This window comes from Flagellimonas taeanensis (assembly GCF_003584105.1).
GTDB lineage: Bacteria > Bacteroidota > Bacteroidia > Flavobacteriales > Flavobacteriaceae > Flagellimonas > Flagellimonas taeanensis.
The window spans coordinates 238,295-283,294 of the sequence record NZ_QXFO01000026.1 but is presented as its reverse complement, the minus strand read 5'-3'; the positions used below and the strand labels follow the sequence as shown (position 1 = coordinate 283,294).

35 protein-coding genes, 2 tRNA genes and 2 rRNA genes (1 of these 39 running past the window's edge) are annotated in these 45,000 nt (G+C 45.4%); 23 read left to right on the top strand and 16 right to left on the bottom strand.

Features of this window, described 5'->3' with window-relative positions:
- The 5 genes from D2V93_RS15160 to D2V93_RS15140 all read right to left on the bottom strand — a co-directional run.
- Positions 1–641 (bottom strand): 23S ribosomal RNA (locus tag D2V93_RS15160); it reaches 2,176 nt to the left of the window's first position.
- A gap of 164 nt (positions 642–805) precedes the next feature.
- Positions 806–882, bottom strand: a tRNA-Ala gene (locus D2V93_RS15155).
- A 145-nt stretch (positions 883–1,027) separates the two neighbouring features.
- Positions 1,028–1,101, bottom strand: a tRNA-Ile gene (locus D2V93_RS15150).
- A gap of 111 nt (positions 1,102–1,212) precedes the next feature.
- A 16S ribosomal RNA gene (locus tag D2V93_RS15145) occupies positions 1,213–2,729 on the bottom strand.
- The 16S and 23S rRNA genes sit together here with 2 tRNA genes alongside, the layout of an rRNA operon.
- A 295-nt stretch (positions 2,730–3,024) precedes the next feature.
- Positions 3,025–5,073 (bottom strand): putative porin, encoded by a 2,049-nt coding sequence (locus D2V93_RS15140; RefSeq protein ID WP_119619990.1) that lies wholly within the window; start codon positions 5,071–5,073, stop codon positions 3,025–3,027.
- Between the two features lie 283 nt (positions 5,074–5,356).
- Between D2V93_RS15140 and D2V93_RS15135 the strand changes: the two genes are divergently transcribed.
- Entirely contained in the window at positions 5,357–6,031 is a 675-nt protein-coding gene (locus tag D2V93_RS15135) for a hypothetical protein (RefSeq protein WP_119619989.1), read from the top strand.
- Positions 6,032–6,268: 237 nt separating this feature from the next.
- On the opposite strand, the gene D2V93_RS15130 is transcribed toward D2V93_RS15135, so the two are convergent.
- From D2V93_RS15130 to D2V93_RS15120, 3 genes are read right to left on the bottom strand one after another with little or no spacing between them, the layout of a single operon-like run.
- A complete protein-coding gene (locus tag D2V93_RS15130; RefSeq protein ID WP_119619988.1) occupies positions 6,269–7,108 on the bottom strand; it encodes a hypothetical protein in 840 nt (279 codons plus the stop codon).
- A 19-nt stretch (positions 7,109–7,127) separates the two neighbouring features.
- Positions 7,128–8,588 (bottom strand): RagB/SusD family nutrient uptake outer membrane protein, encoded by a 1,461-nt coding sequence (locus D2V93_RS15125; protein ID WP_119619987.1) that lies wholly within the window; start codon positions 8,586–8,588, stop codon positions 7,128–7,130.
- Between the two features lie 15 nt (positions 8,589–8,603).
- Positions 8,604–11,648, bottom strand: a complete 3,045-nt coding sequence (locus D2V93_RS15120; RefSeq protein ID WP_119619986.1) for a SusC/RagA family TonB-linked outer membrane protein — start codon at positions 11,646–11,648, stop codon at positions 8,604–8,606.
- A gap of 230 nt (positions 11,649–11,878) precedes the next feature.
- On the opposite strand from D2V93_RS15120, the gene D2V93_RS15115 reads away from it, so the two are divergent.
- From D2V93_RS15115 to D2V93_RS15100, 4 genes are all read left to right on the top strand, one after another.
- Positions 11,879–12,475 (top strand): ribonuclease HII, encoded by a 597-nt coding sequence (locus D2V93_RS15115; protein WP_119619985.1) that lies wholly within the window; start codon positions 11,879–11,881, stop codon positions 12,473–12,475.
- Positions 12,476–12,504: 29 nt separating this feature from the next.
- Positions 12,505–14,955, top strand: coding sequence for a ribonuclease HII (locus D2V93_RS15110; protein ID WP_119619984.1), 2,451 nt, complete (start codon positions 12,505–12,507; stop codon positions 14,953–14,955).
- Positions 14,956–15,072: 117 nt separating this feature from the next.
- The gene (locus D2V93_RS15105; RefSeq protein WP_119619983.1) at positions 15,073–16,395 is read left to right on the top strand and encodes an OmpA family protein; all 1,323 of its coding nucleotides are present in this window, start codon (positions 15,073–15,075) and stop codon (positions 16,393–16,395) included.
- A gap of 15 nt (positions 16,396–16,410) precedes the next feature.
- Positions 16,411–17,103 carry a TapB family protein gene (locus tag D2V93_RS15100; RefSeq protein WP_119619982.1) on the top strand — a complete coding sequence of 231 codons (693 nt, stop codon included), beginning with the start codon at positions 16,411–16,413 and terminating at the stop codon, positions 17,101–17,103.
- A gap of 184 nt (positions 17,104–17,287) precedes the next feature.
- Here the strand turns inward: D2V93_RS15100 and lipB are convergent, their stop codons facing one another.
- The 3 genes from lipB to D2V93_RS15085 are packed head-to-tail and all read right to left on the bottom strand — an operon-like array spanning position 17,288 to position 18,940.
- On the bottom strand, positions 17,288–18,004 hold the full coding sequence (lipB, locus tag D2V93_RS15095; RefSeq protein WP_119619981.1) for a lipoyl(octanoyl) transferase LipB: 717 nt from the start codon (positions 18,002–18,004) through the stop codon (positions 17,288–17,290).
- 32 nt (positions 18,005–18,036) lie between these two features.
- A complete protein-coding gene (locus D2V93_RS15090; RefSeq protein ID WP_119619980.1) occupies positions 18,037–18,774 on the bottom strand; it encodes a hypothetical protein in 738 nt (245 codons plus the stop codon).
- A gap of 10 nt (positions 18,775–18,784) precedes the next feature.
- Positions 18,785–18,940 (bottom strand): YqaE/Pmp3 family membrane protein, encoded by a 156-nt coding sequence (locus D2V93_RS15085; protein ID WP_072883040.1) that lies wholly within the window; start codon positions 18,938–18,940, stop codon positions 18,785–18,787.
- 40 nt (positions 18,941–18,980) lie between these two features.
- Between D2V93_RS15085 and D2V93_RS15080 the strand changes: the two genes are divergently transcribed.
- From D2V93_RS15080 to D2V93_RS15060, 5 genes are all read left to right on the top strand, one after another.
- Positions 18,981–20,081 carry a response regulator transcription factor gene (locus tag D2V93_RS15080; protein WP_119619979.1) on the top strand — a complete coding sequence of 367 codons (1,101 nt, stop codon included), beginning with the start codon at positions 18,981–18,983 and terminating at the stop codon, positions 20,079–20,081.
- 99 nt (positions 20,082–20,180) lie between these two features.
- On the top strand, positions 20,181–20,723 hold the full coding sequence (locus D2V93_RS15075) for a thioredoxin family protein (protein WP_119619978.1): 543 nt from the start codon (positions 20,181–20,183) through the stop codon (positions 20,721–20,723).
- 64 nt (positions 20,724–20,787) lie between these two features.
- Complete coding sequence (gene lysS, locus D2V93_RS15070) at positions 20,788–22,476, top strand: lysine--tRNA ligase (RefSeq protein WP_119619977.1); 1,689 nt, start codon at positions 20,788–20,790, stop codon at positions 22,474–22,476.
- Positions 22,477–22,486: 10 nt separating this feature from the next.
- Entirely contained in the window at positions 22,487–23,383 is an 897-nt protein-coding gene (locus tag D2V93_RS15065) for a tetratricopeptide repeat protein (protein WP_119619976.1), read from the top strand.
- 61 nt (positions 23,384–23,444) lie between these two features.
- A complete protein-coding gene (locus D2V93_RS15060) occupies positions 23,445–24,875 on the top strand; it encodes an SLC13 family permease (RefSeq protein WP_119619975.1) in 1,431 nt (476 codons plus the stop codon).
- A 449-nt stretch (positions 24,876–25,324) separates the two neighbouring features.
- On the opposite strand, the gene D2V93_RS15055 is transcribed toward D2V93_RS15060, so the two are convergent.
- Complete coding sequence (locus D2V93_RS15055; RefSeq protein ID WP_147377416.1) at positions 25,325–26,044, bottom strand: hypothetical protein; 720 nt, start codon at positions 26,042–26,044, stop codon at positions 25,325–25,327.
- Between the two features lie 265 nt (positions 26,045–26,309).
- Here D2V93_RS15055 and D2V93_RS15050 point away from each other — a divergent pair, with 265 nt between their 5' ends.
- The 5 genes from D2V93_RS15050 (at position 26,310) to D2V93_RS15030 (ending at position 31,247) form a co-directional block, all read left to right on the top strand.
- A complete protein-coding gene (locus D2V93_RS15050) occupies positions 26,310–28,808 on the top strand; it encodes a zinc-dependent metalloprotease (protein ID WP_119619973.1) in 2,499 nt (832 codons plus the stop codon).
- A gap of 160 nt (positions 28,809–28,968) precedes the next feature.
- Positions 28,969–29,157, top strand: a complete 189-nt coding sequence (locus tag D2V93_RS15045) for a hypothetical protein (protein ID WP_072883028.1) — start codon at positions 28,969–28,971, stop codon at positions 29,155–29,157.
- A 105-nt stretch (positions 29,158–29,262) separates the two neighbouring features.
- On the top strand, positions 29,263–29,709 hold the full coding sequence (locus tag D2V93_RS15040; RefSeq protein ID WP_119620004.1) for a hypothetical protein: 447 nt from the start codon (positions 29,263–29,265) through the stop codon (positions 29,707–29,709).
- Positions 29,710–29,925: 216 nt separating this feature from the next.
- The gene (locus D2V93_RS15035) at positions 29,926–30,525 is read left to right on the top strand and encodes a transcriptional regulator (protein WP_119619972.1); all 600 of its coding nucleotides are present in this window, start codon (positions 29,926–29,928) and stop codon (positions 30,523–30,525) included.
- A complete protein-coding gene (locus tag D2V93_RS15030) occupies positions 30,522–31,247 on the top strand; it encodes a DUF3307 domain-containing protein (RefSeq protein ID WP_119619971.1) in 726 nt (241 codons plus the stop codon). Before D2V93_RS15035 ends, D2V93_RS15030 begins: the two co-directional genes overlap by 4 nt.
- A 57-nt stretch (positions 31,248–31,304) precedes the next feature.
- Here the strand turns inward: D2V93_RS15030 and D2V93_RS15025 are convergent, their stop codons facing one another.
- Both D2V93_RS15025 and D2V93_RS15020 read right to left on the bottom strand, forming a co-directional pair.
- A complete protein-coding gene (locus tag D2V93_RS15025) occupies positions 31,305–31,856 on the bottom strand; it encodes an FMN-binding protein (RefSeq protein WP_119619970.1) in 552 nt (183 codons plus the stop codon).
- Complete coding sequence (locus D2V93_RS15020) at positions 31,843–32,766, bottom strand: DUF6607 family protein (protein WP_119619969.1); 924 nt, start codon at positions 32,764–32,766, stop codon at positions 31,843–31,845. Before D2V93_RS15020 ends, D2V93_RS15025 begins: the two co-directional genes overlap by 14 nt.
- 185 nt (positions 32,767–32,951) lie before the next feature.
- Here D2V93_RS15020 and D2V93_RS15015 point away from each other — a divergent pair, with 185 nt between their 5' ends.
- From D2V93_RS15015 to D2V93_RS14980, 8 genes are all read left to right on the top strand, one after another.
- On the top strand, positions 32,952–35,033 hold the full coding sequence (locus D2V93_RS15015) for a TonB-dependent receptor plug domain-containing protein (RefSeq protein ID WP_182850003.1): 2,082 nt from the start codon (positions 32,952–32,954) through the stop codon (positions 35,031–35,033).
- 5 nt (positions 35,034–35,038) lie between these two features.
- Positions 35,039–36,550, top strand: coding sequence for an HmuY family protein (locus D2V93_RS15010; protein ID WP_119619967.1), 1,512 nt, complete (start codon positions 35,039–35,041; stop codon positions 36,548–36,550).
- Between the two features lie 239 nt (positions 36,551–36,789).
- The gene (locus D2V93_RS15005) at positions 36,790–37,176 is read left to right on the top strand and encodes an arsenate reductase family protein (RefSeq protein WP_072883018.1); all 387 of its coding nucleotides are present in this window, start codon (positions 36,790–36,792) and stop codon (positions 37,174–37,176) included.
- A gap of 52 nt (positions 37,177–37,228) precedes the next feature.
- On the top strand, positions 37,229–38,779 hold the full coding sequence (locus tag D2V93_RS15000) for an AsmA family protein (protein WP_119619966.1): 1,551 nt from the start codon (positions 37,229–37,231) through the stop codon (positions 38,777–38,779).
- The gene (locus D2V93_RS14995) at positions 38,776–39,891 is read left to right on the top strand and encodes a DUF748 domain-containing protein (protein WP_119619965.1); all 1,116 of its coding nucleotides are present in this window, start codon (positions 38,776–38,778) and stop codon (positions 39,889–39,891) included. The genes D2V93_RS15000 and D2V93_RS14995 overlap by 4 nt, the downstream gene beginning before the upstream one ends.
- Positions 39,892–40,316: 425 nt before the next feature.
- The gene (locus D2V93_RS14990; RefSeq protein ID WP_147377415.1) at positions 40,317–41,294 is read left to right on the top strand and encodes a hypothetical protein; all 978 of its coding nucleotides are present in this window, start codon (positions 40,317–40,319) and stop codon (positions 41,292–41,294) included.
- Positions 41,295–41,455: 161 nt separating this feature from the next.
- Positions 41,456–42,229 (top strand): hypothetical protein, encoded by a 774-nt coding sequence (locus tag D2V93_RS14985; protein ID WP_119619963.1) that lies wholly within the window; start codon positions 41,456–41,458, stop codon positions 42,227–42,229.
- A gap of 38 nt (positions 42,230–42,267) precedes the next feature.
- A complete protein-coding gene (locus D2V93_RS14980; RefSeq protein ID WP_119619962.1) occupies positions 42,268–43,008 on the top strand; it encodes a hypothetical protein in 741 nt (246 codons plus the stop codon).
- A 113-nt stretch (positions 43,009–43,121) separates the two neighbouring features.
- Here the strand turns inward: D2V93_RS14980 and hemL are convergent, their stop codons facing one another.
- Positions 43,122–44,399 carry a glutamate-1-semialdehyde 2,1-aminomutase gene (gene hemL, locus D2V93_RS14975; RefSeq protein WP_119619961.1) on the bottom strand — a complete coding sequence of 426 codons (1,278 nt, stop codon included), beginning with the start codon at positions 44,397–44,399 and terminating at the stop codon, positions 43,122–43,124.
- A gap of 371 nt (positions 44,400–44,770) precedes the next feature.
- On the bottom strand, positions 44,771–45,000 hold a 230-nt coding region (locus D2V93_RS18765; RefSeq protein ID WP_220473644.1), incomplete at its 5' end, for a hypothetical protein.

Genomic DNA, 45,000 nt, shown 5'->3' with positions numbered 1-45,000 from the left:
CTGAGGTGCTTAACCTTGCCGGTAAAAGTAACTCGTAGGCTCATTATGCAAAAGGCACGCCGTCACCCCCAAAGGGGCTCCGACCGCTTGTAGGCGTATGGTTTCAGGGTCTTTTTCACTCCCTTGTTCAGGGTTCTTTTCACCTTTCCCTCACGGTACTGGTACACTATCGGTCTCTCAGGAGTATTTAGTCTTGGCGGATGGTCCCGCCGGATTCACACAGGGTTTCACGTGCCCCGCGCTACTCAGGATACCACTATCTTTAACGCTCCTTGCCCGTACGGGACTGTCACCCCTATCGTGCAGCTTTCCAACTGCTTCCGGTTCGTCACGCAAAGAATCCCGTGGTCCTACAACCCCAACATTGCCGAAACAACATTGGTTTGGACTAATCCGATTTCGCTCGCCACTACTCTCGGAATCACTTTTGTTTTCTCTTCCTCCGCCTACTTAGATGTTTCAGTTCAGCGGGTTCGCCCACCTTGCGGTGTGACAGGCCTTCAACCTGCCGGGTTGCCCCATTCGGACACCCACGGATCAATGCTCATGTGCAGCTCCCCGTGGATTTTCGCAGCTTATCGCGTCCTTCGTCGCCTCTGAGAGCCCAGGCATCCCCCATACGCCCTTCTTTTGCTTGTCGCACCTGTGCCTAAGCACAGATGCCCTCTCGTAATCCTTATATATTCTATTCTACTTCGTGTTTCTTCTTTTGACTTCGCCATGATGGTAAAACCATCACGCTCCGTCCCAATATGTCAATGAACTTTCTGGCACACCGCCACCGATCGGTGGACGGCACTTGCCGTGGTGGAGAATAAGGGAGTCGAACCCTTGACCTCCTGCGTGCAAGGCAGGCGCTCTAGCCAGCTGAGCTAATTCCCCATTACCAGTGGTCAGTTAACAGTTATCAGTTAACAGTACTATAACGGTAACCCAACACCTAGAATTTCCTATTCAATACTTCTTTTAAAGAACTTTTATAGACCCTGGCCCCAAAGGCCAAAAACCTGCGGCACTGCCGCTTCCGTAGTCTCAGGCAGACTCGAACTGCCGACCTCTACATTATCAGTGTAGCGCTCTAACCAGCTGAGCTATGAGACTGCATCGGCCCAAAAATGGGCAGTATACCAAAAAACATATCGCAAGACAGCAAAAGGGAAAAAACCATCCCGATGCGGGACCGGAAAAAATTCCGGGCGTCATCTTCTCTAGAAAGGAGGTGTTCCAGCCGCACCTTCCGGTACGGCTACCTTGTTACGACTTAGCCCTAGTTACCGATTTTGCCCTAGGCCGCTCCTTGCGGTGACGGACTTCAGGCACTCCCGGCTTCCATGGCTTGACGGGCGGTGTGTACAAGGCCCGGGAACGTATTCACCGGATCATGGCTGATATCCGATTACTAGCGATTCCAGCTTCACGGGGTCGAGTTGCAGACCCCGATCCGAACTGTGACCGGTTTTATAGATCCGCGCCCCCTTGCGGGGTGGCTTCCCTCTGTACCGGCCATTGTAGCACGTGTGTGGCCCAGGACGTAAGGGCCGTGATGATTTGACGTCGTCCCCACCTTCCTCACGGTTTGCACCGGCAGTCCCGTTAGAGTCCCCGACTTGACTCGCTGGCAACTAACGGTAGGGGTTGCGCTCGTTATAGGACTTAACCTGACACCTCACGGCACGAGCTGACGACAACCATGCAGCACCTTGCAGGCGGTCCGAAGAAAGGGATGTCTCCACCCCATGCAGCCTGCATTTAAGCCCTGGTAAGGTTCCTCGCGTATCATCGAATTAAACCACATGCTCCACCGCTTGTGCGGGCCCCCGTCAATTCCTTTGAGTTTCAACCTTGCGGTCGTACTCCCCAGGTGGGATACTTATCACTTTCGCTTGGCCACGGAGACAATGTCCCCACAGCTAGTATCCATCGTTTACGGCGTGGACTACCGGGGTATCTAATCCCGTTCGCTACCCACGCTTTCGTCCATCAGCGTCAGTACATGGTTGGTCACCTGCCTTCGCGATCGGTGTTCTATGTGATATCTATGCATTTCACCGCTACACCACATGTTCCGGCAACCCCACCATGACTCAAGACCTGCAGTATCAAAGGCAATTTTATGGTTGAGCCACAAACTTTCACCCCTGACTTACAGGCCCGCCTACGGACCCTTTAAACCCAATGATTCCGGATAACGCTCGGACCCTCCGTATTACCGCGGCTGCTGGCACGGAGTTAGCCGGTCCTTATTCTTACGGTACCGTCAGCCACCTACACGTAGGTGGGTTTCTTCCCGTATAAAAGCAGTTTACAACCCATAGGGCCGTCATCCTGCACGCGGCATGGCTGGATCAGTCTTCCGACCATTGTCCAATATTCCTCACTGCTGCCTCCCGTAGGAGTCTGGTCCGTGTCTCAGTACCAGTGTGGGGGATCCCCCTCTCAGGGCCCCTAACCATCGTTGCCATGGTGGGCCGTTACCCCACCATCAAGCTAATGGTACGCATGGCCATCCCTGTCCGATAAATCTTTAATCACAACATCATGCGATGTAATGATACCATGGGGCATTAATCCAAGTTTCCCTGGGCTATTCCCCTGACAGGGGCAGGTTCCATACGCGTTCCGCACCCGTGCGCCGGTCTCAGGGGTGCAAGCACCCCCTACCCCTCGACTTGCATGTGTTAGGCCTGCCGCTAGCGTTCATCCTGAGCCAGGATCAAACTCTTCATTGTCTATCGTTAAATATCTATCGAGACATCCTCAAAACAAATCCGGTCCTTGACATCAAAATGGCTTTAATTCTCTTTACGCTGTCTTTTGCAATATGTATATGAACTTCTTTTTCCTCCCCCGGTCTACACCTCTCGGCCTTCCCGGAGCGCCCTGCCTTATCAGCTAAGCGGGTGCAAATATAAGAACGTTATTTCGACTCCGCAAAATGTTTTTCAGTATTTTTTTGAAATAAAAAATCATAAAAATGTAAGTGCTTGTTTTTCAACATTGCCTTTGTACTGCACACTGAAATTTTTATGAAAAGAAATTCCAAACCAATCCAAATCGGATCACAAAATCACGATAGGGATAGTTGGGCGCAGAATAGTAATTGGGTTCGGAAAAGATAGAATTCAGATGCTCTGCTTTTAAATAAATCCTAGTTTGTCTCACTTTGGCATTTATAAAAACATCCAATAACGGATATCCACCCAACTCCTCATTGTTCTGTATATAAAACTCACCCAACAATGGATTATAGGCATCCATATTGTAGGTGGTAAAATATTTGAAGGTGATCCCTGTCTGCAAGAACATCGCCTTTTTGAACACATCACTGGAAAAATATAGTGTGTTCCTTGTCACCAATTCGGGCAGGTTCAACACTTGGTTGTCCTGAGCAACATTCTGATACATAACCGTGTTCATGAGTGCCCACTTGCGCCATTTGAGCTCCTTGGTGTATTTCAATTTTAGGTGGTTCACCGTTCCGGATTCTTGAAACGGACGCACGAATGCAGTTTCCTGGGCATTGTCTATTTGCTCCTGTGTGGCCGTTGAAGCGAAATAGGTGTAATTGTCCAAGGTACTGTACTGTCCTTCCAAAAGTCCGTAGTTCTTTGTTTCAAAACTGAATTTGATGGTCTTGGCCCTTATGTTTTCAAAAGTGTCATTGTTCTGCCAATTGAAGTTCCTATAATCACTTTGGTACAGCAGGTAGTTGAAATTGGGCATACGCGAGGATGCATTTATCGCACCGGTAATGACATAATTATCATTTATCCTGTACCGGGCCATGCCATCAAAGTTATTGCCCGTGAGCCCACCCGAAACGGTATAGTTGACATTTCCCTTCAAAAACAAAGGTCCTATCCTATTGGAGTAGGCCCCACCGACGGATATTTCCTGTCCATCCAATTTGTTCTGGATGGTTTCCTCTTCGGTGATCAACAAGCTATTGAAGTAATAATTATAATTGTAGAGGGCAATGTTCCCAGACAATTTCCCCAAGGTCTTGTTCGAAAACTCCACACTCCCCTTGTTGTACATGGTCTTGAGCCTTGCTCGGTCCTCAATGGGTACCGAAAAGGGGTCTTCACCAAAGGCATCGTTCTGGGCCGATTGAACAAAATCGTACAGTTTGGTCTCATAGGCAAATTCGTGGCCTATGGCCAACGTTGTAGGGTCCATATCCGTGGAATCCTTTTTATGGTTGACCAGTTTGAGACGGTGGTCAAAAAAATAGCGCTTGCCCAATATGCGGTTTTCGGCATTGGTATAGAGCAGGTCAATTTTTGCCCTATCCTGAAAATCATCATCGTCTCCCTCAAACTGGCTCCTGTCCAAAAGCCCTCCACTCTCCTCATCTTCAAGTTCCTGTGCCGCTATGTGCCCCCTAAGGCCATATCTGCCATTTTGCGTTTCGTAATTGAATGTCAACCTGAACTTGCCATCTTGGGCCTGCTCATACCTGTATTTTCCCAAAGAGCGAAAGCCCGTATACGCTATGGATGCGTTAAACTTTTTTGACAGATTGAAGGTAAGCAATGCATCCAAAAACTGTCCTTGCTCCATTGTGGTCTTGAACATGAGCTCCGTCATTGGGGTGGGGACATTATAATAGGTAATATCTTCTTTTTCAAAATAGCCCACATTCTTTGCCGTCGCTCCAATTCTTGGATAGTAGGAAGTGGAAGAGAAGTCCTTGCCCAACTCATTGTACTGCTGCCCCATATTGGCAAAGGGCATGAGTTCAAAATCGTCTTTTCTAAGGTAGTTGTACTTGTATTCCTTGCGAATGGTCAAGGTAGTATCCAATGTAGTGGTATCTCTCTGATAGGAAATGATCTTGTAATCCTTAATGGAGATGGAGTCTACTTGGTCAGTTTGGGGCGGACCACCCTTCAACTTCGGCTTGGTCGCCTTTGAGGTATTTATCCGTGTGGAATCTGTTTGTTTCAATCCCAACGTATCCTTTTGGGCCACTTTCATGGAGTCCACTTCTTTTTGAGGAGGGAGGGAGTCTTGTTGTGCAGATAAAATATGGCCCAAAAAAAAGAGCAGGGTAAAAATCAGAAATTTCATTCCATGATATTAATCCAACAAAGGTAAAAGTTTTGTTTTTAAAGAAATGTGAATTTATTCAGCGTAAAAACCTGTTCAAAACTTGCAATAAGAACATAGGCTCTTCATTCAAAGAATTTTGAACAGGCATCTAAGTACCTTTTATTCAATACCTATCCACCGATTATAATTAAATTTGATGATTTTAAGATAAGTTTATGAAGTTTATAACCAACATCTTTAACCAATTTTTGCTTATTGCGACATGTTAAGAATCATCAATTAAAAACACCAATACGATAGAATGAAAAATAAACTATGCGTCCTGGCCCTTACCACAGTTTCTATAGGGTTTGCCCAGGTCAATTTCACAAATCCCGACGAAGCCTCCGTAGTATCCTTCCAAACAAAAGAAATCGATATATCATCGATGAAAACAGAAGGATCCCCATATTTCCAAGAAGAATTCAAAAGAGGAACGGTATATATGGATGGTCAAAAAAAAATCATCGGCAACTTAAGGTACAATGCATTCAACAGTGAAATTGAACTTCAAAGAGGTGATTCCGAATATACCGCAATTCTGAAGAGAAACAACATTTCGGTTAAGATTGCTGACGAGACGTATGTACTCATCCCTTACCATGACGATGTCAATGGCAATTTGAGAACCGGATATTTTGTGGCAATGAACCAAGGAAAAGTATCCCTATTACACAAACCTGAAAAAAAACTTCGCAGAGGACGAGCTGCGGCAACAAATTACGATAGAACCGTTCCCCCAAGGTATATAGATGTCAGCTCTTATTACATCCGCAAAGGAGATGAGCCTGCCACAAAGATTTATTTGAGGAAAAAATATTTCTATGAAATCTTAGGGAAAGAAAAAATACAGGACTATGTAAAGAAAAATAATCTTAGGCTCAACAATGTTGAGGATATAATCACTCTTCTGCAATATTATAATAATCAGTTGTAATTTCAGGGCAATTCAACATATAAATCAAATACCCTAAAGTCAACCGCTTCATACAAATAAGATTATGAACTCGGCATTTTAAATTTCTCACTTGAGAACTTCCTGAATCTTTGTTCAACACAATTACTAGCTTATAGTTCAGCCGAATATCCTTTTTAACCGAGGAGTTGGAATAAAAAAGACCGGATATCCAAGGATATCCGGTCTTTTTATTGATTAGTTTACGAACCACTGTACTTACTGAGCACAGAAGTCGATTTCAATAGGTCCAGCAGGGGTACCTGGCCCTCCCTGAGCCACTGTGTTTCCATTTGGAGCCACAATGCTGAAAGATATCTCTTCCCAATTATCACCTGGGAAAAACCATTCCGCAGACTCGATACCTTCAGGAATTTCAATCGTAGCTGTACCACTGAGCCAATCGCGATTACTAGAATCATACACGGTATCAAAACCGGTACAATCATAGTCGCTTCCCTCATAGGGTGTACAAAGTCCAACCTCAAATACGGTACCGTCACTCAATGTAATAGTGATACCTGAGCCTCCGTCTCCGGTGGTGGTTTGCCAACCATCGCCATAGCTATCTTCCATGTTAATTGTCCAAATACCGGGCGTGGGAGCGGAATCACACTGTCTAAACAATGTAACTGCAAGTGTTTTATTGCCGAAAGTCAAATCATTAGAATTAGACACATCAGTAAGATTAAGAATCAACTTAGTTGTACCTTCTTCTGGCAGTGCATCAAAATTACCTTGAACAGTTATCACACCTGCAAACTCTCCAGCAGAGATACCTGAGTTGCTAATGGTATACTGATCGGGCGTTGCAGTTGAAGCCGGATCCACTTCTACGGAAATAGTCCGTTCCACATCGGATTCGGTACTAGCTGTAACGATGACCTCTGCAGAAGCGCCCTCTACGGGCACACCAAGATTTACGGAAGAGGTGTTGAATGATGCAAGCGTCTGGCCAGACACAGGATCGTACACGATTCGCTCTTCTTCACAAGAAGAAATCACTAAAGCAACGATTGCAAAAAGAATTCCAATCTTTCTATATTTATTATTTTTCATCTTTTCGAATTGTTATCTATTAATAACCAGGGTTTGGTTCCATATTGGGATTCGCATTGATCTCATCAATAGGTATAGGAAACTGAAATCTATGGTCCCCTGCTGACAATGTCAATATTTCTGGAGGTGTTCCAGATCCATCTGCTATGTCGCCATTATTGGATCTCATAACAGCCTCACCTCTACGCTTGATATCAAAGAACCTATGTCCTTCAAAGGAAAGCTCGACTCTTCTTTCGTATTGGATGGCATCTTCAAGGGCTTGACCACTTTCTCCACCAACATAGGACGTATACCTTTTGTCCCTTAGCAAATCCAAAGTAGTAAGTGCCGCAGCAGGTTGATTGAGTTCAAACTGTGCTTCAGCTTTATTCAGCAGTACTTCAGCAGCTCTCAAAACTTTAATATCTACCCTGCCGTTTACCTGACCTGTCTCACCTAAGAACTTCCTAACCGCATTGTAATTATTTCCTTGGTTTGTGGCATCGTACTGTATAACCTCTCTTCGCAAATCATTTGCATCCAAGTTATTGAAGAATTCATAATCAACAACATACTCGGACACAGTATTTGGAGGGGTTGTTTGGCTGTAAAGAACACCCACATTACTAAACCCAGATTCAGATGAAGTATTTACAGACCATTCAATGATAACCCCATCGTTGGTGGTGTCCTCATAAACATCCAACAAAGCACCTTCAACTGTTGCGTCAACAATTGGGGCAGTAACCTGATTGGCTGCGTTTATAGCCAATTGGTAATCTCCATTGTAAAGATAGACCCTTGACAACATGGCATAGACTGCATTTCGGTTCAACCTTCCTTCGCCATTGTTAGTCCCAATGAGGTCTGCTGCCTGCTCCAAGTCATCAATTATCTCGGTATAATTACTCGCAACCGTTTCCCTTGCCGGTTGTGCAAAAGGATCACCGGTATCCCCATCCTCAACCTTCAAATATACAATCCCCAAGGAACTGTTTGCATCTGCACTCTGAGTAGGTATCTTGGCATATATTCTGGCTAGGTCAAAATGTGCAATAGCCCGGGCGGCCATTGCCTGGCCAAGGATATTGTCCTTCTCTGGACCATCCACCAAATTATCAATTTGACCAATTACTAAATTTGCCGCGTTTACGGCTTCATACGCCTCACTCCAATAAAGTGTAATGGCCCCACCTGTGTTAGGGTTATACCTATAATCGTAATAGACCTCATTCGAACGACGGCCCGTTTGCGCCAAGATGACGTTATCCGAGAGGATATCTGGAAGACCTTGCAGCCCAGAACCAGAACTGGCATAGTAGTTCCAAAATTGGCTATAGATACCATCCACTCCATTTTGGAAGCTTGATACACTGTTAAAGAATGTTTCCGGATTACCTTCCGTAAACGGCTGAAGACCGTTCAGTTCATCATCGCACGACACAAACGCAGTTGTGGTGAACAATGCCAAACAATATATATAAAACTTATTTTTCATGTCAATTTTTCTTTTTTAAAATCCTATTTCTACTCCAAAGGTGTAAGACCTAGTCTGCGGGTAACTGAACAAGGAGAAGGCTCCTGGTATAAACCCTTGGGTTCCAGCCTCTGAGCTTTCATTGGACCCAATACCAATCTCTGGATCTCCATTATACTCTGTAATAGTAAAAAGGTTCTGACCCGTTGCAAAGATCCTTATGGCATCTAGACCTGTTTTATCCAAAAACTTACTAGGCAAACTATAATCAAGTGTCAATGTCCTCAACCTGATATAATCACCCTTCTCCAACCATCTATCACTATCTTGGTCAGCAGTACCTTGGTACAATGGGCTTGGCAAAACGTTGGTATCACCGGGCTGCTTCCAATAGTTGAAAGCTTCCACCCTTTGGTTACTGTCAATATTACCAATTGAGATACCTTCCTGTCTTTGGAAATTCAGAATGTAATTCCCGGACTTACCAACAAAGTCAGCACGGACACCAAACCCACCCCATTTGATGGATGTGAAGAATCCTCCTTCAATGTTTGCATAAGGTGACTTGCCCTCTAAAATGGTATTGAAGCTCGCACTATATTGGTTGGTGATATTACCATCCAAATCATAGTATAGAGGCTCACCATTTGCAGGATTCACACCAGCGTATTTTACAGTGTAAAAAGAATTGATCTCTTCACCTTCCCTTAGAATATTATATCCAAAGTCTCCACTAATGATATCATCCCCATTGACCAATGACACTACTTTGTTATCAAGGAAGGAAACGTTTCCTCCAACTCTCCAAATAAAGTTTTCAGCCCTTAGAACATCTGCGTTAAGAGAAACCTCGATACCACTGTTTTCAATTTCACCAATATTGGCTACTATAGAGTTGTCCTCATCCCCAACTGTTTGTGAAAGTGGTTGGTTCAACAACAAATCCTTTGAGTTCTTCTTGAAATAATCGACGACACCATTGATTCGGTTATTAAACAATCCAAATTCAACACCTATATCCAAAATAGCTTGTGATTCCCACTGAATATTAGGGTTACCCACTCCTCTTGGAATAGCAGTCGTATTGCCATTATAAGTATTGAACTCCAACAAGTTCAAGTAGTTGAAATCCCCAATATTCTGGTTACCTGAGGTACCATATGAAGCCCTCAGCTTCAGATCGTTCACAAAAGAACCCTCCATAAATGATTCCTTGGCAATGTTCCAAGCAGCACTACCGCTATAGAAATATCCATATTTATTGTCGGGGCCAAACCTTGATGAACCATCCCTTCTCACAGAACCCGAGAGGATATACTTGCTATCGTAATCATAGTCCACAAAAAGTCCTTGTGAGAATAGAATCCTTCTTGCCTCACTTGACCCAGATGCAGTTGCTTCGGCAGCAACATCCTGATATGGGATGTTTGGAGAAGGAAAGCCTCTGGCACTGGCAAATAAAGCTGTATAGATATTCTCATTATACTCCAAAAGGAAGCTAGCCGAAAGATTGTGGAACTCTCCGTATGTATCCGAATACGTAAAGAGGTTGTTCACGTTGTACTGCAATGTATTCTGAAAATTATCTGTCTGAGTTCCGGGGAAATTGGCATCTCCAACGATACTGTTCAATACACCTCCAGCAATGGACCTGGTCGTCCTGTTATACCTATTATTAGTAGCACCTACAGAAAATCTGTTTGAAAATTTATCGGACAATTTAATATCCGCAAACAAGCTTCCAACAATCAAAAAGTTCCTGTTATCTTCTGGTTCAGTCTGCAAGGCCAAAGCAATAGGAAATCCAGAAGTAGTAGGATTGTATACAGGATCTCCTTGATCATCCAACATAATACTACCATCAGGATTTCTTCTAAATAATGGATCCCATGGGTTGTAATCATACATTGCCCTAAAAGGGTTTTGCACATTATTTCGGTCCCTAGGAAGGTCCGTGGTGCTCCTGGACAATGAAATATTGGTTCCTACGTTCAACCATTCTTTGGCTTGATAAGTAGTATTCAAACGAGCCGTTATCCTCTCAAAACCATCTATCCTGTCAATGATACCTGTATTTTTATCATATCCCAAGGACATAAAATAAGTCAATTTTTCATCACCTCCAGATATCGATAAAGAATTAGACTGAATCTGCGACTTCCTCAACAATTCCTTTTCCCAATCCGTATCCAAAGCAATGAGCCTGGCCCTTTCTGCATCATCGGCATTTGCACCTGGCAATGATTGAGCCGCATTAACACCCAACGCCGCAAATTGTCTTTCAAGCTCCAGTTTTTGGGAAGTATTCATCAAATCAAAAGGGTCAGGAATTCTTTCCCCAAAACCATAGGATGACCTAAAGGTAATTCTTGCATCGCCAGACTTACCTTGCTTGGTTGTAATCAATACAACACCATTGGCACCCCTTGACCCATATTTGGAAACCGTCGCGGCATCCTTAAGGATTGAAAACGAAGAAATATCGTTTGGGTTCAGGTTGTTGATAAAATCTGAATTAACCGGGATTCCATCCACAACATATAGAGGAGTGGTACTTGCGTTGATGGAACCAACACCCCTTATCGTAACAAAGGCTGTTTGTCCAGGTCGACCATTTGCTGCAGTCACCTGCACCCCAGCTGCCTGCCCCTGTAAGATATTATCAACACTGGTAGAGGGCACAAACGCTTCAATCTTCTCTGTTGAAACAGTCGAAATAGCAGAAGTTGAAAGCTCCCTTGATCTCGAACCATAACCTGTAACAACTACTTCCTCCAAGGCTTGGGCGTCTTCCTCCATTTGCACATTAATAGTTGTGGAAGTCCCAACCGTTCTTTCCACAGTCTTCTGCCCAATGTAGCTGAAACGCAATACTTGGCCTGTACTAGCCGTGATAACGTAGTTACCGTCAAAATCTGTCTGTGTTCCACTAGTAGTCCCAACAACCACAATGGAGACACCAGGAAGTGGCAAACCACTCTGGTCCGTCACATTTCCTGAAATAGTTTTCTCTTGTCCGTAAGAGAAAGACATGCATAACACCAAGAAAGGTGCCAGCATCCATGCTAACTTAGCTCTCATTTATTTCATTTTTTGAATTAGTCCTGCCAAAAATCCATATAAAAAGTTAATATTCAAAAAAATTAACAAGTTTCCCTACCTTGTAAAAAGAAAGAAAGCAATATCAATATTTTCAATTTTAACATTACATTATACCGCAAATATCTGTATATCAATTCTATAAATGAATTTTTAACGTTTTTTGGATGAAATTGTTTCATGTAGTAATTTTCTGTTAATTTTTAGATAACATGTTAAAAATCTATCATAAACATCATTCTGAAGCGGGAACCGACGAAGCCGGAAGGGGTTGCTTGGCAGGTCCTGTGACCGCTGCCGCCATCATTCTTCCTGAAGGCTTTTCAAATGATATCTTAAACGATTCCAAGCAGTTATCCCGTTCCAAGCGCGATATCCTGAGGGAAATATTGGAGCAGGTAGCGGTCTCCTTTTCCGTATGCCATGTATTTCAGGAAGAAATCGATGAGATCAACATACTGAACGCCTCCATTATGGCCATGCATCGGGCACTGGATTCCATGGCCCAAGCCCCTTCCTTCATTTTGGTCGATGGAAACCGGTTCAAACCCTATCCCAACATCGACCACGAATGTATCGTGAAGGGTGACGGAAAATACATGAGCATTGCCGCAGCATCCATACTTGCCAAAACCTATAGGGACAAATACATGGCCAAGATCCATGAGGAATTCCCCATGTACAACTGGAAAAAGAACAAAGGTTACCCCACCAAGGAGCATCGGGAGGCCATAAAACAATACGGACTTACCCCACATCATCGAAAAAGCTTCAGGCAACTCCCCGAACAATTGACGCTGGATATTTAAAAATCCTAACTTTGTTTGAAACTTCGGCAATGAGATTTAAGATTTGGTTCTGCTTGCTCACCGTTTTGGCCCTTTCGTGTACAAAGGAGGTCAAGACCAAGGATTCACTATTGGAGCACCTACCCCCGAACCCCACATTGGTCATCAAAATCCAAAACCTCCCCAATTTCAAAAGCGAGTTGAAGAACAACTCTTTTTTGGCAAACATCAAGGGACTTTCCACTTACAAAGGGCTTTGGGAGAAATTGGACAATCTTGGATATGTGTCCACCAAGGCAACCTCCCTTTTGGCATTGTACGAGGTAGGCAAGGACAATTATGACTTTGTCATGGTAGCCCCAAACCATCCTGACATCTTCAATCTGGAAAAAGTGACGGACAAGACCGTTGAAATCTTGACCTACCAGAATACCTCCATTACCAAATACACCCTAGGTGCAAATGAAATTTATAGCCGGTCCGAAGGCAAAGAGATCGTGATGGCCTCTTCCCTCCTGCTCATGGAAAACATGATCCGCGCCAAGGACGCCAACCCCATCGACCCAATGCTGAAAAAACTTTACGGTACCACATCTCCGAACAAATCGGCCACATTTTTCCTGAACCTGAACGAAAATCCATCCTTGCTTCCATTCAAAGAAGAAAAGACCAAGAAGCCCTTGTCCGAATGGGTATCCTTGGATTTCAGTGCAAATTCCGACAGGGTGAGCCTCAACGGGATTGCCATGGCTCCAGACTCCACCAAAAATTTCATCAACCTCTTCAAAGGAACATCTCCCTTGGCCAATAAAACGCCCCAGTATGCTCCCATGAACACCCAAGCGTTGATCTCCTATACTTTTGATGATTACCAGGTCTTCGCCAAAAACCAGAATACGTATTTGGACAGGGCCAAAGCTGTGGATTCCCTTTTCAACACCATAGAGGAAGTGGGCATCGTTTACCTGAACAACCAAAAAGTGGTGATGCTGAATTCCTTTGGCACCGAAAGCCTCTATGATTTTCTGGACAGTGGCAAGACTTCTTCCGACTCCTATCAGGGCAGCGAAATCTTGGGGGTACAGGACAAAAATTTTCTGACCGGCGCATTTGCGCCATTGGTCAAGGACTTTGAATCCAATTTTTGCACCATCTTGGAAAACAGTTTCATCTTCGCGCAGGACATAGAGCCTTTGCAGACGGTGATCAGCAATTACAAAAGTGGTGCCTCCTTTACCAATTCCAGCGTGTACAAAACAGCAAAGGCTCCGTTGGCCAACGAATCCAGCATCTTATTCATATCGGATGGTTCCGGCATCGATTTTTTTGCGGATCAGGACCTGGCACCTGAAGTGTCCGAATCCATCAAAAAAGCGGATCTAGATGACTATGCCATTGCTTCCCAACTTGTGGCAGATACCGATTTTGCGCATTTCAACATATTCGCCTCAAAAATAGGCACGGTACAGGAAAGCAATACGGTCTCCCCCCTGTTCACCCTGGAGTTGGATACCGATCTCGCCCTAGACCCCCAGTTCGTGAAGAACCACAGGACCAACAAACAGGAAATTGTGGTACAGGACCAGAACAATGTCCTCTACCTGATCTCCACCGAAGGGAAGGTGCTTTGGAGCAAACCATTGAACGGCCGCATCCAGGGACCTATCCAGCAGGTGGACATTTACAAGAACGGAAGACTGCAATTGGCCTTTTGTACCAATGATCAATTTATGATCGTGGACCGCAATGGAGACGATGTACCGCCTTTCAAGATCGATTTTGAGGGTGGGAACCTCAACCCCTTGGCCATTTTTGATTATGATGGCCGAAAGGACTATCGGTTTGTCATTACCCAAGGAAGGAAGGTGTTCATGTACAACAACCAAGCGAAGATTGTCAGTGGTTTCACTTTCACGGAAGCCCCAAGCACCATTTTGGGTGTACCGAAGCATTTCCGGATGGCCAACAAGGATTATTTGGTCTTCAAACTCGAGGACAATACCTTAAAGGTATTGCACCGTAACGGTAGCGAACGCATCAAGGTTACCGAGAAGATCAATTTTTCCACCAACGAGGTATTCCTATATAAGAACAAATTCTCGGTGACCAATACGGATGGCGTACTGCACCAAATAGACACCAAGGGACAGCTGACCGCGACCAATTTCAACATGAACAAGGACCATGGCATGTATGCCACCAGCAATACCCTCGTGTTCATGGATGATAACATCCTTAGCATCAGGGGCAAGAAGGTGGAACTGGATCTAGGGGTTTATACCAAGCCCAAGATCTTCTACATCTACGACAAGATCTATGTGAGCGTGACCGACATCCAAAACCAAAAAATATACCTCTACGACAGTCAGGCGGAACCTATTGCCGGCTTTCCCGTATACGGAAGCTCTATGATGGACCTCACGGACATGGACAATGACAAAAAACTGGAATTGGTGGCCAAGGACCAAGGTAATTCTTTGATTGTCTATAAAATGAACTGAGCCAAAAACAACCCATACAGTTCTACATACAACCCATACATTTTCAGGGGGGCAAACACTGTTTTTTAGTACTTTTCTCGGGATTATTCTTCAAACCGAACTAAAAAACACTATTGAATGAAAACCTCCAACAAACCCCTCTACTGCTTGATCATAGCACTGATGGCAGGGGCAAGTATGAATGCACAGTTCCTTAAAAAATTGGCCAAGAAGGCCGAAAGTGCCGCGGAACGCACCATAGAGCGCCGCGTGGAAAATGAAACCTCCAAAAAAACAGACCAGGCGCTGGACAGCATCCTCGAACCAGGATCAGGCGGAAAGCAGGCACCCAACACTAACCCACAGGACAACGAAACGCCCCCCAACACCGATTCAGGGAGCATGGGCAGCCCCGACACGGGAAAATCGGGACAGCCTACCGCCAAATCCATCACCGTTTACAGCAAGTTTGATTATGTGCCCGGGGACAAACTTTTGTTCTTTGATGATTTTGCCAATGACTTTATCGGTGATTTTCCTTCCAAATGGAACACCAACGGCAGTGGCGAGGTGGTCACCATCGACCAATTGCCCCAAAAATGGCTGGAGTTCATCCCAGGATATGGGATCTATTACCTTCCCAACATACCCGACCTGCCCGAAGAATACACCATTGAATTTGATCTTTTGACCAATGGCATTGACGGCCAAACCTCGTCAACAGCAGGTATGGAAGTAATTTTGAGCGATGACAAAAACTTTGAAAAGGGAGACCATCACGTTGAGGCTTTTATACCTGTTGGCCAATACGCCCTGTTCAGCATCGGTTTGAGAAACCATTCCCGTGAAGGGGGGACCACCATCAACAGCGACGTAAAGGCCGATATTCGGGAAGCAGTACTCAACCGGCCACATATCTCCATTGCGGTGAACAAGGCCAGGTTCAGGCTGTGGGTGAACGAAGAAAAATATGTGGATATTCCCAAAATGGTCCCTGAGCACAAATTGACCTCCTTGAAGTTCAACGTGAACGGTATTCAGGATGGCAAGGAGCAAATCTTCATCAGCAACCTAAAAGTGGCCGAAGGCGGTGTCGATCTTCGCAGAAAACTCATTTCCGAAGGAAAGGTCTCCACCAACGGTATTCTTTTTGATGTGGGCTCGGCCAACATCCAGCCCCAGTCCATGGGCATCATCCTTCAGATATCCCAGGTCCTGAAACAAGAGACCGCTATGAAACTCAATATTGTGGGGCACACGGATTCCGATGGTTCCGATGAGAGCAACCTGAAGCTTTCCAAAGAACGGGCCGAAGCCGTTAAAAATGCCTTGGTATCCGTGTACGGCATTTCATCCGACCGCCTGAGCTCCGAAGGAAAAGGGGAAAGCGCCCCGGTCGGGGACAACAGCACACCCGCAGGAAAGGCCCAGAACCGAAGGGTCGAATTCATTAAAATCTAAATAAAAAACCAAAACATGAAACACTATTTTCTCTTACTTGCCGCCCTATGTTTCACTGCAGGAACAGCCGTGGCCCAATCCAGCTGCAGTCAATATTACCCATTAGTGGAGGGGACCTCCCTACAGTACACCAACTACGATAAAAAAGGAAAAGAAGATGGACAAATGGAATACAAGGTCACCAATGTGACTGAATCTGGCGACAGCGTATCCGCGACCATGGTCTTGGAATTTTCAGACAATAAGGGAAACACCTACACGTCCGACTACGGCATCAGCTGTGATGGTAATGTGGTGCGCATCGACTTTAAATCGTTGATGAACGAGCAGATGTTGAGCCAGTTCGGCGATATGGAAATGGACATCACAGGCACCGATGTGGAGCTACCGAACGACCTTTCAGTGGGCCAGGCACTACCCGACAGCAATGTGAACCTCAAAATGAAAATGGGCGGTGCCGTGAACATGAACATGAACGTGGAGACCATCAACCGAAAGGTGGAGAAGAAGGAGAGCCTTACAACCCCTGCGGGCACTTTTGACTGCTATGTCATCTATAGCGAGACCCGCACCAAAATGATGATGGGCAACCAAACCCAGCCATCGCGCATTTGGCTGGCCGAGGGTGTGGGCATGGTCAAACAGGAATCCTACAACAAAAGCGGCAAACTCACCGCCAGTACATTGCTGACCCAACTCAGCAGGTAACATCCGATACTTTTGAAACAAAAAACCGAGGTGCGAGCCTCGGTTTTTGTTTTATGATGTTGTACTTATTGTTCTAAGATATGATTCGTTTTTAATGAATTATATTGACCTATAAGTGAAGTTAACGAGAAAAAAATTAAAAGCCACCATCAATTGACAGATGGATAAAAAGAAGATACGAAAACTAAACCCCAGCCGTTTCCCTAATCAGTTCCGCTTCAAAAAGAGCGGCAAAGTGTTTTAGTAGCTTGGCTTTCACTTCCTCCACATCCACCTCTTTCTGGCCCAGTTCGACATTCAGCGAGGTCACGGCCTTGTCCCTGATGCCACAGGGGATCATCAGGTCAAAATAGCCCAGGTCGGCGTTCACGTTGAGGGCAAAACCGTGCATGGTCACCCAGCGGCTCGCGCGCACGCCCATGGCGCAGATCTTTCGGGCAAAGGGAGTGCCCACATCCAGCCACACCCCGGTCTCCCCTTCGGAACGTTCGGCCTTCAGGCCATATTCCGCTAGGGTCAGGATCACCATTTCCTCCAAAAACCGCAAATATTTATGGATGTCCGTAAAAAAATTGTCAAGGTCCAGAATGGGGTAGCCCACAATCTGTCCGGGACCATGATAGGTAATGTCCCCTCCCCTATTGATCTTATAAAAAGTGGCGCCCTTGGCCTCCAACGCTTTTTCGTCCACCAGCAAATTGCCGATATCCCCGCTCTTGCCCAAGGTATAGACGTGCGGGTGCTCCACAAACAGAAAATGGTTTTGCGTCTCCAGTCCGGCAGCCTCCCGCCGGTTTCGGATCTTGGTGTCCACAATGGCCTTGAAGAGGGCCTCTTGGTAGTCCCAGGTTTCCTTGTAATCCTTATGGCCGAGGTCCTGTAGGGCAACTTTCTTGTTCATCCTACAAAGATACGAAGCCCTGCGGAGGAAAACTAGTCCTCCAGCTCCACCTCAAGATCCAATAGGGAAGGATTCTTCATCAGCTCCAGGAAACTGATCTCATAGATCAAGGTCTTCCCGTCGGCACTGAAGGTGGCCTCTTCCAAGGTGGTGGATTTCACCCTTCTGGGGAAATGGTATTTAAGCGTATAGGTAGATCCCGAAAGGAACATTTCCGCTCCTTGCAAGCTATCCATGCTCTGCTGGAAAAGTTCTTGGTCCACGATCTTGGCCGTGCGGGTAAACTTGTTCTTGGCAAACGTGTAGTTCACTTCGGTGGATTGTTCCGATGCAGGGACCGGTGTTGGTTGTTGGGTCTTGCTGGACCCCATCAGGCTGGCCTCTTGAAAAGTGTTGAAGGCATCGTTCATCTCGCTGATGTTGGTAAAGTCGCTGAACAGGTCAAAGGACATTATCTTTTCCTCCGGGTTCATCACCATTCGAAGGTCGAAGGGTTCCAAACGCTTCAACTTGGCCTGCTCTTCCGGCGACAATTGGGCAATACTGTCCTTGCGCTCTTCCAACAATTCTTTGAAGGAGATGATGGAATCCACGGCCTTCTCGTTGGTCTTTGCCATTTCATCCCCTGCCATTTGCATCAGTTCCGACCCATCAAAATTGATGGACAGTTTGCCCGAACCATCTTCCTTCAAATGGATCTCTTCAGTGAAATTACAGGAAATGGCCAGGCCAAGGATGATGGCCCCGATCAAGATTTGGATTTTTTTCATGGTGGTGTCTTTAGTTCGCTTTGTTGAGGATGACCAATGCTCCGATCACACCGGGAACCCATCCGCATAGCGTCAAAAGTAATACAATAAGGAAAGACCCACAACCTTTCCCGATCACCGAAAGGGGCGGGAAAAATATGGCCAGCAAAACACGCCAGAAACTCATGATTTTTGATTTTGATTGATGATACCCATAAGTAGTTGTTTTGGATCTTTTGTTACATAAAACCATTACTTTTAGGAACACTTTTGAACGAACCATGCGTTTTTTTGTCCTAGTCCTGCTTTTTTTGAACACTTCTGCCTTGATGGCACAATACCATTTTTCTGGGGAGGTTTCCACGGAAAATGCAGGCAGTCCCATCTATTTGTCCGTGGTGGAGGATTACCGCAAATCGTCCCGCATCTATCTGGACCAAATCGTGAAGAAGAGCACGGTCGATTCCTTGGGCCATTTTCAGTTTGAGGGAAACAATTTGAAAACGGACAACCGCATCTATCGTATCCATGTGGATGGCTGTTCCGAGGAAGGTGCCCAACATTTTCTGGGCCGGTGCAACAACAGCAAGAGCGTTCTTTTCATTGCCAACAACAAGGACACGGTCCAATTTCCCACTTCTTTCGAGAACCAGGCCCTCTGCACCATTGCGTCCACCAACCCGAACTCTTCCCTGCTGCTCGAAGTGCAACTGTTGAAGGAGCAAATGGCCTATGACTTTATGGAGTACCACAGCGAGGCCAACAAAAAACTGAACCTCGAAAAATGGTTCGATGTCCTCCAGAACTTTGGAAAAGCGTCCCAAGAACCGCTGGCAGAGCTCTTTATCTATGATTTTTTATCGGACAAAAGGAACGAAACCTATGGTTTCTATCTTCAAAACTTGGGCAATACGGATTACTATGACCGTCTTTCCGAAAGATTGCGATCTGCCTATCCCAATTCCAGTTTCACCCAGGAATATCTTGCGGAAATCAGCACGGACCAAGAGCTGGCGAACTTCAACAAGCCTAAATCCCTGCAATGGAAATGGCCCGTACTTGCCCTTCTTGCAATTTCCTTGCTGGGCAATGTCTATTTTTTCCTGAACCGAAACAAAGCGATCAAGACCAAGGGCAACTCCCTTTTCCAAAGACTCACCCCACAGGAACAAAAGATCGTGCAGCTCATCCTGGTGGACAAGAGCAACAAGGAGATCGCCACCGAACTGTTCGTGAGCCTGAGCACCGTGAAGACACACATCAACAACCTGTATAAAAAACTGGATATTTCGTCGCGCGAAGAGATTGTCCTCCTCTTCAAAAAGTAAATTTCAACCCCCGGTCTAGAACCCATTTCCACCTTCACAAACCGCTTCCAAGTCTCGTTTTTATGGAATTTTCCGGCACAAACATACATCTGGAAAATCATGAAGTACATTTTCGCCCTCTTGCTGACATTTTACATGGCAACGGCATCAGCACAAGAATTCAACCAAGAAATCGAACTGGAAAACGGCCAGAAATTATTGGTCGGGAAAATCAATCTGGACGGCCTGAGATCGGAACCCTATAACCAATGGTTCCAAAATGGTCTGGACCGTTACGAAGTGGACAACACCTTGGTCCCTCTTTTTGAAAACGCCCTCAAGGGCCACCACATCCAACTGTTCTTGGGCACTTGGTGCGGCGACAGCAAACGGGAAGTCCCCAGGATCATCAAAATTTTGGAAACGGCCCAGTTTCCGATGGACCAACTGGAGATCATTGCGCTCGACCGCCGACAAGACCACTACAAAAAGAGTCCCACAGGTGAGGAAAAGGGGCTGAACATCATCAAAGTACCCACCCTGATCTTTTTTAAGGATGGAAAAGAGGTCAACCGTATCGTGGAAAGTCCGTTGGAAACCTTGGAGGAGGACATGGCCCAGATCCTTTTAAAAAAGTCCTACACCCCCAATTATGCATATTAAGCCCGGTCAAGGCAGTGAATTAAAGCGCAAAAGTGTAATTTTGCGCTTTAATTTTTTACAGACTATGCAACTATCGGAACAAGAAATCGTTCGAAGGGAAAAATTGACCAAACTCAGGGAAATGGGCATCGACCCCTATCCCGCAGCATTGTATCCTGTGGATGCCACGACCAAGGGCATCAAGAATGATTTTAAGGAAGGGAAAAAGGTGGTGATTTCCGGTAGGTTGATGTCCCGCAGGATCCAGGGCAAGGCATCCTTTGCCGAGCTCCAGGACAGTGAGGGGCGCATTCAGGTCTATTTCAACCGGGACGAGATCTGCCCCGGGGAGGACAAGGATCTGTACAATGAGGTCTATAAAAAATTATTGGACATTGGTGACATCATCGGTGTGGAAGGCGAACTGTTCACCACCCAGGTTGGCGAACAAACGGTGATGGTGAAAAATTTCACCCTGCTCAGCAAATCGTTGCGCCCCCTTCCCCTACCAAAGGTAGATGAGGACGGAACCGTGCACGATGCCTTCAACGACCCGGAACTCCGTTACCGCCAGCGGTATGTGGACCTTGTGGTGAATCCACAGGTGAAGGACACCTTCATCAAAAGGACCAAGATCACCAACAGCATCCGCGAGTTTTACAACGCAAAGGGTTATTTGGAAGTGGAGACCCCCATTTTGCAACCCATTCCCGGAGGTGCTGCGGCACGTCCGTTTTTGACGCACCACAATGCACTGAACATTCCTTTATACCTCCGCATCGCCAACGAACTCTATTTGAAACGATTGATCGTGGGCGGATTTGATGGCGTATATGAGTTTGCCAAGGATTTCCGAAACGAAGGGATGGACCGCACCCACAACCCCGAGTTTACCGTTATGGAACTCTACGTGGCCTACAAGGACTATAATTGGATGATGGACACTACCGAAAAACTGTTGGAAAAAGTGGCCATCGATGCTACGGGCAGTACCAAAGTAAAGGTGGGTGCACACGATATCGAGTTCAAGGCCCCTTACCCAAGGGTCCCGATTCTGGAGGCCATCAAAATCCATACGGGCCACGATGTGGCGGGCATGAATGAGGATGAGCTTCGCGAAACGGCCAAAACATTGGGCATTGAGGTGGACGATACCATGGGCGTGGGCAAATTGATCGATGAAATCTTTGGCGAAAAGTGTGAGCACCACTACATACAGCCTACCTTCATCATCGACTATCCGAAGGAGATGAGCCCATTGACGAAAGAGCACCGCAACAATCCAAAGCTCACGGAACGCTTTGAGTTGATGGTGAACGGCAAGGAGTTGGCCAATGCCTATTCCGAGCTGAACGACCCCATCGACCAACGGGAACGTTTTGAGGACCAGCTCAAACTCTCCGAAAAAGGGGATAATGAGGCCATGTTCATCGATCAGGATTTCCTCAGGGCCTTGGAGTATGGCATGCCCCCTACTTCAGGAATTGGTATCGGGATAGACCGTTTGGTGATGTTGATGACCAACAACTCCTCCATCCAAGAAGTGCTGTTCTTCCCACAAATGCGCCCTGAAAAGAAAAAGGTGGAACTCACGGAAGAAGAGAAGACCATCATGGACATCCTAAGACCGGTTGGTGAAATGCCCTTGACCGAACTGAAGGAAAAGTCGGCACTGAGCGGCAAAAAATGGGACAAAAGCACCAAGAACTTGGCCAAGCTTGGCATTTTTGAGGTCTCCAAAACGGATGATGGGCTTTTGGCCCGTTTGAAATAAAGGTCTGATCATGTCTATCCGCTATTTATTTTTAAGCTTAGCCTTCATTTGTGCAACTTTATCTTACTCCCAGACTAATGATGAAAAAGATTTTCATGACCTAGATATAGCTAGGGCAGTGCTGGATAAAGGAAATTTTGAAATTGGCTTAAAAATAATCGACTCTCTTTTAAAAGTAAATCCGAAAAATGCCTATGCATGGCAAATGAAAGGTGGTGTATATGCCAATCATTATAAAGACTACAAAAGAGCAATTGAATTTTACAGGAAACACGAAGAAATATATCCAGATAATGCTCTAAATTTAGCTAATATCGGAAAAAACCTTTTCAAGATTGACAGTGTGATTCAAGGTAAAAGATATATTTCCAGAGCATATCAGCTTGAGCCAATCAATGAATATATTATTAGCCAATACGCCTACTATATATCTGAAAATGTAGAAGATAAAATCAAGCTTTACAAAGACGCCATACTTATTTCCAAATTAAAACAAGATTTGGGTCACACACTACATGAAAGTACACAAGGAGAAATTTACAATAACCTAGGCTACAATCTCTACCTTCATCAAGATTTTTTAGAATCCACAATTTACTTGTTAGATGGGCTAGAATTTGGAACTAACGATCCAGACCATTTAAACAATCTAGGTAATTCTCTCCAAAGATTAAACTACCATAATAGCGCCTTGAATTATTATGAAAAAGCTCTCGAAATTGACCCTAACAAGGTGTTTTCCTTAAATGGCAAAGCCAATACATATCTTAAAATGAATCAGATAGATTCAGCATGTGTCTACTGGAAAAAGGCTTTGGACAATGGATATATTTTCAAGGAAGAATGGAAAAACATATGGGATATTGAAGACCCAAAGATCCTAATAGAAAGATATTGTGAAGAATAAGCTAAGTTTTTAGTATTGGATTTTTAGTGTTTCATTCAAAATTAATAGCTTAGGATCCCATATGGAACTGAGCAAAAAAATAGGGCTCATTTTGGGGCCCGTCGCTTTCTTGGTATTGAACAACCTGCCCTTCGAACTGGTTTCGGAAAAAGGGGATCCCGTAATTTCGGTCGCCATCTGGATGCTGATCTGGTGGATCACCGAAGCGGTTTCCATATCGGTGACGGCCCTTTTGCCTCTACTCTTGCTGCCCATCCTGAAGATCTTGCCCATTGCGGAAGTAGGTGCCAATTATGGCAGCCCCATCGTGTTCCTCTTCTTTGGTGGGTTTGTGATGGCCCTGGCCTTGGAAAAGGTCAATCTGCACAAGCGGATCGCCCTGAACATCATCCGGTTGACGGGGACCACCCCCAACAAGGTCATTTTAGGGTTCATGATCGCCACGGCGACCTTGAGCATGTGGATCAGCAATACCGCCAGTACCGTGGTGATGCTACCCATAGCCCTGTCCGTGATCAACCTATTGATCAATGATGAGGATGGTTTCACCAAGAACGATGAGAACTTTGCCCTGAGCGTGATGCTCGGCATTGCCTTTTCGGCCAATGCGGGTGGAATTGCGACCGTGATCGGGACGCCACCAAACTCCGTCTTGATCGGCCTTTTGGAAAACGAATACAACATTGAAATCTCCTTTTTGAAATGGATGACCATTGGCCTCCCGTTTTCCATCATCATGATCGGCATTTCCTATCTGGTCCTGGTAAAATGGATGTTCCCCAGCCGTGGGCTCAAGTTCAATGCCTCCAAAGAAGTGATCCATACCGAGCTTGAAAAACTGGGGCCGACCTCTGGAAAGGAAAAGATGGTGCTCGTTATATTTGGTATTACCGTATTCCTTTGGATCTTTAGGACATTGATCAACAGTATTTTCCCCCAATTGGGACTTACCGATACCATGATCAGCATTTTCGCGGCGATTACGCTCTTCGCCGTGCCCTACAACATCAAGAAGGGAGATTTCATCATTGAATGGAAGGACACCTCCAAACTGGCCTGGGGCATATTGATCTTGTTCGGCGGGGGGCTTGCCCTTGCCGAGGGAATGTCCACCAGTGGTATTGTGGATATGGTGGCCAATGCCATTGCCCAAAGTGAGATCACCATTCTGTTCACGGCCACTTTGTTGATTTTGTTGATGCTCTTCATGACGGAACTGATGAGCAATGTGGCCCTTGTTGCGGTGTTGGCTCCCGTTGTGGCGGGTATCGCCATAGGTTTGGACGTACCCATTCTCTATTTGCTGATTCCCGTCACCATTGCCAGTAGTTGCGCCTTCATGCTACCCATGGCCACGCCACCGAACGCTATCGTGTTTGCCAGTGGGTATGTAAAAATCCCACAGATGGCAAGGGTCGGTATCATCCTGAACCTGATTGCCGTTGTCCTTTTGGTCTTGACCTTCCAGTTCATCATTCCCATACTTTTCTAAAAAATAAATGGCCCCTTTGTCTGAAGGGGCCATTCACAAACTAACTAACTCAAAAAAATGTAAGAAACTAACTCAACCTTATGTTACTCACTCTTACCAGTGCTGGCACAGAACCAGCTCACTGATGGTACAAAGGTATGACCACTTCGTGTAAAGATTATTATAATTAGCCTTTTGTTAACGAAGCTCGAAAAAATCATATTCAAAATATATTTCATCATATATTGGAATATGTTAAAAAATACATTCCATATGATTTCAAATATTACATATTTCGCAATGATGCTTATTTTTTGTTACACTTCATTATCTTGAATGAAATGGTGTTATTTTTTTGTTAACCCAGAGATTGCCCATCAATTAAGCATACGGAAGATTCAAAAAAACAAAAACCCCTCGATCGAGGGGTTTTCCAGCTAACTCAAATAAGTTGTAAAATGAAGAACATTCTACTGTATTGATCCTGAGTAGGGATCAAAGCCTTCAGGGAGATACTTTGATGTATCGAAATCCAGTTCTATTTCTTCGTCCTCCATGTAGTTGATGGCGCTTATGGCCACTACACTGGTGTAAGGGTCAAAATCTGCAGGAAGTTCGTAGGTGCTGTCCAATCCCAATTCAAGTTCGATATCGTCCTCAATGTAGGGGATGGATTTTAGATCCACATACACCTCATAGGGTGAAAAGCCTTCGGGCAGATAGTCCCAGGTATTGAAACCAAGATCCATATCCTCTTCCTCCATATAGTTGATGGAATGTACATCCACCACATCGGAATAAGGGTCAAAATCTGTAGGAAGATATTTTCGGGTATCAAATCCTAGACTTGGTTCAACTTCGTTTTCGATATATATGACGGAATTCAAATCAAAATAGCTTGCATAGGGATTAAAGTCTTTTGGAAGATAATCCGAGGTATCAAAACCGAGGTCTATTTCCGGCTCCTCCTCTATATAATCTATTTCGTTCAAATTCAACTCAAAGGTCCAATCGGACATATCCTTGGTTGATCCACTCCAATCAGCACCAATGTTCAGTGCCGTAAAATTGTTCTCTAATAAACCGACAGTCTCAGGTCTGTCCTGTACAACCCCGGTTTTTTGCTGGTCGTTTGCCATGGCGGAACTACATAATAGAACACTACCATAGATGATTAATAACTTGTTCATTTTTTGATTGAATTTTTTGATTGATGATATGCTTATAAGACTATGGACATTTTGAATTGTTACAGCATTTACGATCTTTTAACGAAAAACCGATTCGCCATCAGCCCAGCCATACATGGGGTTTCAACGGGGAGTGCCAATAAAACGCAGGATTCCCGAAGGTTTCATTTTTCTGTAAAAATTTCTGCGTTAATATTTATTTAACAGTATGTTTTGATCATTTTTTGGTTCTTTGGATGCTTATAGTTATCCAAACTGACATCCAATGATAAAAAGAATTCTACCTCAATTACTCGTATTGATTGTTTTATTGGGCTCTTACCAAACCGCAGAGGCCCAACTTTTCAAAAAGAAAAAGAAAGCTACCGAACAAAAAAAGGAGGATAAACCCAAACCCGGGGAAATCCAGCCCTATGACAAGGTCATTACCAAAGAGGCCAAAACGGACACAGGTCTTTTCAGCGTCCATACGGTCGATGACAAATATTACTATGAAATTCCAGATTCCCTGCTAAACAGGGAAATGCTCATGGTGACCCGAATCTCCAAGACCGCTACGGGCATCGGTTTTGGCGGGGGCAAGATCAACACCCAAGTATTGCGTTGGGAAAAAAGGCCCAAGCAGATCCTACTGCGTGTCGCATCCTATGAAAATGTGGCCGCCGACTCGCTTCCCGTGCACGAAGCTGTGGTCAACTCCAATTTTGAACCTGTGCTCTACGCTTTTGACATCAAGGCGTTCAACAAAAAAGATTCACTGAACCCTGCAACGGTCATTGAAGTGGATCCCTTGTTCACCAAAGATGTGAACGCCCTAGGACTGCCAGACGGTTACCGCAAACGCTATAAGGTCACCCGATTGGACAATGAAAGGAGCTATATCGAATCCATCAAAAGTTATCCCTTGAACATCGAGGCACGCCACGTGAAGACCTATGCCTCAAGTGATCCACCGAGCAACTCCAGTTTAGGTTCCATTTCCATCGAGATCAACAACTCCATGATCCTTCTGCCCAAAGAACCCATGAAACGTCGCTATTTTGACCGACGCGTAGGCTGGTTTGCCAGAGGACAGGTGGATTATGGCCTGGATGCCCAAGAGAGCAAAACAGTGACCTATCTGGACCGCTGGAGATTGGAGGTCAAGGATGAGGACATCGAAAAATTCAAGGCCGGGGAACTTGTTGAGCCCAAAAAGCCCATTGTATATTATGTAGACCGTGCCACGCCAAAAGAATGGGTCCCTTTCATCAAACAAGGTATCGAGGACTGGCAAGTGGCGTTTGAAGCCGCAGGTTTCAAGAACGCCATTATTGCCAAAGACCCTCCATCGCCTGAGGAAGACCCCGAATGGTCCCCAGAAGATGTACGATATTCTGTGGTCCGATACTTGGCCTCCCCCATTCCCAACGCCAATGGACCTCACGTGAGCGACCCCAGAAGCGGTGAAATCTTGGAGTCCGACATCAATTGGTACCATAATGTAATGACCTTGCTCCGCAATTGGTATTTTGTCCAAACTGCAGCAATAAACCCAGAGGCCAGGAAAGTGGAGTTCAAAAAAGACATCATGGGCAGGCTGATTCGCTTTGTATCTTCCCATGAAGTGGGACACACCTTGGGACTACCACACAACATGGGCAGCAGTGTAGCCTATCCCGTGGATTCCTTGCGTTCGGCAAGCTTTACCCAGAAAAACGGTACCGCTCCTTCCATTATGGACTATGCGCGGTTCAACTATGTGGCACAGCCCGGTGATGAAGGGGTTGCCCTGATGCCCAATATCGGCGTGTACGACAAATACTCCATCAGCTGGGGATACCGACCCATTTTGGACAAGACCGCAGAGGAGGAAAAACCCATTCTGAACAACTGGATTTTGAAACATGCCGGTGACCCCATGTATCGATTCGGTCATCAACAAGTGGGCGATATCCACGATCCAAGCTCACAGACAGAGGACTTGGGTGATGATGCCATCAAGGCAAGTATGTATGGTATCGAAAACCTGAAACGCATTGTGCCCAACCTTATGGAGTGGACCACCGAAGCCGGTGAGAACTATGATGACTTGGGCATACTTTACGGTCAGGTCGTTGCGCAGTTCCAAAGGTATATGGGCCATGTATCCAATAACATAGGAGGTGTTTACGAATACCACAAAACGGCCGATCAGGAAGGGGCTGTTTACACCCATGTGAGCAAAGAACATCAGAAGAACAGCATGAAATTCATGCAGGAACAACTTTTTGAGACCCCAGAATGGATGATTGACCAGAACATTTTTAACAAGATCGAATATTCTGGATCGGTGGAGCGCATCCGTTCCATGCAAGAGCGCTATCTCAACACCATGTTGCAGTTGGGTAAATTGGCACGGGTCATCGAAAACGAGACCATCAACGGAAAAAATGCTTATGGCCTTCTGGAAATGATGCAGGACCTCCGCAATGGAATCTGGTCCGAGACCCGAAGCGGTAAGGCCATAGACACTTATAGAAGGAACCTTCAAAAAGCACACATTGATCGCTTGGAATACCTTATGACCGCTGAAAGCCAAGAAAAACAAGAGGATTTTGGGGGATATCGTAAATCCACGGCCATCAATGCAAGTCAATCGGATATTCGTTCCGTGGCTAGAGGAGAGCTCAACAATCTGAAGAGGGATATCCGAAATGGACTTTCCCGCACCTCGGATACCATGAGTCGATACCATCTGCAGGATGCCCTGGAACGCATCGATCAAATCTTAGATCCAAAATAGAAGTTTATTTGTAGGAAATTATATTTCAAGGTGTAGTCAGCATAAAAGCTGGCTACACCTTCTTTTTTGCCCTTTTTACATATAAAATGGCGACTTTCGCAACATATCATGCTGATTGTGAAATGGTTTTATTACTTTAGTAATCCCAATTCACCACATCATGACCTACAAGACTAAAAGCCTCATCTATTTTTCCTGTTTTGTGATTGCCTCCATCATTTACTACGAAGTGGAGCAACAAGACCAATTCCAAGACAATCTCAATTCCAAAACTTATGTAGAGGCTGAGTTCCAAGATGCCGAAGATTTGGAAGATCCCAAAAAAGACCTTGAGGAGGAAAACAAATAATTTTCTTCAAACACCCATTGTTAAAAGTGTCCCAATTCATGCTTTTGTGATTAAACCGATGGACCATATCACCGTCCAAGGAACAAATCATTAAAAATGAAGCATATGAAACGATTAGTAGTAATGGTGTTGTTGCTCACCAGTCTTGGTGCGGTAGCCCAAAAAAATGATGGTCATAAATCCCGGAGGAGTCCAAAAATAGACCTGACCGCAGAACAAATGGCCACTTTGCAGACCAAAAAAATGACCTTGGCCCTGGACCTTACCAAGGCCCAACAGGAAAAAATAATGAAGCTCCAGTTGGACGAGGCCACATTGCGCAAGGAGAAATGGGAAGAAATGAAGGCTAAAAAGGAAAGTGGCAAATGGCAGGAACCCACTTCCGAAGAAAGGTTTGAGATGGAAAATGCCCGATTGGAACACCAAATCGCCCTCCAGACCAAAATGAAGGAAATACTGAATGACGAACAGTACCAGACCTGGAAAAAGATGAAAAAGCAAAAAGCCATGCATGGCAAAAAGAAAATGCAGCAGAGAGGAAGCAGAGGATAATGTTTTTTGTTGATTTTTGAGAAGCCGCGCCGAGCCATGGTCGCGGCTTCTTTTTTTATGCTCCTATGTGCTACAAATCATCAAAGCCTAGGTCTGATCCCTAAATCTTTACAGATATATTTGATTATCTGTGAATAAACGGATATATTTGATTATCTGTAAATAAACAGATATTTTAAATTATCTGTCTTTTGACGGATATTCTATATAGATCTAATGGTAGCAGTACTTACAGGAGACATCAAAAATTCCACGGAACACAAGACCGCCAAATGGCTCCCCATCTTAAAACAGGCCCTGGACCGTTATGGCGACGAACCATCCGATTGGGAAATTTATAGGGGCGACAGTTTTCAGTTGCAGACCGAACCGGAAAAGGCCCTGGAAGCCTCCCTGTACATAAAGGCCTGCCTGAAACAAGTGCGCCAAATGGATGTGAGGATAGCGGTTGGACTGGGGAAAAAGACATACGATGCGAAAAAGATCACAGAGTCCAATGGGGAAGCATTTGTAAATTCCGGCAAGTGCTTCGAAAACCTAAAAAAACAGAACCTGGCCATCAAAACGTCCAATGCTTCCTTTGACGGGCATATCAACCTGCTCTTGGAACTGGCCTTGTTGACCATGGACAACTGGACGCCTGCCATCTCAAAAACAGTGAAAAGCGCCATCGAAAACCCGGAAATGAACCAAAGGGAACTGGCGTCACTGCTCGGCAAATCGCAGGGAAACATCAGCGAGGAACTAAAAAAGGCAGGTTTTGACGAAGTGCGAAAAATGATCGATTTTTACAAAACCCAACTCGCCCAATTATGACACTACTCGCCCTAAAACTCATTTTGGCCCATTTTATCGGGGATTTTGTGTTGCAACCTGCCCATTGGGTAGAAGACAAGCTCCAAAAGAAAGGAAGATCCAAATATCTATATTTTCACATCGGGGTACATCTATTGACCCTGTTGCTCATTCTTCAATTCAGGCATCTGGGGGCAGTGGCCTGTATTGTGGCGACCCATCTCCTCATCGATTTGGGAAAACTTTACCTGACCAACCAAAAAAACTACCGGTGGCTCTTCGTATTGGATCAGGCGCTCCATCTTTTGGTCATTGCGGGCATGGTGTACTGGATCGAACCGTTTCCAATTGATCTTTCAGGCCTTTGGGCCGAGAAAAACCTTTTGCTGACCACATTTCTGGTGTTCGTCACCTTTGTGTCCGGAATCATCATGCGGATGCTGCTTGCCCCCTATATCGATGAAATTGTCAAGGAAGATGAATCAGGTGAGGGCGGCTCGTTGAAAAATGCGGGCACCTATATCGGTATGTTGGAGCGACTCTTTGTCTTTGGGTTCATCCTCATCCAACAATGGGCGGCCATTGGGTTGCTCATCGCGGCCAAGTCGGTGTTCCGTTTTGGAGACCTGAACAAGGGCAAAAACCGAAAACTGACCGAGTATGTCCTCATCGGTACCCTCTTGAGCTTTGGACTGGCCATTTTATCGGGCATGTTGTATATCTATCTTTTGGATAGGATGTGACAAAAAAAGCCGCCCCAAAATGGAACGGCCTTTCCGAATTAAATTTAACCTACTTGGTCAAAACACTTTATTGTCCTGCAATACCTGCATGCTTTCCAGGATATTGCTCACCGCCAAGGTCATGGATTTTGCGGAGATGGTCGCGCCGGAAATCCCATCGATGTCCTCCCCATAAGCCAAGCTTTCGCCTGATTTTCTGCCGATGAACTGTTTCAGCCATCGTTGACTGCCCACTTGGCGGCCATGATCTTCACGGTATATCAATATTTTTGATTTTTTTATGGTCAGGTCTGGGTTGAACAACACCACGTAGTCAAACACATCCTTCATGCTCGGGGCCTCGCCCAAATAGGCATACCCTAGGGTGGAACCATTGCCAACTACCTTGAAAAGATTGTCCCCTCCCAGTTCCGATGGTGTTTTTTGGTTCAGTTTGGGGTCCAGGGCTATCAATTCCAAAGTAAAGCCCTCCACCTCAAAGGTGGTCAGAACGGCATTGTCCAGTTTTTCCTTTAGCTTAGGGGGAATCTTTCCCGCCTTGAAACCCAGAAAGAAAAAGGCCATACAAAACACCATCAAACCGGCAAGCCTTAATCTATTTACCTGCATTTTCCCCTTTTTTCTTGTCCGAAACAAAACTTTTGATCAATTCCAAGATTTGTCCTTTGTTCGCATTTTTCTCTTCCAAACTATAAAACTGCACGAACATCGGTTGCCCATCCACCTGTTTCAGAAGCGTTAGATCACCTTCCCTTTCATAGACCTCGTCCCAAGCGGCACGCGCCTTGGCCCAAAAATCCTTGTGGGCTGCCCACCAGTCCGCGGCCACCTTACAATCGGCGTCAGCCACCTTTTTGTAGATATTGAACCCTTTCTCCTGGGCCAACAACACATCTTCGGCACCTTCCTCACGAATGATCTTGTCATTGTCCTGCTCGTGCACCCATCCATAGGAAGTGATTTCCTGTCGATTGCCCCTGGCCATCACATTGTAATCGCTCCTTTTGGAATACTCCCTTCGGGGCAGCGGGGAATCGCTTGTGTTTTCCCAATAGTGCTTCCCATCGTAATGCACCCATGTGGAAGAACCGGAATACCTTGGACTATCATCCACTTGGTATACCTTTTGAGTCCATTGCCCCTTCACGGCATCGGCAGGCAACTGGGTAAAGTTCCAGCTATTTCCACCATTATAGTGGAACACTTTTTGGTTCTCGAACAACCAATCCTGTCTCCAGTGTTTGATCACCGTGCTATCATTGATCACCAACAAATGTTGCAGGGATATTTTGTTCTCCTCGTCTATAATGGGCAAGGCCAGCTCCAGGGCCTTGGAGGTATAGTCCAGTTTTTTCTCATAGTCGATTTCGGGGGCAAAGGTCTCGGTATACTTAAAAGTGACCTCATAGCATCCGCACATGTCCAATATGGCCTTGCGGTCGAGTTCCTTCTTTTCCTGTGAATGTGTCATTGACGCCCCTCCCATCAAGAGCATCAAGAAAATGATCGATTTTTTCATACGAATATCTGTTAGTTGTTTTCAGAATGTTAAAGTACAAAAATACTAAACTTATTTAGATTGAATAAAAATAAAATATATATTTGCCCCAACAATTATATAGAATGAGTCTAAATAAATATAGTGGTTTTCTTATTACTTCCCTTTTTATCTGCGCAATAGGTCACGCCCAAGAAAAAAATACCATGGAAAAAGACTCCATGTCCATGCAAAACCTTAACGAGGTCGTGGTCACCGGGGAAAGTCAGGTCATGTCGCTCAGCAAAAAACTTTTTGCCGTGGGTGTCCTAGATCAAAGGGACATTGCCAAAGTGGCTGGGAACAATCTTGCGGACATCCTTAACTACAACCTCAATATCACGGTCACCCCTGACCCATCCACAGGTAGGTCCACCATCAGCATGTTTGGTCTGGACGGACAATACGTGAAAGTGCTGATCGACGGCATTCCCATGGCCAGTGACAACGGCATGGGCAACAATATAGACATCACGCAGATCAATCTAGAAGATGTGGAACGGATCGAAATCGTGGAGGGTTCCATGGGCGTGCTCTATGGGGACAATGCCGTGGCAGGGGTGATCAATATCGTCACCAAACGCGGGTTGGAAAATGCCAAATGGCAACTTCAATTGTCCGTTCAAGAAGAAACGGTGGGCGATGAATATGAATGGTTCGATAAGGGCCGTCATATCCAAAATGCAAAGTTGAGCCATCAACTCAGCGAGAAGACCAGTATCTCGATTGGAGGTTCCAGAAATGATTTTGCGGGTTTCTATAATGGCTACAAAGGCAAAAATTATGTGAACATACAGGATAATACCGTGGTCAATGATGGGCTTCGGGGCATGGAATGGAACCCCAAAGAGCAGTTCACTGCCTTCGGAAACCTCAATACGGCCCTTGGCAAGCACAACATTTTCTACAAGTTCCAATACTATGATGAGACCGTTCCCGTGTATAACCGCAATGTCACCGGAAGGCTGAACAGCGACACCGGCATGGTGGAGCCCACGGCCCTTGATGAAACTTTCGACACCCAAAGGGTGATGAACAACCTCAACATTTCCGGACCGCTCAAAGGCCAGACCATCTATAACCTCTCCTTTTCCCAACAGACCCAAAAACGATATTATCAACAATACGTCTATAACATCCTGCAGCGGGGCATTGAGTCCTATATCGCCGACAACCTGAGTCAATCCTCGGAGATCTGGTACTCCAAGGGCTTTGTGGGCAACATGGTCCCCAAATCGGATTTTTTCAACCTGCAATTGGGATACGAGTTCACCCATCAGACCGGTTTTGACGCCATTGCCACTGGCGAGTATTCCAACGATGTGGTGGAAAACACCTTGGAGAACTATGACTTTTTTGGAGTGGCCGATTTCAATATTTCGGATAGGTTTTCCATCTTCCCGGGAGCACGATACACGAACAATTCCCAGTTCGGCAACAAACTCATCTGGTCCCTCTCCTCCACCTACGACATCACCGATACCTTCAAGGTAAAGGCCATATTGGGCTCAGCATTCCGGGCGCCCAATTTTGAGGAGCTTTTCTTCTACTTTGTGGACTCCAACCACAATGTGCAGGGCAATCCCGATCTGGATCCCGAAGATGGCATTTCCATTTTCCTGAACTTGGAGGACAAATTCCGGCTCGGCGAAAGCAGCATGCTGAAAACTGCTTTCAAGTCCTATTATTTTGACATCAAGGACAAAATAGCCTCGGTGGTCACCACAGATGAGGAGGACAGGAACCTATTCACCTTTGCCAATGTGGACTATTCAAAAATCTTGGGTTTTTCGTTGGAAAATTCCCTGATCATGGACCGCTGGCAGCTTTCCCTGGGTGCTACCTATCTGGGTGAATCCACGACCATTGACGAATCCCTAGCGAGCAATAGCGATTATCTATGGAGCTTTAACCTACAATCCTCCGTAGGCTATACCATCCCTACCATCCGCACCACTTTGTCCGCCCAATTGAAATACAACGGTAGGACACAAGTGGTCCTGAACGATACGGACGGTCCCGTGATCGGGCAGACCGATGATTTCACTTGGATGGATGCCTCGGTGAGGACCAACATCACTAAAAATTTCAACATCACCCTTGGGGCCAGGAACATCTTCGACATCGTCCGGGTGAATGCCTCGGATGTACCATCGGGCGCCCATGGCTCTTCCGTATCCTCCAGCCGTCTGTTCGGCAATGGGAGGTCTTATTTTCTAAAACTTTTATACAATCTAAATTTTAATTAAAACCAATGAAAAAAACGATCCTTTTAAAAGCAATTGCATTGATGCTCATCCTCAGTTCCTGTAGTGATGATGACGGCGAAAACCTAATCGATTTCACGGCCACTTTTGCCAGTGCCACAGTGAGCACCACCGAAGAGGAAACTTCCAAGGAGATTGTCCTGAACTTTTCTAGGGCGGCCTCGGAAAATGGCACCATTACCGTTTCTTATTCCGGGGACAATGCCGAATACGGAACAGATTTTACAACCTCTCCCGATGGAAGTTCTGGTACCATTTCAGTGCCCGTGACATCCGGCGATACGAATGCCAGTTTCACCTTCAACAAGCTTACCAATGCCATAGAAGGGACCACCAAGTCCGTCACCTTTACCATAGATGGCTTTAGCGAAGCGGATTGGTCCACGGGATCTACGTCCTCTTCCTTGGTGAGCTACACTCCCATTGCGGCCACCAGTGGCATCATCGACACGGAAAATGGAGGGTCCAACCAGCCGAATCAGGTCTATTTTGATTTCAGCACCGGGGTACAGACCGCTGTGCGACGTGACCTATGGGAAATTGGATTCTATAACGGCACAGAAAACCGTGTGTTCCTGAACAGTTCCCTATCCGTATCTGCTGTAGCACTTACAGGAGTGACCGATTTGCTTTCGGTTACTGAAGCCAGTGACTTGCCCGAACCCATGGATTTATTCACTTATAGTTTTGTTACTGAACAATTGGAACCTGTTAATGTCACTACCGTTGCGGGGCTTACTCCAGGATTACCCATAGGCTATAACCAGTATGGGAATCTTGAAGCAGGCATCTCGTTCACCGATAGCCCCGAGGGTACCTTGGAAGGGACCGCTTTTGCCGAAATATCCACAACGCCAGAGGAAAATTATGTTTATTTGGTAAGTCTGGGGAAAGAAATCCCCACCGAACCAGCAGAAACGGGAAGCATCAATACTACGGGTGACCTTCGGGACATCATCAAAGTAAGGATATTGAGCGATGGCAACAGCTATACCATCCAATATGCCGATTTGAACGAGACCACCGCCTTTTCGGAGGTGACCGTTCCCAAGGACGCTGCCCATAACATTACTGCCTTTAGCCTGACCAATGGCGAAACCGTAAACGTGGAGCCCGCCAAGGAAGAATGGGACATCAACCTCACGGGGGTATTTACCTATTATGGTTACCAAGGCCCTATTGCCGCCGGGCTTACCTATTCGGACTATGTGGTCCACAACACCTTGGGTGGTGTAGGACTCTACCAAGTGACCATTGAAGGAGACGTGCCCACCTATGCCAATTTCACGATGGCCGATGTGGACGAATCCGCTTTGGTGTATGACAACAGGGCCGTTGTGGGAAGCGGTTGGAGGAATACTTTTGGAGGCGTCGTCAACACGGACCGATACTATGTGCTCAAGGATGCAGATGGCAATTACTATAAATTGAACTTTACGGCCTATACCAGCACCGAAGGGGAAAGGGGACATTTCCAGTTCACCTACGAACGTCTGTAAGCTGACACAACATATTGTTCCGTCCATTATAAATAATGGATTGACTGATCGGACTGCTCAAAATTACCGGATTGTTTGTTATCATTATCGCCTTTTTGACGTGTAGTTTGAGTTAGTTTGTGTGAATGGCGGGGCAAGAGATTGCCCCGCTTTCTGTTTTACGACATCAAATAAATGGATAGCGTCAACAAGTCCCCCTAAAAATCCCCAACTTGGCATAAACCATAATTCACAACATCATGGGGGTAATTGCTACAAACGACCGGGAAATCAAATTTTATTACAGCTCCGTCACCTCTATTGGCAAACAGGCCTTGGCCTATGTTAAGGCTTCGGACAAAAAGATCATGGAAGTGGATATTGCCAAGACCAAGGTCACGGGCACGCAATGGGCCGAACTGGCCGAATATCTCAATCTACCTCTTCACCAATTGATCGATACCCAACACCCCGATTTCATAGCGGCCTATGGCAAAGATCCCGATATCAAGGACCCGCACGATTGGCTCAAACTGTTGGCCAATTGCCCACAGGCCTTTCAACACCCCATTTTGGTGAATGGCCATACCGCGATCCAGATCATCTCCCCTTCCGATGTGGCCGCTTTTCTGGACACGGAAAGCTAAACCACAGATCTATGTCGTAGATTAGACCATTAGTTCAACCAAAAAACACATCATGCCCAAAAACAACAACACATCCAACCGAAGGAGGATCCTACTGGGATCCATCGTGCTTTTGTTGGGTATATGGGGAACGGCGCAGCTCCTTTTCACCAAAAAGGTAAAACAGACCCTCAAGACCGAAATTCCCCAAGAAATCACACTGCACTACGACAAGTTGAGCACCAATGTGCTTTTGGGCAAGATCCAACTCCAAGGTGTCAGTGCCAAGGACAGCAACAACACCCTGGAACTCGCCGCAAAGGAAATCACCCTGTCCGGTCTTGGATATCTGGCCCTGCTCACCAAGAACAAAGTGGCCATTTCAGAACTGCATTTGGAGGAACCCGTTTTCAACTATCGGAAAAAGGATAAAAACCCTCTTCCCCAAAAGAAGAAAACAGGCCTGTCCACCCCTTTGGAAATCGACAAATTCACCATCACCAAAGGTGAGCTGAAACAGTTCCGCAAAGGGTCGGACAGCATCCAACTGCACATCGAGGGCATCAATTTTTCCTTGGCGGATATCCAAATGGACCATACCGCTGCCCAAGAACTCCCCTTCACCTATGGTGCATATGAACTGAAGACCGAGCAACTCTATTGCGACCTGGGTCCCTTCGAGTTTCTCCGCCTGCAACAATTGCAGCTCAATGCAAACGAAGGACAAATCCACCGATTGGAACTGAAAAGTAAGTACAGCCAAGAGGAGCTGTCCAAAAAACTGCTAGTGGAGCACGATCACTACGACCTCACCATCGATACCGTCCGTTTGAAACAGTTCAGTTTTGGCCACAGCGACGGTCTGCCCAAATTCCGGTTGGCCCAACTGCAACTGGAGCTGCCCATTTTCCGGGTGTACCGCGACAAACTGCTGCCGGATGACACCACCCATAAAAAACTGTACAACCAGGCCCTTCGTGACCTCCCTATGGACCTTCAGGTGGATTCCATCGGTATTTCGGACGGGACCATCACCTACGAGGAGCGCCTGGAAGAAAAAGTGGATCCCGAAAGCCTGAGGTTCACCCAACTGCAGGCCACCATTTCCAACCTGCACAGCCGGGGCAGCGGCATGGTGACCGTGTCCACCACATCCCGGTTGATGGGCGATGGCCTCCTCACCCTCGATTGGTCTTTTGACCCACAGAGCAAGAGCAACGATTTCTTGGCAACGGGCAATCTGGTGCAATTCAATTCGCAAAAAATCAATCCCTTCCTCAAAACCAATCTGGGTGCCGAGGTCAAGGGTTCCATTGACGAAATGTACTTTACCTTCAGTGGCAACGAGGAAGAATCCAAGGGCGACATGAAAATGGCCTATGACCAATTTGAGTTCGTGGTGCTGAAAAAAGACCGATTGGGCGTGAACAAACTGCTCACCACCATTGTGAACATCTTTGCCAAAAAGACTTCCAAGGAAGATGGCGACGGATACCGACATGGGGAATTCAAGGTGAAGCGAAGGACCGACAAATCCTTCTTCAACTACCTATGGCTGAACGTCAGGAACGGTTTGGTGGACACCATGACGGGCAAGGACAAAAAACAAAAGGATAGGAAATGACAAAACAGCGCAAAAAAATATACAAGCGGAAACGGTACCTCCTGCCCGCGATCTTGATCGTGCTGCTCGTCGCGCTCCGGATTGTGCTGCCCTATATCGTGAAAAATTATGTGAACAAGGTGCTGGCCGACATTCCCGGGTATTATGGCCAGGTGGAGGACATCGACCTCTCGTTGATCACTGGCGCATATACCATCCATCACCTCTACCTCAACAAGGTGAATGCCGGCTCACAGATTCCCTTTCTGGATTTTGAAAAAACGAACATTTCCATCGAGTGGAGCTCCCTGTTGAAGGGCAAGGTGGTGAGCGAGATCAACATGACCCGGCCCACGGTGATCTATGTGTTCGAGGACCAGCAGAAGGAAAGCGAGAGCGATGCCGATATCGACGATTGGAGCAAGGCATTGACGGATTTGGTGCCCATCGACATCAACAAACTGGAGATCCACGGGGGAAAAATGGCCTTTGTGCAGCTCACCGCCGACCCCAATATCGACCTCCATCTTGACCAAATAGAACTCTACGCCACCAACCTCCGCAACGTGGTGCGTACCGAGGCCCGCCTGCCCAGCAACCTTTCTGCCGATGCCATCAGCATTGGTGGGGGCAACCTGCATTTGGAGGGCCAGATGGACCTCGTAAAGCAGATTCCCGACATGGACCTCGCCCTTTCCCTCGAAAATGCAAACGCCACGGCCCTCAATGATTTTACAGACCACTACGCCGGCATCGATTTTGACAAGGGCACCTTTAACCTCTACAGCGAACTCGCCATTGCCGATGGCTACCTGAAAGGCTACCTCAAGCCCATTTTGAAGGACACCAAGCTCATTGGCAAGGAAGATGCCTTTTTGGAGACGCTTTGGGAAGGGTTTGTGGGCTTTTTCAAGTTTGTGTTGAAGAACCACAAGCAGAATACCCTAGCCACCAAAGTGCCCATCGAGGGCGACCTGAACGACGTGAAAACGAAGACCTGGCCCACCGTGACCAACATCTTTAAAAATGCCTGGATCAAGGCGTTCAAAGGGATCGTGGACAACGACATCGAGTTTGAGAACGTGCAGGAAACCGCAAAGAAGAAGTCCAAAGGGGAAAAGGATAAGGGTTAGGAGTTAGGAGTTAGGAGTTAGGAGTTAGGAGTTAGGAGTTAGGAGTTAGGAGTTAGGAGTTAGGAGTTAGGAGTTAGGAAAGCAACTGAAAACTTCTCCAACATCATTACCCTTTACTCATTAACCCTTCCTGTTCATTGTTCATTGCTTATTGTTCATTGTCCATTGAACCCGACTTCCGACTCCTAAAGTATTGATAATTGTCAATTGTTCATTGGAATTGCGGAAAATCCCCAGTTTTTTTGTGGTTTTTCCATAATGTCAATTGGCTGGGAATTAGTATTTTGGCAACTCCTCTTAAAACTTTCTGGAACAGGTTTATGCTACATATAAGATGACCAAGTCATCGTTTCCATCCCTTTTTGGGGGTATATGGATGTATTTTATGCTTATATAACCAAGTTGTGCGTCATTAGAATAAAAGAATGCCAAGAATATATTACACTGCGAATAATTACAATAATCCTTTTGACCATATCAATACAAATGGGGAGAGATTTATTCGTTGTAGAAAATTGGATTTATATCGTTCTATAATAACAGTGGGGTCACCAACTTTTGTTTCGTGGCGAGCAATTCGACAAAACGGATTATTCCGAACAATTTCAACCGCAATAATTCAAAAAGCTTTATTGGTTCAAGCCAATATAGTGTCTAGCCCAATTGGCATGAATTTACATCCAATATTTAACGGATATATTAGTGACCAAAAAAGAATAGTAAGCTATAATTTAGGTATGGCTTTTGCCAAAATTTATGCTGAAAGATTATTAAACATACCAAACCTAACACACCTTGAAACACTAAAAAAGATAAATGCTGTAACGTTCGTTAAGCAATCTGGAAAATCTAAAGAACCAGATTTAGTTGGAATGACAAGCAACGGAGATTGGCACGTATTTGAAGCCAAAGGTATGTCAACTAACAAGCTTTCCAGCGAAATTGTCGTTGCAAAGAATCAAGCCAACCAAATAGCAACTATACACGGACAAGCACCAACTTCATTAAGTGCCTGTGCAACTTATTTGGGACCAAATAGAATATTATCACTTATCGAAGACCCTGAAAGTGGAGAAGAAAAAAGTATTGAATTAAAAAAGGATAAATTTTATGAAGGTTATTATAACTCATTCTTTGCGCTTCGTGAATTGATTAATCAAAAGTCAAAACAAACGAGGTTTGAGAATATCGAGTTTCAATCATTTGATATAAGAACTGATAAACTGAACTTGACAATAGGTCTTGAAACAGAAGTCTATGAACTACTTCAAGAAAAGAACTACGAGTTAATTGTCGAATTCTATGCATCCAAAAGAAATACAAATCAAATTTCTGATGGACTTGAACAAGAGGAAATATCTATTGGACAAGATGGATTTATTGTCAAATATTTAAATTATTAAAATAACGCCGCACAACAATAGCTATAAGTAATTGTCTGTTCTCGCCTACTCCTGAAAATCCTCACGAATTTTCAGTTTGGTACGTACTTGCTAAATTAACCGCTAAACCACGCAACTACTCATAGTGAGACCGTTAGGCGTAATTATAAAAGACCGACAAAATGGAACTATACCAACAACTAGGATTTAGTGACAATCCCTTCTCAACTTTTTCAGCAGAAGAGGAAAAAGCATTTTTAAATGACATTTATATAAACCCTTTATTCTATGAGACATTAAAGTCAGATTTAATAAAAGGACATAGTAGATTCATTCTTGGTGCCAGAGGAATTGGGAAAACAGCTTTACTACTTCAACTGAAAACCGTTCTCGACAAAGAGAACGCATTTACTATTATAATTGACGAGTTTGATGGTGTGCCAGTTAAAAGCAATCAAATAGAATTTACAAGGCTTATCATTGAAAGATTAGTTACAAATTACTGTATCAAAATAAGTAAAAATCCAGTCGGTATTAGAAAACTTGATAGACATCAAAAGGAAAAACTATCTTTTATTATAAAAGAGTTTTTTCAGACATTGAGTAAAAGTCAATATGAAAGACTCTACAATAAGGCGGACAATTACAAAAAGAGAAATGCAATAAAGAATATTTGGAATTATTTATTTAATCGCCCTGTAAACTTTCTTATTTCCGGGGGTATTGAAATAGTTGCTGAAACGGCAAGAAAAGCAATGGGATTGCCAATAACTGATGGTAAAGAATTTTATAAAAATTATGTTCCTGAATTGACCTTGGAACAAATAGAAAGGGAAAAAAGACCAGAGAAATTCTTAAACGATTTTAAAGCATTAAAGGAGATTCTTAACGATTTAACTGAGATTATTAAAGCTTCCGGATATGCAACAACAATAAGGAGATTCTTAACGATTTAACTGAGATTATTAAAGCTTCCGGATATGCAACAACAATTGTGTTCTTTGATAAAATAGATGAATACACCAAATTAAATAGTAGTATTTCCGCTGTAGCTGAATTTCTTGATGACTTTTTAAAGGATACGACTATTCTAATGAATAAATCTTATTCGCTAGTTTTCAGTATTTGGGACGTTCTAAAACCTGAGCTAACTAACAGCGGTGTCCGATTTGACAAAATCAAACCAATTGACATTACATGGCAGACTGACAACTTAAAAGAAATTCTTGATAAGAGAATAGCTTTCTTCAGTGGTGGTAAAAAGAAAATTAAGGATATTGTTTTGTCTGATAGTAAACTCAATGAAATAATAGCCCTATCCAACAACTCACCCCGTTATCTTTTTAGACAATTATCCTATATATATGACCAACAGGCGGAGATAAGTACAAATTCGAGAGTGTTGACAGACGAAGCTATTGACCAAGGACAATTGGTTTACTCCAAAAGTTTTGAATATTATGCCATTTATCCTACTAAAAGAGGTTCTAAAGAAGATATTCTTACCAATATTAATAGACTTTTGAAAATTGGAAAAACCACTGTCATGACAAAAGATTTTGTTGACGTATTTAAAGTAAGTACTCCAACTGCCATTTCATATATCAAGATTGTACAAGAATATAATCTGGTAAAGGAACTTACTGAAACTGACGGTGGCGCCAAAATGTATGAAATATTAGACCCGGTTATAAAACATCTCATTAAATATGGAATCACTGAGATCAAAAAATAACTGCGCTAACAGCACCTACTCAAAAGTGGCGGTTCAGTGATTAAATCAACCTTTGTGCTTAGTGATAGTGAAGTGCCTCGAAATCGCCACCCTCTGATAGCTGTAAAATGTTACTAAAACACCCTCCCCACCGCTTCAATCGTCCTATCCAAATCCGCATAGCTGAGCGCATCGTTCAAAAAGTAGCTTTCAAAAGCGGAGGGCGGTAAATAGACCCCGTTCTCCAACATCCCGTGGAAGTATTTTTTAAAGGTGTCGTTATTGCCCTTGGCCGCACTGGCAAAATCCACCACGGGTTCGTCCGTAAAGTGTACGGAGATCATACTGCCAAAGCGGTTGATCTGGTGTTCCACTCCTTTTTCGGTCAAGGTGGCGGCAATCCCTTGGTGCAGGTATTCCGTTTTTTCGGCCAAACTGGTAAACACTTCGGGGCGGTTGTTCAGCTCGGTGAGCATGGCGAGTCCGGCACTCATGGCCAAGGGGTTACCGCTCAAGGTCCCGGCCTGGTACACCGGTCCTTCGGGCGCCAAGTGCGACATGATCTCCGCACGGGCCGCAAATGCCCCCACGGGCAGTCCGCCCCCGATCACCTTTCCGAACATCACCATATCGGCATCAATGCCCAAGGCTTCCTGCGCCCCACCTTTACCCAAGCGAAAGCCTGTCATCACCTCATCAAAGAGCAACAAAATGCCTTCTTGGGTGCAGAGTTCGCGCAAGCCTTTCATAAAATCGGCTTGGGGGATAATGCAGCCCATATTGCCCGGCACGGGCTCCAAAATAATGGCCGCAATCTCGCCTTGGTTCGCTGCCACGAGGGCCTTTACCCCTTCCAGATCGTTAAAATTCGCCAGCAAGGTGTCCTTGGCCGTGCCCTGCGTGACCCCAGGGCTGTTGGGACTGCCAAAGGTAACGGCACCGCTCCCCGCCTGTATCAAAAACGAGTCGGAGTGGCCGTGGTAGCAACCCGCAAACTTGATGATCTTGTCCTTGCCCGTGTACCCGCGCGCGAGGCGCACCGCACTCATACAGGCCTCGGTGCCGCTGTTCACAAAGCGGATCTGGTCAATGTTCGGCACCATGGAAACGGCCAGTTGGGCCAGCTCGGTCTCAATTTCGGTGGGCATCCCGAAGGAAGTCCCTTTTTTGGCCTTTTCAATTACGGCGTTGATCACGGGCTCGTAGGCATGGCCCAAGATCAGTGGCCCCCACGAGGCAATGTAGTCGATGAGTTGGTTGCCATCCACATCGTAGAGGTAGGCACCCTTGGCCTCCTTTACAAAAATGGGGTCGCCCCCTACCGCTTTAAACGCCCGAACGGGTGAGTTAACGCCTCCTGGAATGTATTTTTTGGCCGCTGCGAAGAGGGCACTGCTTCGTTGGTAGATCATATTTCCCTATTCCCGCGAAGACGGGAATCTTTTTAATTCATTTTTGTCAGTTCGAGTGATTTTTCGATACAAAGTTCGTCATGCCGAACTCATTTCGGCATCCCTTGATCGGATAAAATTTACCGTGAGATCCTTCGCTTGTTCCTTCGACTACACTCAGGAAACTGCTCAGGATGACAAACCGTGCTACAAAGGTACACATCCTTCCACTTTCAAGGAAACCGTTTTTGTCACTTCGAGTGATTCGCCCTGGCGAATTGTATCGAGAAAGGAATGGGACGGACAGTATCTTCGTCATGCCGAACTTGTTTCGGCATCCCATGATCTGATAAAACTTGTGGTGGAATCCTTCGCTCGCCCTTCGACTGCACTCAGGGCCCAATACCCACAACATTTATGAGAACCTGAAACAAGTTCAGGTTGACGTGCCCAATATCAGTTCGAGCGCCTGCCGAACGGACAGTATCTTCGTCATGCCGAACTTGTTTCGGCATCCCATCATCGATAAAACTTACCGTGAGATCCTTCGCTCGCCCTTTGACTGCACTCAGGGCCCAATACCCACAACATTTATGAGAACCTGAAACAAGTTCAGGTTGAC

Excerpts from the sequence above, each read along its gene's own strand:
- D2V93_RS15130 (WP_119619988.1), bottom strand. The coding sequence starts at position 7,108 with ATGAAAAATAATAAATATAGAAAGATTGGAATTCTTTTTGCAATCGTT.
- D2V93_RS14995 (WP_119619965.1), top strand. The coding sequence starts at position 38,776 with ATGACAAAACAGCGCAAAAAAATATACAAGCGGAAACGGTACCTCCTG.
- D2V93_RS15000 (WP_119619966.1), top strand. The coding sequence starts at position 37,229 with ATGCCCAAAAACAACAACACATCCAACCGAAGGAGGATCCTACTGGGA.
- D2V93_RS15060 (WP_119619975.1), top strand. The coding sequence starts at position 23,445 with ATGGAACTGAGCAAAAAAATAGGGCTCATTTTGGGGCCCGTCGCTTTC.
- D2V93_RS15025 (WP_119619970.1), bottom strand. The coding sequence starts at position 31,856 with ATGCAGGTAAATAGATTAAGGCTTGCCGGTTTGATGGTGTTTTGTATG.
- D2V93_RS15115 (WP_119619985.1), top strand. The coding sequence starts at position 11,879 with ATGTTAAAAATCTATCATAAACATCATTCTGAAGCGGGAACCGACGAA.
- D2V93_RS14990 (WP_147377415.1), top strand. The coding sequence starts at position 40,317 with ATGCCAAGAATATATTACACTGCGAATAATTACAATAATCCTTTTGAC.
- D2V93_RS15005 (WP_072883018.1), top strand. The coding sequence starts at position 36,790 with ATGGGGGTAATTGCTACAAACGACCGGGAAATCAAATTTTATTACAGC.
- D2V93_RS15035 (WP_119619972.1), top strand. The coding sequence starts at position 29,926 with ATGGTAGCAGTACTTACAGGAGACATCAAAAATTCCACGGAACACAAG.
- D2V93_RS15140 (WP_119619990.1), bottom strand. The coding sequence starts at position 5,073 with ATGAAATTTCTGATTTTTACCCTGCTCTTTTTTTTGGGCCATATTTTA.
- D2V93_RS15040 (WP_119620004.1), top strand. The coding sequence starts at position 29,263 with ATGAAACGATTAGTAGTAATGGTGTTGTTGCTCACCAGTCTTGGTGCG.
- D2V93_RS15020 (WP_119619969.1), bottom strand. The coding sequence starts at position 32,766 with ATGAAAAAATCGATCATTTTCTTGATGCTCTTGATGGGAGGGGCGTCA.
- D2V93_RS15065 (WP_119619976.1), top strand. The coding sequence starts at position 22,487 with ATGTCTATCCGCTATTTATTTTTAAGCTTAGCCTTCATTTGTGCAACT.
- D2V93_RS15120 (WP_119619986.1), bottom strand. The coding sequence starts at position 11,648 with ATGAGAGCTAAGTTAGCATGGATGCTGGCACCTTTCTTGGTGTTATGC.
- D2V93_RS15010 (WP_119619967.1), top strand. The coding sequence starts at position 35,039 with ATGAAAAAAACGATCCTTTTAAAAGCAATTGCATTGATGCTCATCCTC.
- D2V93_RS15045 (WP_072883028.1), top strand. The coding sequence starts at position 28,969 with ATGACCTACAAGACTAAAAGCCTCATCTATTTTTCCTGTTTTGTGATT.
- D2V93_RS15125 (WP_119619987.1), bottom strand. The coding sequence starts at position 8,588 with ATGAAAAATAAGTTTTATATATATTGTTTGGCATTGTTCACCACAACT.
- D2V93_RS14985 (WP_119619963.1), top strand. The coding sequence starts at position 41,456 with ATGGAACTATACCAACAACTAGGATTTAGTGACAATCCCTTCTCAACT.
- D2V93_RS15110 (WP_119619984.1), top strand. The coding sequence starts at position 12,505 with ATGAGATTTAAGATTTGGTTCTGCTTGCTCACCGTTTTGGCCCTTTCG.
- lipB (WP_119619981.1), bottom strand. The coding sequence starts at position 18,004 with ATGAACAAGAAAGTTGCCCTACAGGACCTCGGCCATAAGGATTACAAG.
- D2V93_RS15030 (WP_119619971.1), top strand. The coding sequence starts at position 30,522 with ATGACACTACTCGCCCTAAAACTCATTTTGGCCCATTTTATCGGGGAT.
- D2V93_RS15015 (WP_182850003.1), top strand. The coding sequence starts at position 32,952 with ATGGAAAAAGACTCCATGTCCATGCAAAACCTTAACGAGGTCGTGGTC.
- D2V93_RS15075 (WP_119619978.1), top strand. The coding sequence starts at position 20,181 with ATGAAGTACATTTTCGCCCTCTTGCTGACATTTTACATGGCAACGGCA.
- D2V93_RS15055 (WP_147377416.1), bottom strand. The coding sequence starts at position 26,044 with ATGAACAAGTTATTAATCATCTATGGTAGTGTTCTATTATGTAGTTCC.
- D2V93_RS15090 (WP_119619980.1), bottom strand. The coding sequence starts at position 18,774 with ATGAAAAAAATCCAAATCTTGATCGGGGCCATCATCCTTGGCCTGGCC.
- D2V93_RS15050 (WP_119619973.1), top strand. The coding sequence starts at position 26,310 with ATGATAAAAAGAATTCTACCTCAATTACTCGTATTGATTGTTTTATTG.
- D2V93_RS15100 (WP_119619982.1), top strand. The coding sequence starts at position 16,411 with ATGAAACACTATTTTCTCTTACTTGCCGCCCTATGTTTCACTGCAGGA.
- D2V93_RS15135 (WP_119619989.1), top strand. The coding sequence starts at position 5,357 with ATGAAAAATAAACTATGCGTCCTGGCCCTTACCACAGTTTCTATAGGG.
- lysS (WP_119619977.1), top strand. The coding sequence starts at position 20,788 with ATGCAACTATCGGAACAAGAAATCGTTCGAAGGGAAAAATTGACCAAA.
- D2V93_RS15105 (WP_119619983.1), top strand. The coding sequence starts at position 15,073 with ATGAAAACCTCCAACAAACCCCTCTACTGCTTGATCATAGCACTGATG.
- D2V93_RS15085 (WP_072883040.1), bottom strand. The coding sequence starts at position 18,940 with ATGAGTTTCTGGCGTGTTTTGCTGGCCATATTTTTCCCGCCCCTTTCG.
- hemL (WP_119619961.1), bottom strand. The coding sequence starts at position 44,399 with ATGATCTACCAACGAAGCAGTGCCCTCTTCGCAGCGGCCAAAAAATAC.